This is a genomic window from Vibrio proteolyticus NBRC 13287 (assembly GCF_000467125.1).
GTDB lineage: Bacteria > Pseudomonadota > Gammaproteobacteria > Enterobacterales > Vibrionaceae > Vibrio > Vibrio proteolyticus.
Map to the genome: position 1 here is coordinate 519,042 of NZ_BATJ01000001.1, position 57,671 is coordinate 576,712.

A 57,671-nucleotide genomic window follows, 5' to 3' on the forward strand; every position below is an offset into this window, starting at 1 on the left:
TATAAGACCGCGCAAAAAGAGCTCACCACATTCGTGCTTGAGCACGATTCGGACAACCTGCTTTATTACAGTCAGGTCCTGGATCAGCAGCGTCTGTTACGCACACACATAGAGCAGAAAATGCGTTCTTTTCGCGAGGGCTTTATCAGTGATCATCACACATTGTCAGACAACGAGTTGGCCGAACAGGTAATTGCTGCGCTGTATGCATTTTTTGAACAGGAAGACGAAACTCGCGCTTGCCGAACCTACTCCAGTCAGCACCTGCTGACCAAAGAAGGTGAAGAGAATCGCTTTTTGTGGTTTATTACCTCGGGCCAAGTCGCCCTGTATAAAACCGATGATCAGGGTATTGAGCGAGAAGTGGTCAGGCACAACAAAGGCAGTATTGTCGGAGGTATGTCGTTTGTTACCGGTGAACGTTCGTTTTCCACCGCGGTGACCCTCACCACCACGGATGTCATCAAACTTGACCGGGATGTGTTCAGCAAAGTCATGCACTCCAATACCACCCTCTTGCCTCTGTTTACCAACTTACTGTTGCGCCATTTTAACCGCCGGCTGCAACGCAGTATTGTCACCAAGCTTGAACTGCAGAAAACGCTGGAGTCACTGGATTCGGCGCATCAACAATTAATTGAACGAGAGAAGATGGCCATGCTGGGTCAACTGGTGGCAGGCGTGGCGCACGAGCTCAATAACCCGGTGGCGGCAATTCTGCGCGGAACGGAAACCCTGACGGAAAAAATGCTTCACCTGGTGAAGCAACCAGCGGAAGCCGAACTGGCCATACAAGGCACACAGTTGCTGGAAGAGGCACGCTCTGCCCGTCCGGTATCAACTGCACAGGAGCGTACTCTGGCCAAACAAATTGAAGCGGATATCGGTGATCGTTTACTGGCGAAAAAAATAGCGCGGCTGAATCTTGCTGACAATGCCGAGCTTATGCATCTGGCTAAACACGCCCCCAGTAAAGCACAGCAAAAGCTAGCGCAACTTGAGGCTTATCATCTGACGGGTAGCACGCTACGGTCAATTAATGTCTGTGCCCAGCGCATTGCCGATATGGTCAAAAGCCTCAAAGGCTATGCCCGCCCAGATGATGAAACATACCACGATGTTGATCTTCACGAAGGCATTGAAGATACGCTCGTGATCTTCGAAAACCGGCTCAAGCGCCATACCTTGGAAAAAGAGTACCATCCGCTGCCTCCTGTTCGCTGCCAGCCTATCGCTCTGCAACAAGTTTGGACGAATCTGATTTCAAATGCGCTCGATGCTTTCCCCGCGCATGGCGTACTGAAAATTTCGACCCAACATGTTCAAACCCAACAACAAAACTGGGCGCTGATCACGTTTGAAGATAACGGTCATGGCGTGCCCGAAGCTTTGCAAGCGCAAATCTTTGAACTCAACTTCACCACCAAACGGGAAGGTAACTTCGGTCTCGGCATTGGTTTGTCAGTCTGCCTGCAAATCATCAACCAGCATGGTGGCCAGATCGAAGTCGAATCCCAACCGGACGAATACACTAAGATGAAAGTCTGGCTGCCGATTACAGCCACCCCACAACAAATGACAGGAACTAGCGATGAATAAATACCTTATTTTGTGTGTTGATGACGAACGTGACGTTCTGGACAGTGTGCTTCAGGACATCGATTGTTATGAAGAAAGTTTTATCGTCGAAGGAGCAGAATCGGTATCAGAGGCGAAAGAGATCATCGCGGAATGCCAAGATGAAGACGTCAAGCTCGCGTTGATACTCTGTGACCATATTATGCCAGAACAGACAGGGATCAGTTTTTTGATCGAACTGAGTGAAAACCCACAAACCGCCGCCGCCCGCAAGATTCTCCTCACAGGTCAGGCCGGTTTAGAAGACACCGTCGAAGCGGTCAATCACTCCAGCCTCGACTTTTACATTGCCAAGCCCTGGCAGGGAGAAGCCCTGCGCAACGTCATCAAGTCGCAACTGACTGAGTATATGATTCACCACGAAAAAGACTTGATGCCTTGGGCATCCATTTTAGACACGGAGAAAATTTTTAACGCCATCGCAGAAAACAGAATCAGTTTTGGCGAATAAGGTCATTAAATAGTCATTCCATGGCATATTAATTGCTAGAACTTTAGCTCAATGACAAAAGAATGACATTTTTTAATGGTTTGCATCACCAGTGTTGCATTATCATATTTGGAAGTGTCGCGGTGCGACCGCTAGAGACCACGGAATCAATTAAAAATAGGTTTATGTTTACTATGCGCAAAACAATTCTTGCAGCAGCGCTGTTGCTTGCATCCGGGCAGTCACTTGCTCAAACCGATCCGAACAGTCCGTCCGTAATGAGTAACTTCAGCTACGACTACATCGAGGCACGTATTGGTGCAAGCCCTGTTACTTTCGGTACGGCTATCAGTAAATCTATCCACCCTAACGCTCATATTATCGGTCGTATTGATTCAGAGTTTGAAGGTGACTACGACGCGGCTGCGGGTTTTGGTTTTCACGCGCCGATCAATAACTGGGCAGATTTGACGGGTGAAATGCTATTCCGTTTGGTCGACGATGGCGACCACAGTGCGGACAGCGGCATGGAAATTAACGTCGGTGTACGCCAATGGCTTGGCCCACAGCTCGAAGTCGGCGGTAAAGCCGGTTATGTTTCTATCGACGACGACGATGACTGGATCGGTTCAGTTTACGCGCGCTTCCACTCTACTGAGCTCTTCTCTATCGGCGCCGAAGCCCGTATTAACGACTTTTACGGCGACCAACTGATGTTCACAACACGCTTCAAGTTCTGATCCCAGCCCGAATGAAAAAAAAACCGAGGTCTCTTTACCTCGGTTTTTTTTGTCTCTCGACGGTTATTGGCAACAGGCCAGCAGTTGGCGTTTTTTCGGCTCCTGGAGCAGTTTCCAGTGGATGCCGTCGATGGCACCAGCAAATTTCCATAGCAGTTTAAGATCGACATCATTGCCGTAAGCGTGACGAACCCGGGAGAACACCTCCGCGGCCCCCAGCTCAATAAAGGTTTCGACATCATCGACACCTGCTTTTTTAACCATGCGCTCCAACGTCAATTGCATGTTCGGCAAATCACGCAGGCGCCGGCTGGCAGTCGATTTCTGAAATTCACGTTGGTTAACGGAATGTTTTATAGACTCTCGAACAATGTGCTCCAATTTCTCGTGACGCGATTCAAACAGCTTGGTGATGTCGTAATAGTTTACAGTGGCCGTCGTTTGTTTCTTCACGTGGCGATACTTTTCACACGCCAGATCGCCCAGCAGATCATCCAGATGGTCTCCACCCCGGATAAATAGCCGTTCGCCTGCAATCAGTGAAAACATCGCTTCAGACTGAAACAGCCCGATCCCACCAAACATAGAACGTTTCTGAAAAACACCAAATTGACTCACGTAATCGGTAAAAGCTTGCTCTGTCATATCCATTGATCCTCATAATCAGTCCCCCCGATTATTGTTGTAATCACCAGACAGTAGCAGTAAGCGAAATATTGATAACTTTATCGAAATTAAAAGTATATTTATTGACGTCATTGCGCCTTATTTTTCTCAAATGATAGTTAACGTAGCAAAATAAGTCTGGGCATAGCTCACACGATTTGATTAATTTACAAGCCCATATGAGACTGATATCACAATTAGTCGCGGTTAAAATAGCGTCGGTCCGGCAACATAACCGCACTTCGGTTCCAAAAAGTGATCTACTCCACTTTGGGTGACAGATATTTAGTTGCCGATTATCCTCTCGCACCGTTAAACTGTATTGAGTACGCAAAAATATTGTCTATTCATGAACCATTTATCTTTTTACTGGCTACCCGAAAACCAAGAGCTGCTTTTAAAAGGAATTGAAAGCGAGTTTGCTCAGTTGATCGAGCAGTCGCTCAGTACCGGCAAAATCAGTCTTCCTCCTATCTCCGAAGTAGTCATTCGTATCCAAAAACTATGTACTCAGGACACCACTGGCATCTCTGATGTGGCGGATTGTCTTCTTGAGGACCCGGGACTTGCGGCAATTGTCATTCGAGTAGCGAACTCGGTGATCTTCAACCGCCGTAATATCACCTGCACCGACCTGCTGACGGCAGTATCGAGGCTGGGGCTTCTTCGCGTACGTGACATCGTTACGGCGCAAGCCATAGAACAACTGAAACATTCAGTCTCACTCAGCAATGAGTGCAATCAGATCCTCGCCCGCAGCGCAGCCACCTCGCGAGAATTGGCCGCAACGATGGTGTTGGTGACGCGTTCGTTCCATCAAAGTGGCGATCCGGCATACCAGCACATTGAGACAGACAAAGCCCTGTTGGTTGGCCTGTTGGCCGATATTGGACTGTTCTGCCTGGTGAACGAGTACTACCTCTATCTGGAACAGGGCAACTATCTCGACCAACACATTGCGTTGCAGATCTTCAACTCTCAGTGTTCCAGCACCAGCCAGCTGGTCCTTAACCGCTGGGGGTTCGATCAGGATTTCATTGATGTGGCCGCCAATGCCCGACACGAATCCGGTGTGGATGTTATCTCCTATCTCGACATCGCGCGGATCGCTAATCACTTGTTGATGTTCCGTCGTAAAGACGAAGCCATTGACGAGCACCATGTAGAAATTGACGTAACCGGCGCTGACGTGCTGTACAAATTATCCAATTTAAGTGATATTGAGTTTAAAACTCATATTGACGACGTCATCAATGCTAGCGGCCTGTAAGGCCGCTAGTCGCATTTTCTACAAAGGAATACAATGTTTACAGGGATGCTGTTTATCTTTGCCCCGTTGGTGCTGGGGTATTTTATTGTCATATCTAACGCCAACCAACTGGCGCAAATCAATAAAACCACATCTTCTCTCATCTACGTCATACTGGCGTTGATGGGGCTGAGTTTGGCTGCACTGGACAATCTCAGCCATAACCTGCAAACCATACTTGAGTACACCGCGGTATTTTTTTCCGTCCTCGGCCTGTGCAATCTGGCAGCGCTCCCCTTAATTGACCGTTTTTTGCCTATTCAGACCGATGCCAGCCACACAAAACTCCCGTTATCGAGCATGGCTCTTGAATCTGCCAAGCTGATTCTGGTGGTCGGTGGTGGATTGCTTGCCGGTCTGGTAGCGCCGTTCGGCCTGCATTGGGTGGATACTGCCAGCGAGTGGATTTTGTTTGTATTGCTGTTTTTTATCGGCATTCAGCTTAGAAACAGTGGTCTGACCCTGCGCCAGATTCTGCTCAATAAACACGGGATGGTGATTGCCATGGTGATCATCGCCACCTCTTTGCTGGGCGGGCTGATCGCCGCCTGGGTTCTCGAGATTGATCCATACCGAGGCTTGGCCATGGCGTCCGGCTTTGGCTGGTACTCCTTGGCGGGCATACTGATGGGCGATGCGTTTGGTCCGGTATACGGCGGCGCCTCGTTCATGATTGAACTGCTGCGCGAACTTGTCGCTTTGGTGGTGATCCCGTTGCTGATTCGCAGCCAGCCGTGCACTGCCATCGGATACGCCGGAGCCACTGCAATGGACTTTACCCTGCCAGTCATTCAGACCACTGGTGGCGTGCGCTGTGTCCCGGTGGCTATCGTCAGTGGTTTTATCCTCAGCTTGCTGGTACCGATACTGATGCTGTTCTTTGTCTCTCTTGCAAGCTAGATCGCAGGAAAGTATCACTATTTCCTCTAGAATTGCGCTCAAATAATAACAACAGTAGGGAAAAGTAATGTTTCCGGAACACGATATGTCCGGCCTTTACGCCCCACTTCAGCTTAAGAAAAAAGGAAAGATTATGAAACGCTTACTGGTTGCGGCTCTGCTTAGTGCCACATCGTCAATGGCGATGGCGGCAGACAATGCGTGTCTGTCCAAGAAATACGATGCGTACGTGGATGCCTCAATGACTTGGTATCAGGATCTGGCCAAACTGACGGCGGAAAAGTACCCGGAGTTGAAAGAAGTCAGCGACTGGTTCCTGCAAGGTCGTGAGCATCACTTTGAACTCAACCGCGCAGCCGTGAAATATTACCTCGACAACGATCCGTCTAAAGTCGCGACCGAGCGAGCGGTAGAAGCCTGGCTAAAGCTGGATCAGCAGGATATTAAAGTCTTAGCCTCACGCAGTGATGAACTGGGTAAGATCGCCAAAATCACCTACGATGATCGCCAGTCCAAACCACACAGCCAGAATTATGATTTGCGCAGCGCGTTTGCTGAGCTGCTCAGTCATCCAAAACAAATTGACCCTGCTCTCCAGCGCTACAATCAGGCGATTGCAAAAGCTGAAACTATCCAGTGTCAATAGCAGCACAGGCCAAGCGTCAGTCGCACCACTCAATTAAGACGGGACTTTAGTCCCGTTTTCGTTTAGATTGTCCCGCTCGCAACTGAAGAAAAATAAACACTAGCTGTATGGTATCAGAACAGAAAACGGCGGACGTGAGCTTCGAGAGCCTGCTCCGAATCTTCACCATTCCCGAAGGGCCAGATTCCACACTGACCAAAATCGAAGAGAAATTATCGCAGAACCTGAATGTGTTCTTGCGCGATCATATTGTTGCCGAAGAAAAGCCACTGCGTGACATCGAGAAGGATTTCGCCTACGCCACCATTCCCGAGCAACCCTCTTTTGTCTCTGACCATACGCAGCACCTGCTGGATACACTGGTGTCTCACTCAGTCCACACGTCTGCCCCCAGCTTTATCGGTCACATGACCTCCGCGCTGCCCTATTTTTTGATGCCACTATCAAAAATCATGATTGCGCTCAATCAGAACCTGGTCAAAATCGAAACCTCCAAAGCCTTTACGCCGTTAGAGCGTCAGGTTCTGGGTATGCTACACCGTTTGATTTATACCCAGGATGAGGAATTTTATGCGCAGTGGATGCACAGCGCCGAGCACTCTTTAGGTGCATTCTGCTCCGGCGGTACCATCGCGAATATCACGGCATTATGGGTGGCACGCAACAACGCCTTAAAAGCCGATGGCGAGTTCCTGGGGGTTGAAAAAGAAGGCCTGTTCCGTGCGCTGAAACATTACGGCTATGAAGGTCTGGCGATCGTGGTTTCTGAACGGGGTCATTATTCGCTGAAAAAAGCGACGGACGTACTGGGCATTGGACAGCAGGGCCTGATTGCCGTTGACACAGACGAACATAACCGGATCAAACCGGCAGCGCTGCAAGCGACGTTGAAGCAGTTAAAGTCTGACAAGATCCTGCCGTTCGCGGTTGTTGGCGTCGCTGGCACCACTGAAACGGGCAATATTGATCCACTCAGAGAAATCGCTGAGATCTGCTCTGACGAAGGTTGTCATTTCCACGTTGATGCGGCATGGGGCGGCGCGACTTTAATGTCCAATACCTACCGCCGCTTATTGGATGGCATCGAACTGGCCGATTCTGTCACCATCGATGCCCACAAACAACTCTATATTCCTATGGGTGCCGGCATGGTGTTATTCAAAGATCCCAATGCCATGCAGGCCATTGAGCACCACGCGCAATACATATTACGCAAAGGCTCAAAAGATCTGGGCAGCCACACTCTGGAAGGGTCGCGCTCCGGTATGGCGATGCTGGTTTACGCAGCCATGCACATTATCAGCCGTCCGGGTTATGAATTGCTGATTGATCAGAGCATCAACAAAGCCCGCTATTTTGCCGATTTGATTAAACAGCAAGCTGACTTTGAACTGGTTTCCGAGCCTGAGCTGTGTCTGCTGACGTACCGCTATCTGCCAGAAAATGCTTGTCAGGCAATGCAAATCGCTGACAAAGAAGATAAACTGGCGTTAAATGAATTGCTCAACGAACTCACCCAGTTTGTCCAAAAGCGCCAGCGAGAAACCGGTAAAACGTTCGTTTCGCGCACCCGCCTGAATCCAGCACGCTGGGATCGACTGAATACCATCGTATTCCGGGTAGTTCTGGCCAATCCGCTGACCACGGACGACATTCTGCAATCGGTACTGGATGAGCAACGTGAGATCGTGCAACAAGCCCCGAATCTGATGGCCAGCATCCACACATTGTGTCAACGCATCCTAAACGGCTAGACCTTTCGATGAACAGCGAAATGAAATTTTCTTTCGTTTTGCTGTAATTCATCCATCATTAATCGTCTTTTTTATCTTTAAAATTGCTGATTTTTGGCTGAATTCTGTAGTTTTACCGAAATTTTGTTTGAGGCTTGTCATATTCTCACTAATTGATGTCGAGAAATGTTACTGTATCAATCATCGTTAGGTTTATACTCAACTTATGGCGTTGGCTACCAAATGCCTTACTGGAAGTCGATTATTTCCCCCATGCATGATTGGGTTTCAGGTATGGCCAATGAAATGTGCTCTATACCCTCGTGAACACTATGAATACATTAGAAAAAATCCAAAAGAACCTGGAAAATTTCAGTAAGTCTGAGCGCAAGGTTGCGGAAGTGATCATGGCATCACCTCAGACTGCTATTCACTCGAGCATTGCGACACTGGCTAAAATGGCCGATGTCAGTGAGCCGACTGTTAACCGTTTCTGCCGCCGCCTGGATACTAAAGGTTTCCCAGATTTCAAACTGCACCTGGCTCAAAGCCTGGCCAACGGGACACCTTATGTAAACCGTAACGTTGAAGAAGACGACGGACCGGATGCGTACACACACAAGATTTTCGAATCGACGATGGCGTGCCTGGACGTGGCGAAAAATAGCCTGGATCCAATGCAGGTTAATCGCGCAGTCGATCTGCTGACGCAAGCAAAACGCATTTCGTTCTTTGGTCTGGGCGCATCGTCCGCAGTGGCCAAAGATGCGCAGAATAAGTTTATCCGTTTCAACATCCCCATCACATGCTTTGAAGATATCGTGATGCAGCGTATGAGCTGTATTAACTGTACCGATAACGATGTGATTGTGTTGATTTCACATACTGGCCGCACCAAGAGCCTCGTGGAGATCGCTCATCTGGCACGTGAAAATGGTGCAACGGTAATTGCTATCACGGCAAAAGACTCGCCTTTGGATAAGGCTAGCTCGTTGTCGATTTCACTCGATGTACCGGAAGATACTGACGTGTACATGCCAATGGCCAGTCGTGTCGTACAGATGACGGTAATTGATGTGCTCGCGACGGGCTTTACGCTGCGCCGTGGCACCGGGTTTCGTGAGAACCTCAAGCGGGTAAAAGAAGCGCTGAAAGACTCACGCTACGACAAGCTGTCGCATTTCTAAACGCACGCATAAATTGATCCCAACGGAGCCTAAAGGCTCCGTTTTTTATCGCGTGATTTGCGGACTTTCACTCCCCACGACCCTCACCTCTCCCGAGTTCGGGCCGAGCGACAGCCGGTCGCATTGCGCCTGACAGCAACAGACCTGCTGCAGAATGTACACTAAGCGCTCCTGATTAAGTGGCAGCGGATTCCCTTTGATGGCTACCGACTTCAGTGCATCTTTGGCAACTTGCTCAAATGAAGTGGTACACACGCTAAACGTGCTCAACGGCGGTAAATCCAACGCAGCCAGTGTCCGCTCAACCCAAAGCACGCCATCTGCTGGCTTGGCATCGCTGCGCTCGCAAAGTAGCTGCGCCATTTTTTGATACCGCATCACAACGTCCTGGCGACCGGCTTCCGATGCCGCTGCAATGTTCTCACGCATCACATGGGGCGCTAATCTGGCGGTAATCACACTGTGAGGGGCACGAAGCTTGCCACCCAGCGCAGAAGCAAGGCCATGGGCAGCGCCCAGTTTGGCGTTGGTGATCGACAAAGACGATGCCAGCACTCCCTCACCAAAGAGAATTCGGGTGGCGGTCATAAACTGAAACATAACCTGTTCCCCTAAGTGGAATATGAACTGTGACTACTTTGCCTTGTTACACCACAAAAATATTTGACCTTGGTATCTATGTGGTTATAACCCCTATTTTAAACACGGTTTTCTGCGACACATCACACCGTATCCAGGCCATGAATCGCCTGGCTGAACACTTTGCAATCAATAGAGCCTGCCTATCAAAGCAAGAGGTAAATGTTGCTTTATTTCCGTATTTGGATAAGGCATAGTTGTCGCTAATAGAATAAAGGAGAAAGTTAATATGTTCGTAGTTATCTTCGGTCGCCCGGCTTGCCCATACTGTGTACGCGCAAAAGAGCATGCAGAAACTCTGAAAGCGAAACGTGACGACTTCAACTACCGTTATGTCGATATCCACGCAGAAGGCATCAGCAAAGCTGATCTGGAAAAGACTGTAGGTAAACCAGTAGAAACTGTGCCTCAGATCTTCATCGACCAACAGCACATCGGTGGTTGCGACGATTTCGAAGCTTACGCGAAAGAAAACCTTGGTCTGTTCGATTAATTGACAAGATTCTCACAAGCCCGCTATTTCAGCGGGTTTTTTGTATTTGTCAGGAAAGTGGAACTAATAATAAATTTAAAAAAATTTCACTTATCTTTTGGTAAGATTCAGATACAATTCGCAAACTTAACCTACTCCCCTCACTGGCACATTTAATAGAGCCGAGCCGTGAATATTGACGTCGTACACTTGCTTGAACAAAACCCCATCCTTCTAATCTTTGTTGTATTAGCGATAGGCCTCGCCTTCGGAAAAATACGTTTCGGAAACCTGCAACTGGGTAACTCCATTGGTGTCCTGATCACATCGCTGATCATGGGACATTTGGGTTTCTCGTTTAGCTCTGATGCACTGGCTATCGGCTTTATGCTGTTTATCTATTGTGTGGGCATTGAGGCCGGACCCAACTTCTTCGGTATCTTTTTCCGAGACGGGAAACATTACTTTATCCTCAGTATGGTCGTGCTGGTTACCGCAGTGTCGATCACCTACTTCTCCAGCCACTTCCTCGGACTCGACTTTGGTCTTTCCGCCGGTATGATGGCGGGGGCTCTGACCTCCACCCCGGTGCTGGTTGGTGCTCAGGATGCGCTGAACTCCGGACTCGCCACCATCCCGCACTCGATGGATTTCGACCTGGTGATGGAAAACTTATCTGTTGGTTATGCCATGGCGTATCTGATCGGTTTGATCAGTATGATCATGTTCGCCAAACTGCTGCCCAGGCTACAAAAGCAGAATCTGTCTGATTCCGCGCAGCAGATAGCGCAAGAGCGAGGCCTCGGTAGCTCAGGCCAGCGCAAAGTCTACCTGCCGATCATCCGCGCCTATCGTGCTGGCCCGGAACTTATCGACTGGACCGACGGTAAAAACTTGCGTGAGCTGGGCATCTATCGTCAAACTGGCTGCTACATTGAACGGATTCGCCGTAACGGCATTCTGGCCCACCCTGACGGTGACGCAATTCTTCAGGAAGGCGATGAGATTGCGCTGGTGGGTTTCCCGGACAGCCACGCTCGTCTTGATCCGAGTTTTCGTAACGGCAAAGAAGTGTTCGACCGAAACTTGCTCGACCTGCGCATCGTCGAAGAAGAAATCGTTGTCAAAAGCGACTCGATGGCCGGTAAACGTCTGTCTGATCTGAATCTGTCCGAATACGGTTGTTTCCTTAACCGTGTGGTGCGTGCACAAATCGAAATGCCGATGGATCAAGATATCGTGCTGGCAAAAGGTGATGTGCTACAAGTCAGTGGTGAGAAAAGCCGGGTACATGGCCTGGCCGAACGGATCGGCTTTATCTCAATCCATAGTCAGATGGCAGACTTACTCGCCTTCTGCAGCTTCTTTATTCTCGGGCTACTGTTTGGTCTGATTACCATGACGTTCGGCCAGGTGTCTTTTGGCCTGGGTAACGCTGTCGGGCTATTGTTGTCCGGGATCACGCTTGGTTTCTTGAGAGCTAACCACCCCACCTTCGGTTATGTCCCTCAGGGGGCACTGAACATGGTGAAAGACCTCGGCCTGATGTTTTTCATGTCCGGTATTGGCCTCAGTGCGGGTGGCAAAATGTTCGAACATCTGGCGCAAGTGGGGCCACAGGTCATCGGCATCGCCTTCTTAGTCAGTGTCGTCCCGGTTGCGCTGGCGTATCTGGTTGGCGCCTACATCCTTAAGATGAACCGCGCATTGTTGTTCGGTGCCATCATCGGTGCACGTACCTGTGCCCCGGCCATGGACATTGTGAACGACTACGCCAAATCAACCATCCCGGCACTGGGTTACGCGGGAACATATGCCATCGCCAACATTTTGATGACCTTAGCCGGTACGGTACTGATCATCCTCAGTTGATCGGTGTGCAGACTCCAAGACTAAAAAAGGCGCTCTACGGAGCGCCTTTTTGTTTCACCGAATCTGTGATTACAGGTTGATGAAGTTGGTTTCAACGGCTGGATTCACGTCTGCGTCGTAATCCACACCTTCGACACCAAAGCCGAACAGCTTAAGGAACTCTTCTTTGTATTCCACGTAATCTGTCAGCTCTTTGATGTTTTCACTGGTGATCTGTGGCCACAGGTTGCGACAGTGCTGTTGAATGTCATCACGCAGTTCCCAATCATCCAGACGCAGACGGTTTTTGTCATCCACTTCCGGCGCGCTGCCATCCTCTTTGTACAGACGCTGGCTGAACATGCGGTAGATCTGCTCCATACACCCTTCGTGTACGCCTTCTTCACGCATTTTCTTGAATACCATCGCGATGTACAGTGGCATAACAGGAATTGCCGAGCTCGCCTGAGTGACAACCGATTTCAGTACCGCTACGTTAGCGCTGCCGCCGATAGCCGAAAGCTTGTCGCTAAGTTCTGTTGCGGCGCGATCCAGGTCCATCTTCGCACGGCCTAGTGCACCATCCCAGTAGATAGGCCAGGTCAGTTCAGTACCGATGTAGCTGTAAGCAACGGTTTTACAACCTTCTGCCAGAACACCTGCGTCAGACAGCGCATTAATCCACAATTCCCAGTCCTGACCACCCATTACTGTAATGGTGTCTTCGATTTCTTGCTCAGTAGCTGGTTCTACGCTGGCTTCAATGATCACATCTTTGTTGGTGTCAACCGCCGTTGAAGTGTACGTTTCACCAATCGGTTTTAATGATGAACGAATCAGTTCACCGGTTTCCGGCATCTTACGCACTGGTGAAGCCAGTGAGTACACCACCATATCAATCTGGCCCAGATCTTCTTTAATCAGATCCACGACTTTCTGTTTTGCTTCATGGGAGAAAGCATCGCCGTTGACGCTTTTCGCGTACAGGCCTTCTTCATGCGCCAGCTTTTCAAATGCAGCCGCATTATAGAAACCAGCGGTACCTGGTTTTTTCTCTGTGCCTTCTTTTTCGAAAAACACACCAATGGTTGAAGCACCGCCACCAAATGCCGCAGCGATACGTGAGGATAAACCGTAACCACTTGACGCACCGACCACCAGTACACGCTTTGGCGCGTTTTTGATTGGGCCTTGTGCTTTCGTGTAAGCAATTTGTTCTTTTACGTTTGCTTCACAACCCACCGGGTGAGTTGTGGTACAGATAAATCCGCGAATTCTAGGTTTGATGATCATATTCAACTTCCTTAAAAAATCCCCGCTAGGATAAAAGGTTCGACACGAAATCTCATCTAATTTCTGTAAATTTGCTCAGAAATAGCAAGTGGTTGGAGCACTTTAATCCGGATTCGTGTCCCCACCCAGAGCTTTTCCGCCCAGTATAGACAGCTTTGTCAGCTCTGGTGACCGGTTTGTGTTCAAGCAACATGTTTATTTTTTGATCGCCGCTTCCAAAAAATAGGTGTTGTTACTGATTTTATTCAAATATTCACATTCATGTGCCAGATTGGTTTGGCAACAATAATAATCAACGTAAGGATATACTATGCATTACTCGCCTCTGCTCTCTGGCTTGCTGTTATCGGCACTGGCACCAACTGCTCTCGCGGCGGTCGCCAACGGAGACTTCGAACAGTGGACCAACGGTTCACCCGATCATTGGAGCGTGATCGATTCCGGCATTACAGTGACCGACACTTTTCAACCTCTCTTTTCGGGCTCACGAGCAGCCGCGCTGAACGTCACCACCACCACCCAAAGTGCCACCGATTTTCGTCAGAGCGTCGCCGTGCAAGCCGGCCAACAATACGACTTCAGCGTCCGGGTTTACCATACCGAAGGACATGTGGCAGCGCGCCTTTATGTCGACGGCTATCAGAATTACACCAACCCAGCTATCACGGGTGAATGGCAACAATTGAGCCACAGTTACACCGCCAGCAGTGACGGCAATATTGAGGTCGGGCTGCGCTTTTATGACCAAACCGGTTTTGATGGCCAGGAGCTGGTGTACATTGATGATTTTGCTCCCGCTAGCAACAGTGATGGCGATAATGGGGGAAGCGGCGACAATGGCAGCGGCGGGCTGGATAATCTCTCCAGTTACTATCAAAGTGCAGAAGGCCTGACTGGGTACGCGTTGAAAACTGAGCTGTATAACATCATTAACAGCCATAACGACCAAAGCTACAGTGCACTGTGGACCTTCTACATCAATAATGAGCGCGATACGTACTATGAACAAGACAGCTCTATATTGGACGTGTATTCGGAAAATCCCGCAGCCAACGACCCTTATATCTATAGTGCTGGCAATGACCAATGTGGCACCTACCGCGGTGAAGGCGATTGTTATAATCGCGAGCACGCCTTCCCACGCAGTTGGTTTGGCGGCGCTGTCACACCGATGAACACCGACGTGCACCACATTTTTCCAACCGATGGCTACGTTAACGCCAAGCGCAGCAGTTACCCTTACGGCGAAGTCAGCAGTGCGTCCTACACCTCTGCTAACGGCTCGAAACTTGGCAGTGCCAAAACGGAACTCGGTTACAACGGTACCGTCTTTGAACCGATTGACGAGTTTAAAGGTGACATCGCCCGAGCGTACTTCTACATGGCAACCCGCTATCAGAACGTGATTGCCGGCTGGGAGAACAACAGCAGTTATGGCGACGCCGTCTTAGATGGCAGCTCGGACAAAGTCTACGAAGACTGGTTCCTGAGCATGCTGGTTGATTGGCATCAACAAGATCCGGTCAGCCAGAAAGAGCGGGATCGCAACGATGCGGCATACACTTTCCAGGGCAACCGCAACCCTTTTGTTGACTACCCACAATTTGTCCACGAGATCTGGGGGCAATAAAACAAAAAGGCACCCTATTGGGTGCCTTTTTCAGATGCTCGTGACGCTTACTTTCAGGCGACACTGTTCAGTTTCGGTTTGTTACTCGTCTCCTGCGTCAGGACTTCATTAAAGTCATGACTGAAGTGGTCAACCTGAATCGCCTGATAGCGCAGCGTATCAGCTTCCAGAATCTGATCCACTTCTTTCTGAGTCAGTACATTCTGTTCCAAAGCCTGCTCCAGACGAACTTTCAGCAACCCTTTACGCGCTACTTTACCGTCTTTCGCCGCACGCATCAGTTTACGCTCCAGAGATTTCACTCCGTACATCGCGAGGAAAGCCCGCTCCATCAAACCGACACTGTCGTCCGCGTCCTGGCCGATGTAGCACAAGTGAGTCAGACGGTCACGGTGTGCACCCGGTGTCATCAGGCTCTCTGCCAGTTTCACAGACAGATCATCACTTGGACGCTCAAAGTGGTTACCCAGTGGGAACACCAGCAGTTTAAGCAAGCGACCCGCTACTTTATTCGGGAAGTTAGTGTACGCCTCTTGCAGCGATTTAGCCGCATGATAGAAACAATGCTGCATCGCGTAGTGAACATAATCGAGATCCTGCTGCTGGCGACCTTCATCTTCGTATTTCTTCAGCGTTGCAGACGCCATATACAGGTAGCTGAGACCATCCCCCAGTCGCGCTGAGATCATCTCTTTGCGTTTCAGTTCGCCACCCAGAGTCAGCATGGCAAAGTCCGCGCTGACCGCCAGAGCCCGGCTCAGACGCGTCAAATCCTGGTAATATGGCTTCGTCGGGCCACTCATATCCGCTTTGACGAAGTAGGACCCGGTCAGAGCGGCACCAAATGCGCCCAGTGTATTTTTAGTCGCGTGAGCAATGTGTTTGAACAGCAGGCTATCGAACTCATCCGCCCCTTGTTTCTCATCCGGATTTGCCGCCGCTTCCATCTCTTTCAATACATATGGGTGACAACGGGTCGCTCCCTGACCAAAGATCATCAGGTTACGGGTCAGAATGTTTGCCCCTTCCACCGTGATAGCAACCGGAATACCGAGATAATGGGTACCCAGGTAATTCATCGGGCCATCCTGAATGGCACGACCTGAGTGAATGTCCATCGCATCATTCAAAATGGTGCGCGCCATTTCTGTCATGTGGTATTTGGCAATTGCCGTCACAATCCCTGGTTTCTCTTTTAGATCCAACGATGTGGTCGTCAGGGTACGGGTGGCTTCAAGCAGGTAAGTCAGGCCACCGATGCGTCCCAGCGCCTCTGCCACACCTTCGAACTTACCAATCGACATGCCAAACTGTTTACGCACATAACTGTACGCACCAGTGGTGCGCGACGTCAGGTGGCCAATCGCCGTACCCAGTGCTGGCAAGGAAATACCGCGTCCTGCTGACAGACACTCCACCAGCATACGCCAACCTTTACCCGCGTATTCCTGACCACCAATCAGCCAGTCCATTGGAATGAACACATCTTCGCCACGCGTCGGGCCGTTCATAAATGCCAGACCCAGCGGATCATGACGCTCGCCGATGATCACACCTTCGTGGTCTGCCGGGATGAGCGCACAGGTGATGCCAAGCTCTTTCTTGTCGCCCAGCAAATTGTCCGGATCGTACATTTTAAAAGCCAGGCCCAGCACGGTTGCCACTGGCGCTAAGGTGATGTAACGCTTGTTCCAGTTCAGACGGATACCGAGTACTTCTTTTCCTTCATGTGTGCCGTAACACACGATGCCCTGATCCGGAATACCACCAGCGTCCGAACCCGCCTCTGGGCCAGTTAACGCAAAGCATGGAATATCGGTGCCGTCGGCCAGGCGAGGCAACCAGTAATCTTTCTGCTCCTGAGTACCATAATGAGACAACAGCTCACCCGGACCTAAAGAGTTCGGCACCATCACGGTCACCGCCGTGCTGATGCTGCGGGTCGCAATGCGTGACACGATGGTCGAGTTCGCCAGAGAAGAAAACTCACGGCCACCATACTCTTTGGAAATGATCAGTGAGAAGAAACGTTCTTTCCGCAGGTATTCCCACACTTCTTTCGGCAAGTCACGGTCTTCTTTGACAATTTTATGGTCATCCAGCATGGTCAGCAGGGTTTCCAGTTCATTGTCCATAAAAGACTGCTCTTCAGCGGTCAGCGTCGGTTTTGGGTATTGGTGCAGCTTGGTGAAATCAGGTGATCCCGAGAACAGCTCACCATCCCACCAGACACTACCCGCCTCCATTGCCTCTTTCTCCGTACTGGACAACGGAGGCAACACTTTCTTGAAGAGTTTGAATGCCGGGTCACTAATCCATTTTCTTCGTAGAGAGCACATAATCAGATCCTTTTGTTCACAGGTAAGGGCCTACGCCCTTTTATACTTTTGTTATCTGTTCAAAGTTCTATTCGACAGCCACGCCGGCTGCGAGGTATGGGATCAACTGGTCAACCACCGTTTTGGGGTCCACCTTCTGACCAAAATCGTTCTCTGCAATTTCCGCCAGCGCCTTACTCGAGGCCATGGTGAATACGCAGGTTCCTAACGTAAAGTGCAAACGCCAAAACAACGTCTCTTGCGTCAGACGCGGGTTGGCTTTCAAAACTGAATCGGTAAACAGTTTCAGCGTATCCTGATAACGCGTAGTAATAAACCAACGCAGATGCCCCTGCACGTCAGTATAGCCACGGCCAATCAGTAACATAAAACGACTGGTGCCATTTGGGCGCACATCGTTCAGTGACTTGAGCGGACCGCGCAGAGATTCAAACACCTGCGCCATTTCATAGCTTTCATCCAGATTCAGGTTAATCAGCGCGTCCTGAACGGCAGGCATAAATGCTTCCAGATAACGATTCAATACCGCACGAACTAACGTCTTCTTATCGCCAAAATGATAGTTCACCGACGCCAGGTTTACCCCCGCTTTGCTGGTTATGGTGCGCAGCGAAGTGTCATTGAAACCGTGCTCGGCGAACAAGGCTTCCGCGACGTCCAGAATTTTGTCTTTGGTACTGTTTCGTGGGGCCATTTTAATCACTCGTATTAAACAACTGTTTGAAATATACTCGCGGCACATTTATTTAACAAGCAATTAACATCACACTTTTGAGTATTGGTCGGACCAGATATCGGTAAGGTCTTAATAATCAGTGAAAATTGCGCGCAAAGAAAAATAGGATTTTTTTTTCGATTTGAAGGGAACTGTTTGACGTTTGTCCGGTCTATTTAAGAGTAGTCAGCAATGCATTGAAAGTTTAACGGCCGTCAAGCTTGTCCTTACTGCTCACTACACAGATTTATGCTGCTTTTTCTTATTAACTCCTATGTTTGTATCCGCCCAGAACCAGATTGTTCTGGGCTTTTTTTATTGGGTCGCTAACTTAGGCAAACACCCAGCGCTGACACAAATAGAAATTGCTCAGCATACCGGCTGCAATCCCGGCGATAAACGCTGCAGCCGTGCCAAACGGCGAGCTGTGCGTCAGGGTGACAACAACGTGAAATACCGTCAGATTCGGCACTAGAGACAACCCTGCGCCCATCAAGGCTTTGCGCCATTGTAACCACTTGCTCTGACAAACGGCATCGCTGAACGTGAGCCTGCGATTTCCAACCCAGGTGACGCTCGCCGCGGCGAAAAAAGCCAAAGTACGTGCCATGAGTAGTGGTAAGTGCAACAGCATCAGACCAGCGGTAAACACCAAGGAATCCACCACAAAGCCACACGTACCGACCAGCGCGAAGAAACTCAGTCGACGCGCTATCATGATGGTTTCACGCACTGATAGAGCGCCCTGCCACTTTTGGCGGCGTAGGCCACCACACAAGTCAGTTTCTGCTCGGCAACCACGTGATCGACCTCTTTTTCTTCGCCAATCAGTTGTACTCGCGAGTACTGCTCAAGCGGCGTGTCCGAGGCGAGTTTCCGGGCCAGACCGTGACTGTAAAACTGACCAGAGAACGGGCGTTTACCCACGTAAAACGTTGCTACTCCGGGGCGGGTCAGTTGCCAGATGGCTTTGTCGCTGCGTTTCTCTGATGGCCCGAAGTGCAGATACCCCACGGCAACAATCAAGAGTAATGGCACCACACCCGCGGTCACTTTAAACCAAAGCTGTTCCTGGCGACTACCGCGCAGCACCATGGCGATGAGCAGCCCCAACGCAGGCACACCCGGTAACACATAAGCAGGCAGGATATTCCCGGCCATGGTAAACAGCAGCATCGGTGACACCAGCCACAACACCAGAAAACTGAGTAATTGCTTCTGCTCGCAAGCCCAGGTCTGAACATGCTTGCGCTTACGCCAATACATCACCGGCAATACCACAGACCATGGCGCGGCAGAAGCGAGCCAGAACAGCCAAATCATCCCGCGCGGTTCATCGTGCGCGCTGCCATACAAGTCCCCTTGCCAACCGCTGACCACAAAGCGTTTGAAATGCTCACCGACAATAAAGTAATCGAGAAATCCAGGCGTGGCTTGCTCTGCGAGCACGTACCACGGCAATGCGATCGCACTCATCAGCAGCGTGCCGCCAATCAAAGGAAAACGTCGCCACAAGACTCGCCAGGCGCCCGTTACACCGTGCTGCAAAAACAGCCATGGCATCACCGCCAAGCCCACTAACACCAACACCACAGGCCCTTTAGCCAACAAACCAATCGCAAGACCAACAAAGCCAATGTAACCCCAACGGCGTTCACCGAGCCAGCAGAGATAAAAACCGAGCATCGCCAGAGTCATCCCCAGCGTCAGCGCCATATCGGTCATCACTGCGCCCGCCGCGATGGAAAACAGGCCACACGTCGCCAGCACCAGTGCCGTCACCAACGCATCGTATCCCTGCCGACGCGCAAACCAGGCCATCAGGACGATCACCAAAACGCCAGCGAGCCAGTGAGGCATCCGCACCGCAAACTCGTTGACGCCCAGCAATGCAATACCCGATGCGCTCATCCAGGTGAACAACGGCGGTTTCCCCCAAAACGGCACGCCATAATCAAACTGCGGTGTCAGCCAGTTACCGGTTTCCACCATCAGGCGTGCCATTTCTCCGTAGCGTGCTTCTGTGGTGTCCATTAGTGGGTACGTACCGAGTGACAAAAGCCGGATCAATAACGCCGCGATCAACAGCGTCCACAGGTGAATTGGGTTGATTTTCACGCGCGCTTCTCCTGCTTGGCACTGTCGTGACTATTTTGTTCAGCAATGCTTTCAACGATGTACAACGGACGACGCTTGGTTTCAATGAAGATTCGGCCAATGTATTCACCCATCACCCCGATACAAAGCAGTTGAATGCCGCCCAGTGCCAATTGCACCACCATCATGCTTGGGTAGCCTGAAACGACGTCACCGAACAGCAGTGTTTTCACAACAATCACCGCCCCATACACAAACGCAGACAGTGCAATCAACGAACCTAAGATGGTCGCCAGTCGCAACGGACGAATTGAGAAAGAGGTGATGCCATCCACAGCCAGACCAAGCAGTTTGAGGTAATTCCATTTGGTCTCGCCGCAAAAGCGCGCATCGCGGTCAAAAGGCAAGGTGGCCTGACGAAAGCCCGGCCAGGAAAAAATTCCTTTCATGTAGCGGTTACGTTCAGATAAGGTATTAATGTGATCAACCACTTCACGACTGAGTAAGCGAAAATCGCCAACGTTCTCTGGCACTTCCACCTTCGTCAGGGTATTGAGCAGGCGATAAAACAGAGCTGCTGACGTGCGCTTCAACCAGCTTTCACCCAAACGCCGGCGACGCTGCATATTGACCACATCGTATCCCTCCCGCCATTTCGCCAACATCACGGGGATCAGCTCCGGTGGATCCTGCAGATCCGCATCAAGCAGGATCACCGCCAACCCCTGGCAATGCTCCAGTCCGGCGCTCATGGCCGATTCTTTACCAAAATTACGACTCAAACCGATACAAGTCACCCGGCTGCTGCCCGGGTCCAGTCGTTCCACCAACGTACGGCTGGTATCTGTACTGCCGTCATCGACATAGACAATTTCGCAGCGATCCGGCAGTGAATCCAACGCACACGTCAAACGTTGATGGAAAACAGGCAGCACATCCGCCTCATTATAAAAAGGCACAATCACCGATAAGGTACATGGCGGGGTAATTCGTGGTAACGTATCGTTTGAGTAGGTCATAGCGGTTATCCCAGCGGTTTCAATAGGATTACCCTAACTGCCCGGATGTGAATGATGTGTTGTCGACATATTTTTCACGCTGATTTTGTTCCTATAGCCGCGCGAAAAGAAAAGGGCCCTGGACACATGAAACGAATCCTGCTGGTGGAAGACAACCGCGAAGTTGCTGGTATCTTGTTTGATTACTTTGAATGTATGGACATGGAGCTTGATTACGCCGACAACGGCGAGCTGGGCTTGCAACTGGCGATGGAAAACCATTTCGATATCATCATTCTCGATCTGATGCTGCCTCGAATGGACGGCCTGACCGTGTGCAATAAGTTAAGGGATTCGGGCAATACCACGCCCGTATTGATGCTGACCGCCCTGGACAACAAACAAGACATGCTGAAAGGCTTTGAACACGGCGCCGACGACTATCTGACCAAACCGTTTGATCTCGAAATTCTCGAAGCTCGCATGAATGCCCTGATCCGTCGTTACCATGGCAAAGTGGCCAGCTGCGAGCTGAGTTTCGGCAGTTTAAAGATCGATCAGAAAACCCGCAAAGCCTACCGCAATGACAAACTGCTGGCGCTGAACCCAACCACGTACACGATCCTCGAAATGCTGTGCAGCAAAGCACCGGAGCTGGTCACCCGTCAGGAGATCGCACGCAAATTGTGGGACGAAGAAGAACCGAACAATGACGTATTACGCAGTCACATCTACCAACTGCGCAATCAGCTCGACAAGCCATTCAGCGTCCCCATGCTGACCACCATCCCAAAAATTGGCTTTCGCCTGGAGAACGTGTAGTGAAGCGCCCTTTTCTCTACAGCACCAAAACACTGACCGGCAAACTGGCACTGTTTTTTTCTGGCGTGTCACTGATCCTCGGCGCAGCCACACTGCTGATCTTTCTCGCAGCCTTACAATGGTCAGAAGATCGCGTGGGCGAACGACGTATCCAGATTGACCGTGATGAAGCAGCCACGCGTTTCCTGCATGGTGAGAACGGCAAAATCGTCATTGATGTCCTGACCGATGCTTACAACGATGTCAGGCTGGTTCCAGAGCCTTACCGGACTTACATCCAAGGAAAACATACCTTTCTTGCTGAAGTGGGGGAAGATCCGAACTCGCGGATGGTTCTGGTCTCACATTACTATGCCAATGGGCAACAAAAACCGTTAATCCTGCTGACCAAGATCGACGCTGTCGAGTTCGGTGCAGAGGAGATGACGTTCGCCGGGATCCTGGTACTGAGCTGTGTGGCAGTCATGTTGTTCATCTTCGGTACTTTGCTGTTTCGTCTGTCTGAAAAACTGATCGAACCCATCAACGACCTAACCTTGCAACTTGAACGACATAAAGGGGACTCCAGCCACCATTTCACCATCAAACCCGGTGCTGCCATCGAATTTCAGACATTAGCCGATGAAATGAACCGCTATCGAAGTGAAATCCATACCGTACTCAAACGCGAACAGGCGTTTGCCCGTTATGCCAGCCACGAACTCAGAACCCCGCTGACCATCATCAAAGGGGCCGAAAAACTGATGAGCAAGAATCAGGATGCGGAGTTTCAACAGCGGCAACGACAACGTATCGATGATGCGACACTGCAGATGAGTACCATGATCGATGCTCTGCTCGGCCTGGTGCGCTACGAGCGCGATGAAAGCAATACGCCCTACCGGATGTTTACCGCCAGTGAACTGAGCAGGATCGTTGAACAAAACTCGCATCAGGCCTGGGAGAAAGCCATTCAGATTCATCAAAACGTCGATGCGGAGCCAGACGTTCAAGCCTCGCCCGCCGTGATGAACATGATTGTCGGTAACCTGATTCGCAATGCGATTGCGGCAACAAATCAAGGCGAGATCCACATTCGCCTCACCGAAAATAGTCTGGTGATTGACGACCAGGGCGAAGGGCTGGACACCACGCCAAATAAAGACGGGCATGGCCTGGGGCTACTTATCGTGGATGATCTCTGCCGTCGTTATCACTGGCAGTTCAATCTGACCAATCGCGCTGATGGTGGCTGCCGGGCTGAAATTGATTTCGGTTCGCCTGCCGTTAACTCCCCGGAGATTGTGCCCGAGGCTTAAACCAGATCATGTCAATCTGTTCGATTTATACTATTATGCTGGGCTTTTTGTGATCCCATGAAGTCAAAATGAACCTAAGCCAGAGTCCGATAACCCAGCACTGTTTCGAGCAGATTCCGTTTTTTCTCAAACGGGACGATCAGTTACACAGCCACTTCAGCGGTAACAAGGCTCGCAAATTTATGTCTTTGCTGAAGCAGGATTTACCGGGTATCACCACGCTGATTTGCTATGGCTCTGCCCAATCAAACGCGCTTTATTCGCTGGCGGCCCTGGCCCGAATCAAGGGCTGGCAGCTGGAGTTTTATGTCGACCATATCGCCCCATGGCAAAAACAGCGTCCAACCGGCAATTACCGCGGCGCACTTGATCTTGGCGCTCACATCCTGGATGTGCGTGAACTCAGCTCTGCAGCGATGCACCCACGTGACTACATTACGCAGATTCGTCAACCGGGAGACGAGTGCCTGGTGGTGCCCGAAGGTGGACGTAGCCGCGAAGCCGAAGCTGGCGTTCGTCAGTTGGGTATGGAGCTCCTCAGTTGGGCACGGTTTCAAGTCAAACAACCGTTAGTCGTGGCGCTACCGGCTGGTACCGGGGCAACCGCTTTATATCTGCATAAAACGCTTAAGCCCCATGGCATCGAGGTGCTGACCTGTCCTTGTGTTAGCGGGACCGAATATCTGCGCCACCAATTCCATGAACTTGGTGAGCAGGATCATCCGCAAATTCTCACCCTCGACCACAAACATCATTTCGGCAAACTCTATCGTGACGACTACCGCACCTGGCAAGCCCTGCTGGATCAGACCGACGTCGAATTCGATTTGCTGTATGACCCTATGATGTGGCGCTGTTTGTTGAACTGGTATCACGCCAATCGAGATAAAACCCTGCTCTATATTCACCAGGGTGGTATTTTAGGCAATGAAAGTATGCTCCCGAGATATCAAAGAAAATTTGATTGAGCAGATAACGGATATGAGGCAGACAATGAACAAATCATTTGCAGTACTATTGATGATGATCGCACCGGTAGCCGCCGCTAAAGTCATCACAACACCGGGCGAAAAACCACTCGTCGCACTGGACGGCTCAGACATCGCCAAACGTGTGTGCTATTACCAGGATCAGGCGTATTCACTCGGTGCGATTGTGCAGGTCGGAGACCATTACATGGTGTGCAAAGAGGCCAACAGTTTTGAAACCAATGGCGCTCTTAAATGGGTCACCTTAGAAGAGAAGAAGAAGCCGCAGTAGTTCAGCGAATCCCGCCCATCAGGGTGTATTTTTCTTCCAGAAATTCTTCCAGACCCTGATGGCCACCTTCACGACCTAAACCGGATTCTTTGACACCCCCAAACGGTGCCGCCGCCGTTGAAATTAATCCTTCATTGATCCCGACCATACCACTTTCCAGTTGCTCACTCATGCGGAATGCACGCGACAGAGACTGCGTATAACAGTATGCGGCAAGGCCAGATTCCACCGCGTTAGCCCGGGTGGTGACTTCCTCTTCGGCCGAAAAACGGAAAATAGCTGCTAACGGACCGAAGGTTTCATCACTGGCCACCAGCATGTCATCGCTCATTTCGGTGATCACATGCGGCTCCACAAACCAACCCTGCTCGCTCAGTTGACCAAATTGAATCTGACCGCCTTTCTCCACCGCGTCTTCAATATGACGACGGACTTTGTCAACCGCGGCCTGATTGATCAGCGGACCAATATCCGCTCCGGTCAGACCGTCACCGACCTTAAGCCGGGCAACTTTATCAACCAGCTTTTTGACAAACTTGTCGTGCACGGCTTCATGTACGTAAATTCGGTTGGCGCACACGCACGTTTGACCGGCATTGCGGAATTTGGCAATCATCACGCCATCCACCGCGGCATTGAGATCCGCATCCTCAAAGACAATAAACGGCGCATTGCCGCCCAATTCCAGCGACAGCTTCTTCACATTGAAGGCGCTCTGTTCCATCAGCAGCTTGCCAACACGGGTCGAGCCGGTAAAAGACAGTTTGCGGACTTTGGTATTCTTGGCAAAGCGCTCTCCAATGCGCTCTGCATCCGCGGTCATCACCTGTAACAGACCGGCAGGCAAACCCGCCCGCTGCGCCAATTGCGCCAGTGCCATCGCCGTAAACGGGGTGTCCGGCGCCGGTTTGAGCACCACGCTGCATCCGGCAGCAAAAGCCGGGCCACATTTGCGCGTGATCATCGCGGCTGGAAAGTTCCACGGCGTAATGGCCGCCACCACTCCAACGGGCTCTTTGGTCACCAGAATCCGGGCATCGGCCTTATGACTCGGCACAATCGTGCCGTAGGCGCGCTTCGCTTCTTCGGCATACCACTGAATGAAGCTGGCAGCGTAGCGGATCTCGCCCTGCGCTTCTGCCAATGGCTTGCCTTGCTCACTGGTCAGAATGGTCGCCAGATCATCCAGGTTGTCCATGATCAACTCATACCAGCGATAAAGTACTTGGGATTTATGTTCAGCGGTCGTCTGCTTCCATGCCAGATGCGCCTGATGTGCACTGTGGATGGCCGCCTCTATCTGCGCGCAGGTCAGGTTGGGCACCGTGCCGAGTACCTCGGCATTGGCAGGGTTAGTGACGGTGGACGTCGCAAGGTTATCGCTGTCGATCCACTGGTTATCGATAAAACAGTGCTGTTGGAACAGGCTGGCATCGTTAAGCTTGATCATGGTGTTACCTCAGAGCGGACGTGAGAACTCACGCAGAATATGAAGAAGGTATCAGTATAACGTGAATGTTGTGTGATCCCAGCCTTTTACCGTATCAGTTACATAAAACGCCTCAGCAAAAGCACGACCCTTTAACTTATCAAAATACGTCTCTGAGCAGAAAATAACCGCCCGGCATTCTGAATAACCACCTTACGTTTCATTGCACTTTTGAATCAACTACTCAGACCAGATATAAAACCCATTTATAAACTGCTTAATAACTATATTATTAGTCACATAATTTATAATTCTAAACACTTTGCACCAAGGGAATGGTGGCATGGATGTTTCTCCCATTTGATAAGGTATCCTGTGGAAAGAAAATCTATAACACTCACCGCCCTGGCATTCGCTGATGCACCCACAACATCGATTTCCGGGCCAATCGAAGTTTTGTCTATTGCTGCGAATCTGGCGGGCGCACCGGAACCGGTCGTCCATATTGTCACTCAGGACAATCAACCTATCCGGGGCATGGGGGGCGTCATCATCTCGCCCACCATTGATATCGAACAGGTTACTCAAACGGATATCCTGCTGATCGGATCGATCGGATTTCCAGACAGTAATCTGGCGACTCTGGGTGACGACACACTTGAGTGGCTCAAACAGTTCGAGTCACACGGTATTCCAATTGTCTCTATTTGTTCCGGCGCATTTGTGCTGGCCAAAGCACAGATGCTGGAAAGCCGCACCGCCACCACACACTGGCATTTTGCCAATATGTTCCGCGATATGTTTCCGGACACCCGCTTGCAGGTGGATCGCCGTGTCACCTGTGACAACAACCGCTACTGCACCTCTGGGATCAGCGGATACAGCGACGTAATGATGCTGATCGTCGAACAGTTTTTTGGCCTGTCGGTCCGTGAAAGCTGCCACCAGTTTATTTTTGGCGATACCGATCAGGTTCAGCAGAAAGCGCTGGCGAACTTCATTCCGTACCGTCAGCATAACGACACGCTGATCCATCAGTTGCAAGACTGGATGCACAGCAGCCCGACCCTGGAATTCTCAGTCAATGTGCTGAGTAAACGAGTCCATCTGAGCGACCGGCAGATGAAGCGACGATTTAAACTGGCAACCGGTCAAACGCCCATCCAGTACATCCAGCAAATTCGGCTCTCCATTGCCAAAGATAAGCTGGAGAAAACCAAGCAGACCATTGAAGACATCAGCCGTGAAGTAGGCTATGAGGATGTGCGTTACTTCAGGGAGTTGTTTAAAAAATCCAACGACATGACGCCGTTAGAATACCGCAAACGCTATCAGCGCTAACCAATAAAAACACAGCGGGCTCTGGCCCGCTATGTTGGCAAGGATCACGCGGCTTCCGGGTGTGGAGGCAGTACCAACAACCCTTTTAGCGCTTTCTTGGCCTTTTTGCGTTTCGACATGGCTTTTTTGGCCTGCTTGGCCTCGTCGTGTTGCGCCCGGGCGCGATTCTTGATCCCGGCCTCTGCGTTCGTCATTTCGTCTTCATCGTCCAGATCATGCACGCCATCCACTCCCAGCGAACTCATGTATTGCTCCATGGCCTGTTGATGTGGCTTTGATACCTCATCATGGAGGGTTAACGTCCCGCCTTTTAACGACAGGCTGGCGTCAATCGGTAAACGCCATAACTCTTCCGCCAGTGTTTTATGGTCGGCATCGAGCTGCCCCATGTACATCTGGAGTTTCTCGTTACAACGCGTGACAACCACCGAATTCACTTTGAGATCCAGTTTGGCATCACGACGGCGCTGATAGTTTTTGGTGGTCAGGTGATGGAACATGCCATCCCACAAGATGACTTTGAGCAACATCGGATTCACGGTGGTGTCAAAATCCACACCGGTGCCCACACCTGCTGAAGCGCTGGCCGCCATACGCAACTTAACATCGCCGGACCCACGCACAATCGATTCAATGATGCCGTTCACCCCGACCCCGGCAGAGACTTCACCGGACACTTTGCCCGACACGGCGTTGATACCACGCGCCTTGAACGTCATTGACGTCGAACCTTTGGCTTTCGCACCCACAAAAGCACCTCCCGCCAGGGTGAAAGCCAGTACCTCGTCTGCGCCCATGATGTTACTGGTGTTGAGTGCGGCTTTATACTCTGCTTTTACTTCAGCCCCGACAAACAGCTCAGCTTCGTTGGTCATGGCCATGATCTGGCCGACCGTCAGTTGGTGCGTTACGGTTAACCTCAGCCCGGCTTCTGCCGCCAGAACCGCGTTGACGCCCAGATCAATACCCGGGATCAGCTGTATCGGCACAAATCCGTTGCGGTTTTCCAGCTCATCTTCGGTAAAGTCGGTGTACTTTTTACCGATGTTCACTCCGGGCATTTCAACAATATTGGGCTCTTGCTTACCCGCTCCGCCTTTCAGATACGTGGCGCCGCCACCGGTGCCAAAATTGGCGTGCATATTGGCACTGACCAAGGTTTTGGCTCCTGCTGCCGCGGCACCGGTCAGCTCATTACGGATGCAGCCGAAGTCCCAGCTTTTGGTGATTTCGACTTTAGCTTCAGCAAACAGCTCCGCGCTTTCATCGATCGACAGCGCACCGTTCTCAGAGTCACACTTGCCTTTCACCTCGGTTTTTTTGCCACGCTGGCGGGTCATTTGCAACAGACGCTGCTTCTTGTAGTAATCGTTAAGTACCTGCCACAACGCGTCGTCGGCTCGGCCATGTTTCTGGTAGGCCTGATTGACTGACTCGACCTGAGCATCCAGCAGTTGCGCCTGGATCCGGCCGAGTTCGCCACTCTGCTTGATGCCATTTTGCAAATTTTGCAGCAAACGCTGCTTATGCAGCAGGAATTGAAAAAACGTTCGGTTAATAAACTTAGCCCGGACAGATTCATTCGGTGTCCGGCTTGGTCGGACGACTTTAATGATGTCGGGATATTTACGGGTGACCAGAGAAACCAGGATCTTCCACAGCGGATGCTCAGTTACGTCAGTGGCACTGTAACCATAACTGCTACTGAGCTTTTTGTGATGAACAAACATCATGGTTTCCAGCACGGAGTAAATCACATCCACACCACGCTGAATATAGGGGATAGCGCGATAGGAGTTTTTCTTGCCGAGTCCGGCACTGAGCGTGTCCAGCCACTGCTCTAGGTGTCGGGTACAGCTTCCCATCGGCAACAGATTACCGCGTTCGTTCTTTATCATGAATATATCAAATTCAAGCGAACGTTGAGTCGGGTTGGTCATAGGCCTTTCCTTTTTATTAACGTGTAACCAGAAACAACAGAGGCCGTGAAAAATCACAGCCTCTGTTACCTTCATCAGAATGTGCTCAGAATGTCCTGCTCTGATTGATCAGTGATCTGATCCAAGCCTTCCATATAAGCGTTGATGGTGAACGCTGTCGCCTCCATGGCTTTGCACATACCAGATATTTTTTCGACGTAGTGCTTTACTTCATAAAGACTCATCGCCGCATCCTCACGGCTCTTAACCAAAGCGCCGAGAGCGGCGGTATTGGTCGGATCTTGATGAAACTTCTGACTGCACACATTCATCTGCTGTTTGCGTGCATTGAGGATCTCCACCGACTGTTTGAGCTTGTACAAATTCCGCTGAATTTGTGGCCCTAAGTCAGCAATGTCTTTCGCCTGCCATTTGGCCTTTTTGCGGTTGTATTCCTGCTTGCCCAACTTGGCGGTCAGCATGTTGCTGTTACCCGCAGCAGTGTATTCTCCTTTCTTACGCGCGCGCCGCTTACCGGTGTACTTACCCACCGCGTACTCGCCAGCCTTGATGCCCAGCTTGGCGATCTCACCAAGCGGGACCACGCTCAACGGCACTTTAACAACCTTCATTGGGTTCTTTTTCAGCGAACGTGCCATGTCCTGTGCCTTGCGCTGCATTTTGTAGAATCGTTCGCCCTGGTGCTTGGCGTAAATCTGCTGCGCACCGGTCAACCAGGCCTGACCGGATTTCCCTTGCAGTTGGGAACGTCGGTCTGCCGACAATACCGAAGGCGTGGTGAAGGCAGACACGTTGTTGGCCGTTTTCTGGCTGATATACTGGTGGAATTTCTGCTTTACCTCTTCCACCGCCTGAGTCTTCTCGAGTTTGCTAAAGCCAAGCTCAATTTTTTCCACCGGAATATCGACGGCCTTGCCAAGTGGCGTACTCTCAAAAATACCGGTCGTGAAATCAAACGCGCTGTCCCCAATGGCAACGCCGTTAAATTCACCGGCCGTCGCCTGGTCATAAATGGTTTTTCCCAAGGAAGTGGCATTTTGTAAATCATTTATCATTTTGTTGTTCTCTCAGATTGTTTAATGTCGGCTGCCACACCGTCCCGAACGCTTTGAAGCGCCTGGAGTAATAGGCGGTCATGCGCAAAAGGCATGACCTGATCGATGATGTTAATCAGCGCATACCAGTCATCTCCCGTTTGCACCAGCCCTTCCCCACGTACCTGCTGGCCGGTGGCGAACATAGGTGTCACCTGCCATTCAGACAGTGCTTCCCGGGATGTGCCAATGCGATAACTCGCGCCGAAATCAATCAATCGAATTGTTTGGGTCGTGGGAACATACACAATGTTTGAGGGCTTGATGTCCCCATGAACCCAGCCCCGCGCGTGGCAGTGTTGAATCACCGACACGAGCGCAGGCAAAACTGCGACAAACAGAGCCAGATCGGCCTCATCAAATTCACTCAGTGGCATCGCCGATGAATCGAACTCCAGCATTAAGGCCTGCCTATCAGTATCCACCGCATGCACACGCTGAACGCCGACGCCACGACAGGCCTCCAGCGCCTGCCATTCTCGCCACATGGCCTCTGGCGACGCATAGTGCTTAACGTAAGTCTGCGCTTGCTCGGCAGGCTCCGTTTTGGCCCCTACCTGTTCGGCCCTGACCATCACAACTGCTTGGGCAGACTGAAGTGGGTGAACAGGGACTTATCCAACGTCTGATTGGAATCACGCAGGGTGTAATCCAGTACGATGTTGTTGTCGCTGATCTTGTAATTCAGCTTGCGTACTAACCGGCTTGCCGTCGCACTACTGTCGCCCTCAAACAGCGCGCGGAACAGGGCCCACTGGCCTGTGTATGCCTGGGTCGCAACACGATTGTCCCCTTTGTAAAAGTTGGCGCTCAGGTAGCCGTCTACCCCGGTTGTCGGCCAGTCCACTTCACGCCACACGCGTGGGCCGTGCTTGTAACTGAACACGCTTTCCGCTTCTCTCAGCTGGAACTCTGTTACGTCCGTACTCATCGAGCTGGCTTTGAGGCCAAGTTTCAGCGCCAACTCCTGCCCCGTGGGACCAAAGAAGGTTTTACTCAGTCGGCGAGCCCGTTGCAGTTGCTGACGGCTGGTTTGGCTAATGGGTAGGGTCACACCATCGACTTCGTGCAACTTGAGCACGCCGTTGTCCCAGTAAACAAATGGCTTGAGTAACTGGTCAACAAACTGGTCTACCCGACCTTGTGGTTTAAAGAACTGGGCGAAATCGTTGAGGTTCACTTCACCACGACCCTGCAACGCGAACGGGAAACGTCCTTCAATTGCGGCCACGTAAAACTGGTAGACCTGTTCGTCCCACTGTTTGTCGAGGTAGCTCACACTGCCCGTCACGACCTGGCGCCACGCCTGTGCACTGATGTTTTTGGTCCACTGTGCTACCGGCCCGGGCGCTTTGGCCCCCAGACGCTGAAATTCAACAATCGCATCCTGGCTGCCTTCCGCATGGGCGAGCGCATAGCCGTGAAACGCCTTGCCCGGATTGGAGCTGGATAATGCGGCATCGTAGTAGGTGTTGAGCGCATCAAACTGCTGGATAAGGCCATCCAGTGGCACCGCATCTCCGGCTTTCCCGCTACCGTTGACATAGTTGGCAAACGACAGGAACGCTTCATTAACAACAAATGAAGGTTGCAAGCGCAGCAGCTTTTCGCCGACGGCACGGTTGAGTTTGTCTGCCGTGCGCAACCCCTTAGCAACCTTCTTCAGCCCCAGCTGACTGGCCGTCCGTTTATTCTCTTTGGTGTCCGGCTGTTCTTCGACGGCGAGCGTCGTGTTGACCACCACCGCGCCGAGCACGTCCAGCACCGGGCTGGTGGCCGGCTCACGTGCACTTCTCAGCGCGTAGGCCAACTCCACCGGGCTGTTAAACTGGCGGATGTGGATGTTATTGATCAGATCTTTCCAGTAGTAGATGTAGTCGGCAAAGTAGAGGCGCTGGATCTGCTTACTCAAATCCGTCAGCTCGGCAATCGATGCTCCCGACATGTCGCCCTGAATGGCTTTGAACTCACTCAATTGCTTACGCAGCAATTCTGACTTGGCACTCAGATCGATCTGGCTGTAACCCTGCTTAGTGAAAATCTCCGGGATCAAATAGCCATGGAAATCCTCCGAAAACATGAACATGCTGTCGAACTTTTCGCCCAGTTGACGACGGACATCCACCTGAGTCCGATACTCCGGCAAGCTCTTGATACGCGCATAGATAAGGCGCTCCGGTGACAAGCCCTCCAGATTATTGGTTGCCACGGCAATCAACTCGTAGTTAGGGGCCAGGCGCTGGTCGTAATTGCTCTTAAACAGGTCGTTGATCAGCAGTGACAGCGTATTGATGTCATCCGACGACACATTGCCCTGATCCTTGAGGTTATCCAGCAGATAGGCCTGCATCCCCACAATGTCGAGTTGCTGACGGTCAAACAGCATCTGGTAATAGCGCAGGATCTCAAAGATTTTGCTCGGGTTCCCCAGATTGACGTAAACGTACAACTCGCTGCTGATCAGCTCTTCGAGTTTTGGCAACAGGATCAGGTTCAACTGTTCCTGATAGGTGCTGTAAATCCGCGCCGCGGTATCGCTCTGTTTGATGCTGACCTGCTGATACCAGGCTTTGGGTTGAATGCCCTGCTCCGCCACCGTGCGCAGTTCATTAAGTACCGCAATCATGTCTGGCATGGAATAGTTCTTCTCCAGACGCTGAATGTCACTGCCGTACAAACGCAGCTGAGTCATGGCGTCTGCACGCCACTGCTCATCCTGATTCCAGTTGTCTTTCAGCACTAAGCCCGCAGCCGACAATACACCGACCACAGCCACAACCGCCAGAGAGCGCACCGCCAGGTAACCGGCATGGCGCAACTCGTTGACACCAGTAATGGTTTTTTCCGGCAGGATCACATGGCTGAACAAACGTGACGTGAAGTAACTGCGACGTCCCGGCAGCTGCTCCCGGGTACTGGATGAGTTAAATTCCGCACGCTCCGCCACGACTTGTGTGAGCAGATCATGCTCCACGCCTTTTTGTCCGGATGACAGCAGATACGCACCGCGAATCCATACGGCTTCGCGCACCCGGTTTTCACGCCCGATGTCCGTCAGCAGTTCATTGATGCGCTCAAAGAAGATCCGCAATTGGTAGGGCAAGGCGATCACCGAACCGGACTGTTCACTGCTGATGTTACGCAGCAGCTCAAATTGTTGCTCCGCCAACGTTTTCAGCAGCGCTTTACTTTGCAGCTCAAACTGGTGTTTATCGAAACGGCGATCCGCATCACAGTTGAATGTCACACCGAACGGGTTTTCCACATCGCAGCCGGAAAACCCTGCAAAAAACTCGATAAAATCGGCGATCGCATCCGCTTTGGAGAATACGCTGTACACCGGCAGATTGATGTTGAGCAGGGCGCTCATCGACAACGCCGCTTCCTGATAGATGCTGGCCAGTTTCTGGCGCTCTTTGCGGTCGCCCTTGAGCAAACGATCACAGCCGATCATAGTGACCACGCCGTTCAGACCCTGACGTGGCCGATATTTAAGCAGTTGTTGTCCCAGTACCTGCCACAGCGCTTCGTCGACGCCTTCACTGTCAAAGATACGGTGACCGGCTTCGATCACTACCGCATGATCATTACTCCAGAAGCGCAGGTACTGTTCGGTATCGCTGTCTTCCAGATGACGTTCCGTGACCGGTTCGAAACCGTTTTGCAGCAACATAGCACTTTTCGCGTCTTTTTCACCGCCAAGCAATAAATACCAAGGCAGGCTGTAAATGCTGTCCAACTTGTTGCGACCATGACCACGCACCTTCTTAGTGGCCAGTCTGAACAGTTGCTGGATCACGCTGGTGTCTTGTTTGAGCAACACGTGTTGATCATGCAGCTCATTATCGCGCGAGGCTTTACTTGCCTGTTTCCACCACCAGAACAAGGTGGCGCCAATCAACAACAACGTGATACCCAGCGCGAGCCATTTCGGCCACTGCGGCTGCTCCGCTGGTAACCCTATCCAAAGTGCGCTGCACGCGGTGATCAACGCAACAATCCATATCAATACAAGAATTTTTTTGATCATATTATTTCTGCGCTCTTCTTATCGTCGCGTTGAGGTCAAAGCGAACATTGAGCTCATTCTTCAGCTTGCGAATCACAGCCAGATTGTCTCCCGCGCGAATAAACAACTCGATGCCGTGTGACGTTTCGCGGGTATAGGAATCGTATCCGCCTTGTTTAAGTTCAGAGGCAAGCCGCGCGGCATCGTCGGCACGGGAAAATACAGCCAGAACAATGTCCCACTGTGGACGGGTCGTGCTCTGCGGTGTTGCTACTGCGTTGCTCAGTTCCGGGCGCACATGGCCGATGTCTTCTTCGGTACTGACATAAACCAGATCCTGATCGGCCTGCCGGAGGTTCACCCCAGACATGTCAATAGTACTGAACTGCTGCAAAATCGGCTGGCTGCGGTTGTAGTACCAGTACTCAGAGGCACCATAACCTGCGGCAGCAATCAGCGTGGCCAACGCCAGCGTTTTGCCCATACTCAGCATGCGCCAGGGCTGCTTACCCTCAATCAGTTCGGGGGTTCGCGGTACCGGCAACGCGCTCTCACTGCGGTAGTGGCGGATCAGGGCATACACATCAGACTTAATTTCGTGCAACGGGCTCTCGTCGTCATGGCGATAACGACCTTTAAAGCCGAGCATCAGCAACACATATTGCAGCTCAAGAAAGTCGACCAGTTTGCCCGGCTGCTGGCTGGCCTTGTCCAGTAAGGCGAAGAAAGCTTCACCTCCGTTGCGCTGTGAAAACACTTTGCTCAGCAGAGAATGGTTTTCCCAGCGTGCCCGCTCTCCCCACGCGGTGTAGAGAATCGCTTCGTCAAATGCCGCGCACAGTACAAAACAACTTTTCTCGACGATGCTCGGGTGGTATTCCAGATACAGCCCGCGCTGGCGAAACAGGGCGATGGCATCCAGCAGTTTCTGCCGGAAGCGATCTATATCCCGTGGCGATCCCTGGCGCGGGACGGTCACCAGAATCCCGAGTAATTCGGTCGCGGCATTGAGCAGCGGACTGCCGTACACAGCGAGACTTTCAATCAGGCGCTCGGTACCAGAAATGTCTGCCTGACTGGTTTTGGCTACCCGCTGTGTTTGCGTCGGATTACCCGCGACTCGGCGGATTTGAACCGTGGGTTCTTCGTTAAAAAGTCCTGCCACAACTACCTACCTGATCACATGAAATTCAACGTTGATGTCTTCAATCCGCTCATCGATATGCAGCGCGATCGCTTCGTCTTTCTTTACCAGTGACTGCCACAGCTCTGACTTGGTATCCACTTCAAAGTAAGCCGCATCATGGCGGGATTTGAGCTCAGAAGGCGCATACGGCAAATGGCGCAATGACACCCCCGACAAGGCATTGCGCACCAAACCGGCAATATCACTGTTGCCAGCCAGCTTAGTGGCACGAGGGAACTCTTCGCCCAGACGCGCAGCGCCGATGGATGACGTCGCGACCAGAATAAAGCGTCCCTGATGGTAGAGGCTGCGATCCTGAACCAGAGTCCGCAGCAAACGACGGGTGACAAACAGCTGGCGATCCCACTTCAACGTAGTCACGTTATCGATCTGCACTTCACGCAGCAGCACCAACAGCTCAGAAAAGACCGCGGAAAAAATCCCGTACAGGTCATTCTGATTCCAAAGCGGAAACGACTTCGGCATTTTGCCCTCCAGCCCTTGCATCTGGCCCGCCATGGCGACACATTCCAGATAGAGGTGGCGGGTTAACAGTGTCCCGTCACTGTTCCATTGCTCCAGTTTCGGCATCCACACGCCCAAAATCTGTAACCACAGATAATCGCGCATCAAAGCCTGATAGCTCTTGCTGTTGGTCTCCGCCTGTAAACGGGTAGAAATGGCCCGCGCCCGGTATTGCACCTGAGCGAATACGTCGGCGACACAGTCTTTCAGATAGCTGGATACGCCAAAATGCAGGCTTTGCGGAATAAAGGCCTGATTGAGCACCACCGCTCCTTCCGACTTGTGTTCACTGATTTCCGCCACCGCAATCAGGGTGTAATCCTGGAGTTCATCCCCCTCCAGCTTGAGTTCAATATTGAGGGTCGCCAGTTCCAGTGGCACTGGATCGCTGTGTTCACGACTGGTATCAAACACCGGGTGTTCGCTGGCAGTGTGACGCAAACGGCTGTCTTCACCGACGTCTACGGCACCTGGCCGGCTCACCGGCAACGCCAGATAGACTTTTTTATGATGGGTATTTTTCGCCACATCTAACACCAGAGAGTGCTGAATATCAAACGGTGTTCCGTCCGGAAAAATACCTCGTGCACGGCGCACCGACACTTTACCGATATCCAGTAATGAACGGTCGAGCTCAAGTTGCGTCATGCCATACGACTGAGGGCTGATCTGGCCAGCAAACTCGCGTGCAAAGTGTTCCAGATAACGCTCTTGCTGCTGGAAATGTTGCGGAGAGAGAAACATCCCTTCGCTCCAGACGACTTTATTGGTATCCATTATTTTTCCTCTTCACCCGATACAGACAGGTTGATGCCGTCGATCTCAATATTGATGGCCGCTGAGCTAACAATCAGCGGTTTGTAAATCACTTTATTTTTTGCCTCGCGATAATCCGCAAAGCCGGCGATCACGCCGATGTATTTGCTCCCCGCCGCCATCGGCAGAATCTCCTGACGGCTTTCGCCGGGTAGCACACTGGCCAATTGACGTGCTAACAAAAGCTCGGCTTTCAACACGCCTTGTTCGTCGTTATAAATCTGGATGAAATCGGCCTGGTTGAAGGCCTGACTGTCGGTTAACTGGTAGATGCGCAGTTCCACCGGCGATGGCTTACCTTCCACATTCGGGTTGATGTTCGAGGCCGCTTTGATGTTGACCACCAGTTGTGGGACCACCAGCTCATCGCCCCAGAAACTGCAACCTGACAACACCAGACTCAGTAGCAGTACACTCAAACGACGCATCATTGCTTGTCTCCTTCCAGATTGCGTTGCAGACGTAGCGCGTCATGAAAATAAGCCTGAAATTTCACCTGCCAGTCGCGGTTGTCGACCTGGCGGGCGAAGTAGCGTTTGTACATATCCCAGTACTTAGGCTTGCGAGACCAGAAACCGGCTCCGGACAGGTCGTCAAACATTGACTCCATCGCTTGCGGAGAAATGTCCGCCAACAAACGCGTCAGCGCCATTTCCAGTGCTTTATCTGTCTGTTGCTGGAGTCGCTGTTCGTGTTTACGAAATTCCGTCAGCGCAAACTGGACGGGCTGCGCCTCAAACGGAGACGGCTCCTGCGCTGTCGCTGGCAACGATGCCTGATAAGCCTCTTCGCCCAACGGATCATCTTCTTCAGTCTGAAACTCCAGATCGAAACCAAGGCGTTGACGTTCACGCGTGACGTCGTCACTTAGAAACGGATCGTCGTCAACCACATCAAAATCTGAAATCGTGAATTGCGGATCTTCGGGTTCGCTCGGCTCAACCGACATGCTGCTTAGCTCGGTACGAAACGGGTCATCCCCAAACGGTGAGGCAGTGGGAACCTCCGTCAATCGCTGAGCCTGTGCTTTCTCCGGAATGAAACACGACACCAGCAAACGATAACGACCAATATCCAACACGTCGCCGTCGCTCAGTGTTGACTGATTGCCTTTGCCAAGCGGCTCATCCGAACCGTTGATAAACAGGCCGTTGGTGCTGTTGTCCGCAATCTGATAACCGCGTGAGGTTTTGCGAATGATAGCGTGCGTTCCAGAGACTTCACGACTGGCGTCGCTCAGTTGCAGCGTCGCACCAAACGCCCGACCGATTTCGCCCCCTTCCTCTGGAAAGGCCTGATTCCACTGCGCAATACTTTCGCCGTCTGGAGAGCTGATGATTCTGATTGATAGCGGCATATGATTTACCTTTGCTGTAATTTCGCGACGGCGTTAACGACACTGCTTGGCAGCTTGGTTAAACTCCGTCAGAAAACGGGGATACTGTGTGACAAATGCTTTCGAGAAGTAGACGCCAAGTGGCTGCGACTTCATTTTGGTTCGGGTGATGGCCCGGTAACTGATGCCCATTTTCTTAATCGTCTGTTCAATGACGGCATCGTTGCCGAGGATCGCGCCGACATCGCCGTTGAGCATCAGCTCCAGCAATGCTTTGGGCGTGCGTGGTTTTTTACTCACCTGATAGCCATTCTTCTGCAGCCAGTACCATTTGTTGGAGCCAAACAGCGCGGCAACCTCAACCTGAGGCTTAAACATCGAACTGTTGATTTCAGAGGCTTCCGAGAGCGAGAACCAACTCCACTTCTGATCCGCCAGGGCATCTGAGTACACGGCGTATTCATCGCGTTTGCTGTTGTGTGACGCCAGAAAGAAGCCGTGCTGAGAGCCTACCTCCGTTTGCAGTTGCGCCTTGTCCCACTTGGTCATGGTCAACTGATACGGCTGTTGCATCACCCGCATCACGCATTTCACTTTGTCGATGCCCGGCCCTTTCATTACGCCGTTGACCTGATACTGGTATGGGAACCACTCTTGAGTCGCCAGCAGTAGGCGTTCAGGACGGCTGTCCGCCAGTGCACTCTGGCTGACCGTCAGACACGTCAGAAGTACCCCAATACGCTTACTCATGACCCCTCCTGAACCTCATACAGCGCATCAAACTGCGCCGTAAGACAATGCGCCACCGCGAGCGGCCGCTGCGCTTTGAGGAACGACAAACGGTTAAACACCAGTGATTGCACTAAATCGGTGTAACTCATCCCTTCCCGGGCCAGATCATGGCAAACCAAGCTAATCTGATTGCCTTGCGGACGTTTCAAATCAGGCTTCGGATTGGTTTCCAGCACGTATAACTGGCCGCGTGTGTCCATACGCAGGTCTACGCGAACCAGAGTTTGTAGCCCAAGCTGACGGAAAATCTTTTGACCAATCACCGCCAGTTGGCTACGCAGCGGTTCCTCGTCAACCGCCACTAGGCGATCTTGAGTGATAGGCTTTACGTCCATAGAGGTAAAGATGGGCTCATCCGCTGCCAGCAACCTCTCGGTGATCGAAAATGCCAGCGGTGTTGAAGACTGGGTTAATCGACCCTCTTTGAATACATACTCACCCGCTACCGCGACCACAAATTCACGTCCGGCAAGAAACGGCTCTATCATCACCGTGTGGCTGGTCGCCAGCCGCACTTTTTCTACTACGGCTGCCAGCTCCCGGCGGTCAAACACCGGATAGACGTGAATCGAAGCGCGTCCGGAGACCGGTTTCACAATAAAGCCATCGTTGAAACGCCCGGCAATGGCATCAATGGCAGCCTGTTTGTCCGGCGCCTCAAACGCTTCATCGATCCCCACCGTGACAAACGGCGCCGTCGGCAGACCGGCAGCAGTGATCTCATGCTTGAACAGATGCTTGTTGTCGAGCACACCGGCGGTCATTGGCGAATGTCCGACGTAAGGCACCCCAAGCATCTCTAGGGTCGACGGCAAATGACACATGGCATCGAATCCTTGCAGACCACCGCTGTTGGTGATCACCAGATCGATCTGCTTTTCCCGCAACTGCTGCGCCAACTCGATGTCTTCAGCCAACACCTCGACGTGTTGAAAACCGGACTCCATCAGTGCACAGGCGATATCGTGCGCCACCGCGGCGTAGGTTTTACTCGAGCGCGGGCTGAGGTTTTCAAAAATAAAACTGCTGGTGTGGGACTTGTCCCCGCCATGAATGACCGCCACCTTGAGATGTTGGCGGATCCACTCCAGTTGTGTTGGCGAAAAAACCGCGTGCGTCATGTCCTTTATACCTGTCGTTTGTGCTGCTCAATGCGCCGGACACTTAAGGTCGGCGGTGGCAGCAATTGGTATTCTGGTTATTGTTTGTATTGGAGTTGTGTTTGCTGATGCGGATGGCTCGCCATCCACACTCCGTCAGTCAATGTGAATCTCGAAACGGCCCTCTTCCACCGTAACCAAGACGGCCTGAACGGGCTTGTTTTCACTCATGCGAACAATGCATTGGTTGGCCAGCTCCGGCATCAGTTGTCGGTTGATCAATTGCTCCACCGCACGAGCACCAGTTTCCGGAGACTGGTTCATGGCAACCAACTGCTCAACGACCTCCGGCTGATAGTCAAAACGGGCGCCGTAATGCTCAGCAACCCGTTTGCGGATCCGCTTGAGTGACAAGGTCGCGATTTGCGCCATCTCCTCATCATTGAGTGGGAAGTACGGTACAATGGTCGCACGGCCCAAAAACGCAGGTTTGAAGAATTGCTGCAACTCGGGAAAGATTGCCTGGGTCAGTTGCGGAATCGAAGGACGGCCGTTTACGCAGGCATTCACCACCGCACTGTCCGCCGCGTTCGACGTCATGATGATGATGGTGTTACGGAAATCTATTTCACGGCCTTCGCTGTCCGAAATAGAGCCTTTGTCGAAGATCTGGTAGAAAATGTCGTGCACGCCCGGATGGGCTTTTTCCATTTCATCCAGCAGCAATACGGAATACGGGTTTTTGCGGACAGCTTCGGTCAGCACCCCGCCTTTGCCATAGCCGACGTAACCAGCGGGTGATCCCAGCAGCATCGAGACTTTGTGCTCTTCTTTGAATTCGGTCATATTGATGGTGGTGATATTGCGTTCCCCGCCGTACAAAAGGTCGGTCAGCGCGAGAGCTGTTTCGGTTTTTCCGACCCCGCTCGGGCCACACATCAGAAATACACCGACCGGTTTACGCGGATCCGTCAGTCCGGCGCGCGCCATGCGAATCGCTTGAGAGATTTCTGCAATCGGCGTTACCTGACCAATCACGCGCTCACCAATGTGTGACTCAAGATGCATCAGGCGTTTCACTTCCGCACTCAGCATGTTGCCCACCGGGATGCCGGTCCACAGCGCCACCACTTCCGCGATGGTCTGCTGTGTTACCTGAGGTAACACCAGCGGCTGTTCACCCTGTATGTCGCGCAGTTGCGCCATATTTTCCGCCAGTTGCGCTCGCTCAGCGGCGGTATTCAGATCCTCTCCCGCCAGAAATTGCTCATCCAGCCGGGTTTGCAACGCCAAAATCGTCTCTACCAGTTGCGTTTCCTGCTGCCAGCGACCTTCAATCTCCTGATACTGAGCAGCCAGCGCTTCACGACGTTGGCGCGCCTCATCCAGGCGTGGATGTTCAATCGACCACAGCGCCGCTTCATGGCTTAGAGTGTCGATTTCGTTGTCAGCATAACGAATTTGTTCTGCGATGGATTCCATCTGACGCGGGGTGGCGCTCTGGCTCAGGCCAATACGTGAACATGCGGTATCCAGCAGACTGATGGCTTTGTCTGGCAGTTTGCGCTCCGGCAGGTAGCGTACCGACAGCGATACCGCTGCATCGATCGCTTCCTGCATCACTTTAACGTTGTGGTGTTGCTCCAGGCTCTTTTTCACACCGCGCAGCATATGTACTGCGTCTTCTTCACTCGGCTCACCAACCGCCACCACCTGAAAACGGCGAGTCAGTGCGGCGTCCGATTCAAAATACTGTTTGTATTCCGCCCAGGTCGTTGCGGCCAGTGAACGGAACTCACCACGCGCAAGCGCCGGTTTGAGGATGTTGGCCGCATCATTTTGTCCGGCGGCGCCCCCGGCCCCAATCAAGGTATGCGCTTCGTCAATGAACATGATGATCGGCGTGCCGGACTGCTTGATCTCGTTAATTACGTCTTTGAGGCGGTTTTCAAATTCGCCTTTAATGCTGGCGCCCGCCTGAAGCAGCGACAAATCCAGACTCCGCAATTCCACGTTCGCCAGCGCTGGCGGGACATTCCCCTCCACTATTTGCTGGGCCAGACCTTCAACAATCGCGGTTTTACCGACCCCTGGGTCACCGACCAGAATTGGGCTGTTCTGACGGCGGCGGCACAAAATATCAATCGCTTTGCGGATTTCATCGCCGCGTCCGGAAATCGGATCGAGGCGGCCATCGCGCGCAGCTTGTGTCAGGTTCTGCGAATATTTGTCCAGTGCCGGGGTCACCACCTCTCCCTTAGCTGGCGCACTATCGATTGAACGCTCACCCGGCACACTGATGGCCAGCGACTGGCTGCGCAGCCATTCTGACGACAACATGGCGACCCACTGGCTAAGCAAGCCGTTATACGCCCCCTGATCGAGACGCTGCTTCAGGATCATCAGCAGATGAAACTCATTCACGCTCAGTTGTTGCTGGTTGAGTGACGCAATCATCCAGGCGTCTTTCAACAGCTCGACCAGTTGGGGAGATAACGATGGCGAGGCATCATTGCCACGTGGCAATCCGGACAGATGATCGCTGAGCCCTTCAAGCAGCGGCTCTTTGGCAAGCGACGCTTGTACCAGAGCACTTTCCCAGCCTTTCGCCTGTTGCAACAGCGGCAAAAACCAGTGTTGCGGTTCAATGGCGAAATGGCCGCGGCTGACACACTCACCCGCCGCAGCCTCAAGGGCGCTTTTGAGCTCTGGGGTCAGCCTTTTGACCAGGCTTTGCAGTTCAATATTGATCATGGTCTTTCCTAACTTAAGGTCAGCGGCATTTCGACAAATTGCCGGCGATTGGTTTGATTGTTCATCCAGGCCGACTGGCCAATGCGCAGCGCGCTGTCACTGTGTGAAGACAACCTTACTCGCGGCAAATACTGGCTATTTACTTTCATGTACAACGCGTATTTGGTGTTGACGCCCATGTAGCTGCGCACCAGATGGTCCAACGCCCGAATCATGGCCTTGTCGTGGCGTATCGCCAGATAATGGTTGTAATCCTTGGGGCAGATTTTGATGTTCAGTTTCTGTCCGGCCATCGGCGTGGTTTTACCCACCAGCGCCCCCATACCGAGCTGACGATTTTGCCCCGCGCCGCCAATCTGTGTCAGAGAGCATGGCGTCAGTGGCAAGTACTCCAGTTCACTGCGTTCAATAGCAAACTCGGCTGCAAAGTAATCTTCCAGCAGCGCTTTGAGTGTCAGCGGGCACGTCAGCTTCATCCCCAGCAAACCGGTGTATTGAATCAGATGACTGACCGGGATCGGCGCGTCATCCCCACTTTGTCCGGCCAGATTCGCCAACATGGCGGTGATCGACAGGCGATGCTGATTCCAGCGAAATGACGCTTCCTCGATTTGCGCGGTCAAGTCGTGTTTCGTCTGCACCTGACAATAGAGGCGGAAATAGCGGTTATTAAAGGTGTCAAAAAAGTCCAGCGGCGCCTGCTCACCCAGGTCAAAGTGCGCGCTGAGCGCCTCCTTAAACAGTGCGCGAGGCATGGTACTTTGACTGCCCGACAGCGCCGGCAACGAAGTTTTCAGGATGTAGCCCGATGGCGCATCAACATCCACCGCCGTGACTTCACTGTGGTAGTAGGCCGGTAGCCACTCCGCACTGAAGCGCACTTGCGGACGACGTCCCGCCAACTGCGCCTGATGCTTAAATACCTGCCAGGCTTTTTCCAACGCGACGTTAAACTGGCCGCTCAGCAGACGATTTACAGCAGATTCTTGCATCCGGTTCTCCTCGGAAAGGCCATAAATACCCCGTCCTGACCTTCAAGACAGATATCCACCTGCGTAAAACTGTTAAATCCAGCAAAGTAGGCGAAAAAATGATCCAGCAAGTGACTGAACAACGCGATGCCACCGTTCACATTGGCCGGCGCGAGAGTCACGGTGATCTTGGTCCCGTAAGCAAAACAGGTTTTCCCCGACACCCGGATTGGCGCAACGACCTGCTCTTGTTCGATCTTCTGGACCGAGTCGATGTACAGATGGTTTTGCGCACTCTGGTTATGGTTGTAGAGATCAAACACGTTTTTCAGTGTCTCCGTCGGATTGTCGGTGCCGAGTATCGCGTGATAGTTAAAATGCAGGTGACACAATAGCGCCCACACATTTTTGTTGGCATCGCGACTTCTGACCGGCAACGACGGGCGACGCAGCAATTGCATACGCGCTGGAATAGTCAGTGACTCACGGCAGGTCACGTGACTGTTCACAGGCAGCGAACCGGCGCGCACGCCATCCGTCGCGGTGGCGCTGACCTGCCACACACGCGGTGAGCCTGTGGCGTAATGATGCTGCGGATCCGCGACTTTGAGGCTACTGTCGAGCACACCACGTTCATGAATGTTCTGCACCAGTTGCCAGCGTAACCCGGTGTCAGCCCGGTCAAATTTTTCGCTGTATATCTGCGGCACACAGACGGGGTCACCACTGGTCACATCCAACACCTGATCCACAGAGAACAGTTCCAACGCTTTCCCCTGACTGGCATCGAGATGAATGGGGTATTGCTTGTGAAAAAAATCGATCGGCATCGGCTCGGATTCTTGCCGATGCAAGTTCACCAGAGGTGTCGAAAACAGTGAGAAATGCTGCGCGTTTAACGTCCGGGACAACTCAACACTCAGCTCTTCGACGAAAACCTGAACCCGGAATTCGCTGCCTGTCATGCGTGGCAAGGCGTCTCGCACATCCAGACGAAAACCATGAAAACGTTCAGGAAACATGAAAAATTCGGTCAGGAGCTTAAACCCACCAAAGCTGGCCGCCTGATACGGAAGAACCGTGTCTTCGGCGTCAAAGCCCACCGGACGCAGTGCTTTCGCTCCAAGGTCCACACTGGTCTGATGGTCACAGATCCGTACCTGAGCCGTACCGTGCGAGAGCAGATCATACAAACGCAGGACGAAATGGCTGTCCCCTTTGAGGTGCAGGCTCAGAGTTGTAATATCCAGTGCCGACAAGTCAAAGCCCTCGTCTGTGGCCGCGATGGTCAGTTCAATCATCGCCTTGGCGTTCTCGGCACCGAGCGGTTTGTTCAGTTCAAACGGGGCAAATGCCACTTCAGCACTGCGAATGGATACCGGCAGCAACTCCACGTTTTGGGTCGAGCGGAATATCACGCTGTTGCCCTGCTCGTCGGCCAGTTCAAACTCTGTGCCTGCCGGAACGCGGTGCACCGCGCTGGCGTCCGGCGCAATATCGAAATCCAGCACAGTGTAAGACGGCACCGGACGCAGATAATGCGGAAACAATAAACTGACCAGACTTTCGGTCAGCTCCGGGAACGAATCATCTAACCGCTGCTGCAAACGCCCGTTGAGCAATGCAACACTTTCCACCAGACGGGCGATTTGTGGATCATCGATGCTGTCTTTGCGGATCCCGATCGCACGCGCCGCGCCCGGATGGCGCGCGGAAAACTGAGTGGCCTCATCACGGATGAAGCGCAGTTCCTGTTCAAAATACGAGAGCAGAGAATCAGACAAGATTCGATTTCCTTACATCTAATTTGTTACTGCTGAGATCCAAAAATGAATCCAACACAATCGCTTCTTCACCCAGCTCAGAGTGCACCACCGCCGAAAGGCGGAAACACAATTGGTTCTGAGCCGATTTAATCTCCTGAACTTCAATCTCAACCTGGCTGAGACGCGGTTCGTACAGGCGGATCAGGCTGGCAATTTCGGCCACAATCACATCGCTGTTGGATTTGCTCTGAGAACGTGCCAGATTGCGCATACCCAGATTGGTAATGGTGCCTTCAGCGCCATTGTGATCCGTGGGCCAGATCGGTGCCCGGCTGGAAATCAAGGTGCAGACGTTGTCGACAATCGCATCGCGCACACTGTCGATGTCGTCGTTCCAGGTCTGTGTTAATTTGGCCATCATGCTCATGCGTTCGCTCCAATCTCCAAGCCAGACACCGAGGTGGTCAGAACCACCTGGGCATCCATCATTTCGTACTGATATTGCGGCTGAAGCATGATGTCGCAGCGATAACGGGTGCGATCCTGTGGCAGTTCTTCAATGCGTACCTGACAGGACTTGAGCGGATAACGCGCCATGATCGAGTCTTCACCGTAATCCACTTCACTGATGTAGTTCTGCAACCAACGCTCCAGGCTGCGCTTGCAATCTTCCGCACTGTCATAGCGGCCGATCTGGTCACGTATCTGAGCCTTGATATAGTGACCAAACCGACACGCCATCAGGTTGGTCTGCAACATACCAAGCTGACGCGCAGCATCGTCTGGCGCGCGCCACACCGACTGATTGCTGAAAAAACCCTTGTGACCACTCAGGTACAGGCTGGTCAGCGGCACAAATCCCTGATTCGCCCAAAACCCGTCTTCTTCGCTGTAGAGGTCAACTTTGGCCTGCACCGATTCTGCCCCCGCTACGATGGCGCCATACGACGCGAATTCATCGTACGAGCGCAGAAAGCCAAACCAGCTGATGCGATCAAATTCCCGGATCACGTTGCTGGTCAGCAGGTAGGCGCTGTTGCCCCACAGCGCATGCTCTTTGCCCTGAGGCTCATTAAACAGAAAACCTGCGGGGTACTGCTGATAAGGTGGTCGCTGCAAATATTCCGGCAACACCAGGTAAAGAAAGCGTGCCGATGGTTTGTCGCGCAGCAATTGCCATGAGGTAAAATCACGACTGTTGAGGATGCGTTCGGCTCTGGCACTGTCGTGCAACTGGCGGCTTTGATCGTCACCAAAAAAGTCTTCATCCACGCCCATGACCATCGGACATAAGGCCAGCTCTCCCAGCTCTGACAACAGTTGCAGCGTGTACAAATCGTCATAGCCCAGCTCATCGCCATAATCTGACGTTACCTGGTGATCGACCATCACCAAACCAAAAGGCGTGCCCCCTGCAGTATCAAACTCGTTGGCATACAGTTTTTTGTACAGAGCGCTCTGCTTAAGATCGAACGAATAATTGAGATCGTTTGAAACCCGATCCCAGCTTAAATCCAGCAGTTTGACTTTGACCCGTCGCTGCGACACCGGCAGCGAGGTCAGTGACGTTAATCCCTGCCACGACGCTTCAAGCTGCTTAAACTGCGGCGCTTGGATTACGGCGGATAACTGCTCACTGATCGCGCTGTCCAGTTGGGCAATTAGCGCGATCAGACGTGCTTTGAATTGAGCAGTCGAATCATTTCTGGCACACGTCATCAGTTCCTGCCAGGCCAGGTTCGCAAGCAACGGTGGAATCGCTGTGTTCTGAGGGTGTGTTTTCATCGACTGCTCAATTTAAAACATTCGGAGGCGGGGTAGCCTCCGAATCGGATTAACCCGGAATGTTGGCTACCATACGCAATGAGGTAGTCAGCTCTTCCATTTGTAGCCATGGACGCAGGTAAGCCACTGCCGAGTAGGCTCCCGGACGGCCGGCCTGCTCTTCCACCGTGACCTTGGCTTCCACCAGCGGATGACGCGCTTTGGCTTCATTGCCGATGGCATTCGGGTTCACGTATTGATGAATCCAGGTGTTGAGATCTTTCTCAACATCGTTTGGATCCAGGTTTGAGCCAATACGATCACGCCCCATCACTTTGAGGTATTGAGCGATACGGCTGCTGGCCATGGTGTATGGCAGACGGGCTGAAATTGCCGCATTCGCCGTCGCATCGGCGTCGGCGTATGTCTTCGGTTTCTGTGTGGTCTGTGCGCCCATGAACACTGCATAGTTGGTGTTTTTGTAGTGCACCAGCGGCAAGAAGCCGAGATCGCTGAGCTCTTTCTCACGCTCATCGGTCAGGTTGACCTGTGTCGGACACTGCTGCAGTAAATCACCCGCGTCGGAGTAGTAGGTGAAGTTCGGCAGATTTTCGACTTTACCGCCGTTTTCCGTGCCGCGAATCGCGGTACACCAGCCGTACTGGGTGTAAGCCTGAGTCAGCAGCAGACCGAAGTCATACGCCGCATTGCTCCAGACAAAGTCGCTGTCTGATGTGACGATTTGCTGGCCATTTTCACGGGTTTTCAGCTCTTCAAAGTCGAACGATTTCACTGGCACCGTCGCTGCACCGTACGGCAGGCGAGCCATGGTTTTTGGTAGCGTCAATGCGACATAGCGCGAGTCATCACTGGCGCGGAAAGCATTCCAGCTGGCGTAAGCCGGGGAGTCGAAACCCGCCGCAACGGGTTTACCGTCGGCAAACGTGGCAAACGAGTTAAAATCGAACATGCTGGCATTCGCCGCGGCAATGAATGGCGCATGAGAAGCAGACGCCACCTCGCCCATGTAACGTAGCAGCGCCACATCTTCGTCACCGTAGCCAAACTCGTAGTCACCCAGCAGTGCACCGTATGGTTGCCCGCCCGCAGTGCCGAACTCCTCCTGATACACCATAGTGAAAAAGCGGCTGCGATCGATCGCTGGCGCGTCTTCGAACTGCTCCAACAGCTCGTCTTTGGTGTAATCGGCCAGCTTGATCTTCAGATCCGGACCGAGTTCGCTGTTCTTTACCAGTTTCTGCAGACCCAACCAGGTACCTTCCAGTTTCTGAAAGTCGTTGTTTTGCATCACTGAAGAAAGCTGCTCTGAGATCTTTGCATCCAGCGCGTTGATGGCTTTTTCAATCGTCAGAGTGAGGTTTTTATCCCAGGTCACTGTGCCTTCCATCACCTGCGACGTCAGAATGCTCAGCAGTTCTTTGGTGGTGTCCACCGGCGTTTGCGCCGTGGCTGAGATCGCCCGATCCAGAAAACTCAGTGACGTTTCAGCTTCCGCCGTGCCCTGTGTGGCGGTTTGTTGTTCAACAGACATTATTCCGCTCCCTCTTTTTCCAGACCCAGTTCCTGCGCAAGCCCTTGGATGGCATCCGCACTTTGCAGCACTTCCTTCAGCAAACGCTCCAGATCACGCGAACGATCCGCTTTGCTCAACAGTACTTTCAGTTGGTTACGTGTTTCAACCAGTTGTTTCAGCGGATCAATCTGTTCAACCAGATTCTCCGGGTGGAAATCTTTCATCGAGCGGAAGCTCAAATTCACTTCAAACTGGCTGTCATCGTTAGCCAGTTTGTTATCAACTTTGTAAGAAAGACGTGGGTGGATGGTGCCCATCACGGTATCAAAATTGTCTTTGTCGATACCGGTAAACTCACGCTCTTCAAGATCCACTTTTTCCGATTCTGGTTTGTGGCCGGAGAAGTCACCGATCACGCCGACCACGAACGGCAGCTCTTTAGTCTCGACTGCGCCATTCGTCTCAACATCGTAAGTAATGCTGACGCGGTTTTTACTGACGCGTTTATGTTGTGAATTCAATGCCATAACGGTGTCCTAGTTAAGAATTTGCATCGGGGAAGAAGCTCCATCTGAGATGGAGCTTCGGCGAATATTATTTAGAGCCTGACAGCAACTTGCCTTGTGGCAGGTTGTAAGTCACGATGCCGCCATCTTTGATCTCACCGCCTTCCAGCTCGTAGTTGTGTTTCTGAGAAATCTCAACGTAAGACAGAGAGATGCTCTCGTAAGGCTGAGTACCGTCACTGCCACTCACGTTGTAAGAAACCAGACGTGCATTGGTCAGTTTCACCTGGAAGTAAAGCTTTGCACCTGAACCGTCTGATTCTGGCTTGGTGAATGCGATCTCCACCGTTTTGCCTTCTTTGCCCGGGTTAAACAGGAAAGACAGCAGATCTTCAGACGCGCCATCCACCTGTTTAGACATGTTCACTTCGCTCATTGCGACCATGCCCGAATCCGCGTTGTTACCGTTGCCGATATCCATTGCTACGTTGCGAACGCCGCCCCAAGAGTATGAAGAGATAGCGAACCAGCCGTTACCTTCCAGACCTTCAACCGTTGCGCCACCTTTTACGTCAACGCCATCAATACGCATGTAAATACTTGCCATATTTGTTCTTCCTTATAAGTAGGATGTGCACTTACCAACGCAGGGCTGTCGAGCCCGCAGGTTCGTGACTTTCACTTTGTTGTTGTGATTGAGTATCAGCAGTGGAAGTCTGTGATACATGCTCTTCAATACTCATCGACTCAGTAACGGGAGGAGCCTTTTCGGGTACCGAAGTGTTTTCAATGTCGACGGCTGGCATCTCTACATCCGGTAACGTGACCTGGTCGAGATGATTCAGCCCGGCGGCATTAAAAATTTTGCTTAACGTGTCACCGCCCTGCTCCGCCATCATCTCCTGCAACAATTCCGGCAGAGGCAAATACCCCCAACGGATCGCTTTCTCAAGCAGGAAAGACACCGGGCTGTGCGGCTCGCTCTGGCGAAAGTAATCGGAGACTTCGCGCAGAAGATGAAATGCCAGGTCGCGGTTCATATTATTGGTGGTGGCGATCTGAGCGAGGTTGCCGGCACTGAGACTCAGCGGGGCGCCGGAAACAACATAACTTTGTGCGGCTTGGTAAGGCGTTAAGCCATCATCAGCCCCACTCGGCACTCTGTTTTCAGGCTGTTCTGAGGTCACGGCCGTCGGCGCAGACGTCGTTTTTGGCGTCGGTTTCACCCCGGTCAGTTGATGGAGAGCGTGCTCCAGACGCTGAAACAGCGCTTTGACGAACCCAAAGTTAGCCGCGCTCACGCCCACATTTTGGGTGTGCTGGCTGACCACCGAAGCGAGACGCTCAACCTGTTCAATACAGCGCACGGTGTTGTCCATCCGCTCCTGTATTTCCGCTCGTTGCTGCAACGCCATGGCGGACACCTGAGCTTTAAGCTGGTTGACTTCGCCTTTGCGCTCTGCGCTTTGATAGTCGTAAAACGAAACATTGCCCACCAACACTTGTTGCAATAAGGGCGCGTACACAATCGAACTTTCTTCGCTGTCGCCGTTGAGCTGGAAAAAAGCTTTCACTTTGGCATCGGCCTGCTCACGCTGTTGCTGATCTGGCTCAGTCGATTTGAGTTTCTCTTCAGGCAACACCGGGTGAAGCGAAGCCCAGTGTTGCTCTGCCAACTCGGCCAGCCATTGCAACACGTTGGCAGCGCTGTTTAGCGACGAATCCAGTAAGATTTGTGCTGCAATAAACCAGGCGATCAACTCAATATCACGTGTGGTGGTCTCAAACTGATTCAACAAACTCTCAGCCAAGGTTTGCCAGCTCGCCAGACATGCTTTTTGCAGATCTTCAAGCTCATCTTCACTGGGGTTCTGGCTCAATTTACGCAAAGCCGTTTGTGCCACATTGAATTCATTTCTCAGTGGACGAAACGCACTCTTATCAAGCTTGAGATAGCGTCCGCACACGGCATCAGACGCAATCGGAACCACAAGTTGTTCAATGTTTTGTTTTGAAAACGGCATGCTTTACCTGCGTAATTTTTGTTATCAATCTGCGCGGTGAATTGGCTAGACAAGTCCCAGTCAAAATTTGAGCAAAAGAACCCCTCAAGCTGTGATTTTTAACTTCACATCTTGTCGCTTTATACGCGTCGACTTTTATATTTATCTTCTACACGAATATATAAACGGCTTTAAAAATCTATTAATTTATATATCGATAACAACATTTAATGTAAGTGATTTCTAATTTAGTGATATAGAAGACCACTACTGAGCATTATATTAGAATAAGGTTAAGTTATCCTTTTCCGTGTCTATAAAAACAACAGACCTGAGAACAGAAAATTTAATTTCATTAAATTTAATTTTTTTAATTTAAGAAATTTTTGGATTACCAATTGAAGTCGATTATATCCAGACACTCAACATTAAAAAGGCACATTCACGCCACATTTGGGTGGCTTTTAGGCCATTAACGTTGTTTTCAAGTCACAAAAAACACCCCAAATTATAACGTAAGAACATGATTTTAAAGCATGTTAATGGACACAATTTTATGTCCATTTCATGCATCATTACAGAAGCAAAAACATCAAAAAATGCATATCTAACACATAATATTTCATGGAAATATTGGTTAAAAATAATCCATAAAGGGCAAATATTGTTACGAAAGTTAATTTGGAGCATTTACTCTATTTTAGGTAAATCGATTACATTAGAACCGTATTCAATTAAATAGATTACAGATAAAAATAAAACTCTTTTTATGACTTGAATTCCGGACGTACACACAATAAATTAACTATAAATGCGCTTTGCTATTTTTCCCTGACTCTCTCTAGGCACTTATTGATCTAAGTGTTTATCAACGCGTTTACTTTTATGTTGATGTGTTTTTTATTTAAGCAAAAAACCACATTTTGCTTACAGGAAATGAGAAATTATGACCAGCAGTGAATTGCTAGCCAAAAGTCGCCCGCTGACGGCGAAACTCGCGGACAATAAGAAATACGTTGTCACCCATTTAACGGGAGAAGAAGCAGTTTCTGAAGGTTGCCGTTTTTCATTGTCTGTGGCCTCAAACGCAGAAATCAACGAAAGCAACCTCGGTAAGAGTGTGTCAATCTCACTTGAACAGTTGTTTGAAACCCGAACCTTGTCTGGTTTGTGTATCTCGATTGAATTCACCGGTTTCAGCCAGGAAAAACAACTCTATTTCTATCAGATTGAAGCCGCCGATCCTCTGGCGTTACTGGCCTATCGACGTAACCGAAAGATCTTCCAGAATATGACCACCAAACAGATTCTGGATACGTTACTTGGCGATAGCGACTTTAAAAACTATTTTTCGTTTTCGGTATCCGGCGGTGGCAAAAAACATGACTATTGCGTCCAACTGGATGAAACGGATCAGCAGTTTATCCGGCGCCTGCTCGCCAGCGAGGGCTGGCATTTTCATGTCCGTCATGATTCGGGTAAGCCGTCGGTGGTGATCGCCGACTCTAACCAAAGATTTGAACCAATACCTGAACCCAAACTGTACTACCAGGACGGTAGCCAGGCTGCACATCGGGCACTCAGCAACTGGAGCCACGCCACGCACATGGGCAGCGCCAAAGTGTCGTTGGCGGACCACACTCAGGCACTGGCAGAAGTGTTTGAAAGCGGCGAGCGTAAAAGCGCGTTTGACAGCTCCCCATCGGCGCTGGCGCAAAACTGGTTTGGTCTGGGGCTCGACAACAAAAACGAAGCACGTGATGCCGCTAAACGCCAGATGGACGCACTGGATGCGGTCAAATCGGTCTCCAAAGCCAGTTCCAGTATTGCAGCGCTGGCCTGTGGCTTTACCTTCCGTCTCAATCAACACCCGCTCAGTTCAATGAATCAGGAGTACATTGTTACCCGGCTGACTCATCACGTTTCCACCGACGAAGGTGGTACATCGCCGGTGTATCGTAACCAGTTCCATTGCATTCCGGCTTCAGTCACCTATCGCCCTCAGGTTCAGGATAAGCCCAAAGTGCACAGTGTCCATACTGCCTCCGTGACCGGCCCCAGCGGTGAGGAAATCTACCGCGATAAAGCCGGACGAATCAAAGTCCAGTTCCACTGGGACAAAGACGGTAAGCGTGACGAAAACAGCTCCTGCTGGCTGCCTGTATCACAAGGGCTAGCCAGCAAAGGGTTTGGCGCTCAGTTCACGCCGCGTATCGGCGACGAAGTATTGGTGCAGTACATCGACGGCGATCCCGATCGCCCGGTGGTTACGGGCTCGCTCTACAACACCAAAAACGCAGCGCCTTATAGCGCAGCTTCGCAAAGCGGCCTGAAAACCCGTTCGACCCCGAAAGGCAGCAGCAAACAAGGCAATGAACTGCGCTTCGAGGATCAGAAAGACAAAGAACATATCTTTCTCCATGCGGAAAAAGATCTGCTGATTGAGGTTAACAACGATAATCAGACTACGATCAAAGGAGCGAAACGCACACAAGTCGACAAAACGGTGGCCCTGAATGCCAAAGAAGCCATTCAGGTTGAGGGAGACAAAACCCTCACTGCCAAAAGTAAGGAAGACTGGACCGGAGACAGCGGCAAAGATCTCAACCTGTCGGCGGCATCCAACATGGCGTTATCGGCCAAATCGTCGGTCACCGTCGACGGCAGTACGATATCGTTGAGCGGGAAAAGCAAAATTGAGCTCAAAGTCGGCGCCAGCAAAATTGAGATCAGCGCAAGTGGCATCAAGATTGACGCGCCGCAGGTGGCGATTAATGGACAAGCAAAAGCCGAAATGAAGGCGGCAATGGTCAACATCGAAGGACAAGGAAAAGCCGATGTAAAAGCCGCACTCGTGACGGTAAATGGCAGCGCTATGACGCAGGTTAAAGCCGGCGCCATGGTGCAGATTCAGGGAGCGATAGCAAAGGTAAACTAATGACTTTACGCAAAATTCCATATCAATACGCCAGGGACATCATTGAATTTTATTCGCCAAATGCGCAGTTTAGTCAGTTGGCCGCCGATGAGTGCTCCCCCACAGAGGTGATTAACGCCGCGATGGAGCAGGAAATGTTTGCGGACGCAGTCACATTTCTCGCCCACGCCATGCCGGTCAGGGAAGCCGTATGGTGGGCCGCCTGCTGCGCCGCTACGCGCAGTGACTGGAATGAACACGAAGCCAATGCCGTTCGCGCGGCGAAAGCCTGGGTGCATACCCCGGACGAGACCAGCCGTCGTCACGCCGAACAAATGGCCGATCTGGCCGGGCTGGAGTCCGGCGCTGGCTGGGCCGCGCAATCGGCATTCTGGAGTGGCGGCAGCATGACCAAACCCGATGATCCCATAGTGCCGCCCCCGCCTTACCTTTACGCGCAGGCAGTGGCCGGCAGTATCAACCTCAGCGCCGTCTTACCCGACGGTGAACACGCCAAACAGCGCTACCGCGACTTTATCGACATCGGCCTGAACATCGCCGCTGGCGGAAACGGCGAAAGCTAGGAGTTTTTATGTTACCCGCAGCCCGTGCCACCGACATGCATATGTGTCCAATGCAAACCCCGGCACCCGTGCCCATTCCGCACGTCGGTGGCCCGTTATTGCCCCTGCCCACCACGGTATTGATTGGCAACCTACCGGCGGCCACCATGGGTCAAATGTGCGTGTGCGTCGGCCCACCAGACAGCGTAGTCAAAGGCAGCGCCACGGTGCTGATCAACAACAAACCCGCCGCACGCATGGGCGATCTTACCGCCCACGGCGGCACGATCGTTATGGGCTTGCCAACGGTACTGATTGGTGGGTGAAGGGAAGGATAAACCGCAAAGGAGCTGAATTGCTCCTTTGCGGTTAGGGGGAGTTAAGGAAAGCAAGAGCGGTAGAATGTCATAGGCCTTTGAATAATTCAGCTCTGTGGTAGGCAAGATACTTTTTATGCTCATTTCTTATTTCAAATGACATGCCCTCGCTGACACCAATTATCTCTGGATTTTCTAAATCACTGGCGATCATAACCCGACCATGCTCATCAAACGAAATGAAGCCAAGATCGAATGCTTTATCCAGATTTGCCAACAACAACAAACCATTATACTTATCCAAACGTTCTTCGTTACTGGAAGCTCTCCATGGTTTGATGTGCGACGCGATCAGGATCTGAGTATTTTTATAGCCAGTCACCGCACATTTTCTCCACAATTGAATCAATTGTGTTCTAAAAATCCCTTGCCCTATTCTCGTGCTTACTAATATCTTCTTTTCTGTATCCGTTAGATTATCGTCAGACATGACTTGTCTGATATCTGCATTCACATCAACTTGTGCCAGATCGACAAGAAATTTGTGGTAACTCGATAACGCGGCACTATACATTCCATTACCTTTGCTATCATGACGCTTGAATGTATCTAACTGCCTGGCTTTTTCTTCCACTTGCAGAAATTGACGATAAGATCCTATGTCGGTGATAGGCTCTCGGATTTCTCCAGCGTCTTTCAGCCATTTTGAAATTGAGAATCTCACAGCCTTAGAATAGTTCTCAGCTGTTTTTTCTTTCTTGCCGATATCGATCAGCCACTGAAAGTATAACGCAGCTAAATCCGATAGGTTCGACACCAAGGCATCTTTAAGTTCATTTGATACAATAGAGCTTTTCATAAAATGAAATAGCTCGTCATCTAGATAAGCGTAAGAAATCGCTTTGGCCGAATATCGGTTGGTATTAAAAGCATCAAAATTTTCTTCGTATACGAGGTGCCAAAAGCCTTCACTCTTCAAATGGAAATATGGGTTCTCTGGTGTATTTTTATCCTTTCCTTCTGAAAGGTTATTAAAATGTACAGTAAATTGGTCCTTAAGCACTTGATCGAGCTTGATCCGATTTGAAGCAATGACCCCGATCTTAATGAGATCCATCACGGCCAGAAGCATACAAACTTTATGTGGACTCTTTCTGCTACCCCTTCGATTCATATTCAGATTGCGAAGTTTCTCTAAGTAGTACTCAAGCGACATATATTCCTCTTAGTTCTAAGCAATCTTCTTCAATACTACGGTTTGCCAAGTAATATCGTGTCTTTTAAGCATGTCTGTTTGTTCAGTAACCTGACATATAGAAAGGCATGACGACAAACATAAATTCTCTAGCTCTGATACCGACACATCAAAGTGTTCTCGTTCATCATGAAACGAACCATGACGCAACGTAATAACCAAAATCCCATTGTCAGAGAGTAAATCCGATAAAGTCTTAAAGGCCGCAGCACGGTTAGATGTCGGAAGATGCATCCAAACACCAGAGAGCAAAATAAAGTCATAAAGGTTTTCTAACCTGACAACACTGGTCAAATCCGGCAAAGAGTCGTTGATCCAATTAATTTCTTTAGCACTGTTCTCAATACCAAGTTGACGCATCCCACTTGAAGGCTCAACAGCAACGACCGAACAACCTTGTTTATGGAACCACCTTGCGTCGCGTCCCGTTCCTGCCCCTACATCTAAAACAAAACTACCTGAACGAGGCCAATAGGTACGACAAGAATGGTGAACGGATTCAAACTCTACCGAGTCATAGTATTTCGCCAGAGAAACTGCATTTTTATCGTAAAAAAAAGGCATTAAAGACATAGCCAATCACTTTGTTTTTCGTCAACTGATGATATACGGTTCACAAATATAAAACGATAAAGTATGAGAAATTGATGGAATATTGTGACCAGTACCTAACTAAAAAGTGTTATTAAAAGAGATAAGCTCACTCACTAAGTGCATGTGAAAATTAACTCTTTTGATAGAGAATATTCGTGTTATCGAAGCAATAAGATCTACGATTGCTGGAAAACGAAAAAACCCCAGCATTTCTGCTGGGGTTTTGAATGTGGCGGTGAGTGAGAGATTCGAACTCTCGATACGTTGCCGTATACACACTTTCCAGGCGTGCTCCTTCAGCCACTCGGACAACTCACCAAATTGTTGCGTTGACTGCGTTAGCCAACGAGGCGCTAATTTAATGATTCCATTGGTGTTGGTCAAGGGTAAATAGCAAAAAAAAGCGCTGAATGGGATCGTTTGGTCACTAATTAGCTAAACCGAGCTATATTTGCCCGATTTATGCTTGTTGATAGTAACCCGGTACCCGAAACCA

General features: G+C 51.3%; 49 protein-coding genes, 1 tRNA gene and 1 pseudogene (2 of these 51 cut by a window edge). 19 read left to right on the forward strand and 32 right to left on the reverse strand.

All coding sequences use genetic code 11. From position 1 onward, the window contains the following. From VPR01S_RS02250 to VPR01S_RS02260, 3 genes are all read left to right on the forward strand, one after another. Positions 1-1,599 carry the 3' portion of an ATP-binding protein gene (locus VPR01S_RS02250; protein ID WP_021703673.1) on the forward strand. The gene continues 360 nt to the left of window position 1, outside the view, so 1,599 of the gene's 1,959 nt are visible here — the last part of the coding sequence; the start codon falls outside the window, past its left edge; the stop codon is at positions 1,597-1,599. After that, the gene (locus tag VPR01S_RS02255) at positions 1,592-2,089 is read left to right on the forward strand and encodes a response regulator (RefSeq protein WP_021703674.1); all 498 of its coding nucleotides are present in this window, start codon (positions 1,592-1,594) and stop codon (positions 2,087-2,089) included. Before VPR01S_RS02250 ends, VPR01S_RS02255 begins: the two co-directional genes overlap by 8 nt. Before the next feature lie 173 nt (positions 2,090-2,262). Then, positions 2,263-2,808, forward strand: a complete 546-nt coding sequence (locus tag VPR01S_RS02260; RefSeq protein ID WP_040902135.1) for a hypothetical protein — start codon at positions 2,263-2,265, stop codon at positions 2,806-2,808. 63 nt (positions 2,809-2,871) lie between these two features. On the opposite strand, the gene VPR01S_RS02265 is transcribed toward VPR01S_RS02260, so the two are convergent. After that, positions 2,872-3,459: a TfoX/Sxy family DNA transformation protein gene (locus VPR01S_RS02265; protein WP_021703676.1), complete on the reverse strand. Its 588-nt coding sequence runs from the start codon at positions 3,457-3,459 to the stop codon at positions 2,872-2,874. Positions 3,460-3,823: 364 nt separating this feature from the next. On the opposite strand from VPR01S_RS02265, the gene VPR01S_RS02270 reads away from it, so the two are divergent. The 5 genes from VPR01S_RS02270 (at position 3,824) to VPR01S_RS02290 (ending at position 9,249) form a co-directional block, all read left to right on the forward strand. Then, entirely contained in the window at positions 3,824-4,744 is a 921-nt protein-coding gene (locus VPR01S_RS02270) for an HDOD domain-containing protein (protein ID WP_021703677.1), read from the forward strand. A 33-nt stretch (positions 4,745-4,777) separates the two neighbouring features. Beyond that, positions 4,778-5,683 carry a LysO family transporter gene (locus VPR01S_RS02275; protein WP_021703678.1) on the forward strand — a complete coding sequence of 302 codons (906 nt, stop codon included), beginning with the start codon at positions 4,778-4,780 and terminating at the stop codon, positions 5,681-5,683. Positions 5,684-5,816: 133 nt separating this feature from the next. Continuing rightward, positions 5,817-6,329, forward strand: coding sequence for a hypothetical protein (locus VPR01S_RS02280; protein ID WP_040902205.1), 513 nt, complete (start codon positions 5,817-5,819; stop codon positions 6,327-6,329). A 107-nt stretch (positions 6,330-6,436) separates the two neighbouring features. After that, positions 6,437-8,083, forward strand: coding sequence for a pyridoxal-dependent aspartate 1-decarboxylase PanP (gene panP / locus VPR01S_RS02285; protein ID WP_021703680.1), 1,647 nt, complete (start codon positions 6,437-6,439; stop codon positions 8,081-8,083). 311 nt (positions 8,084-8,394) lie between these two features. Beyond that, complete coding sequence (locus VPR01S_RS02290; protein ID WP_040902137.1) at positions 8,395-9,249, forward strand: MurR/RpiR family transcriptional regulator; 855 nt, start codon at positions 8,395-8,397, stop codon at positions 9,247-9,249. Between the two features lie 45 nt (positions 9,250-9,294). On the opposite strand, the pseudogene VPR01S_RS02295 reads toward VPR01S_RS02290, so the two are convergent. Then, positions 9,295-9,801 (reverse strand): annotated as a pseudogene (locus VPR01S_RS02295) (dehydroquinate synthase/iron-containing alcohol dehydrogenase family protein); the annotation flags it as partial. A gap of 316 nt (positions 9,802-10,117) precedes the next feature. Between VPR01S_RS02295 and VPR01S_RS02300 the strand changes: the two are divergent. Both VPR01S_RS02300 and VPR01S_RS02305 read left to right on the forward strand, forming a co-directional pair. Beyond that, on the forward strand, positions 10,118-10,381 hold the full coding sequence (locus VPR01S_RS02300; RefSeq protein ID WP_021703683.1) for a GrxA family glutaredoxin: 264 nt from the start codon (positions 10,118-10,120) through the stop codon (positions 10,379-10,381). A 168-nt stretch (positions 10,382-10,549) separates the two neighbouring features. Then, a complete protein-coding gene (locus VPR01S_RS02305; RefSeq protein WP_021703684.1) occupies positions 10,550-12,232 on the forward strand; it encodes an aspartate:alanine antiporter in 1,683 nt (560 codons plus the stop codon). Positions 12,233-12,301: 69 nt separating this feature from the next. Here the strand turns inward: VPR01S_RS02305 and fabV are convergent, their stop codons facing one another. After that, positions 12,302-13,504, reverse strand: a complete 1,203-nt coding sequence (gene fabV / locus VPR01S_RS02310) for an enoyl-ACP reductase FabV (RefSeq protein WP_021703685.1) — start codon at positions 13,502-13,504, stop codon at positions 12,302-12,304. A gap of 310 nt (positions 13,505-13,814) precedes the next feature. Here fabV and VPR01S_RS02315 point away from each other — a divergent pair, with 310 nt between their 5' ends. Further along, complete coding sequence (locus VPR01S_RS02315; RefSeq protein ID WP_021703686.1) at positions 13,815-15,134, forward strand: endonuclease; 1,320 nt, start codon at positions 13,815-13,817, stop codon at positions 15,132-15,134. 53 nt (positions 15,135-15,187) lie between these two features. Here VPR01S_RS02315 and VPR01S_RS02320 read toward each other — a convergent pair whose 3' ends face one another. From VPR01S_RS02320 to VPR01S_RS02340, 5 genes are all read right to left on the reverse strand, one after another. After that, entirely contained in the window at positions 15,188-17,473 is a 2,286-nt protein-coding gene (locus tag VPR01S_RS02320; protein ID WP_021703687.1) for an acyl-CoA dehydrogenase, read from the reverse strand. A gap of 67 nt (positions 17,474-17,540) precedes the next feature. Continuing rightward, complete coding sequence (gene psrA / locus VPR01S_RS02325; protein WP_021703688.1) at positions 17,541-18,167, reverse strand: TetR family transcriptional repressor PsrA; 627 nt, start codon at positions 18,165-18,167, stop codon at positions 17,541-17,543. Positions 18,168-18,519: 352 nt separating this feature from the next. After that, positions 18,520-18,921, reverse strand: a complete 402-nt coding sequence (locus VPR01S_RS02330; RefSeq protein WP_021703689.1) for a GtrA family protein — start codon at positions 18,919-18,921, stop codon at positions 18,520-18,522. Further along, positions 18,903-20,306 (reverse strand): ArnT family glycosyltransferase, encoded by a 1,404-nt coding sequence (locus VPR01S_RS02335; RefSeq protein WP_021703690.1) that lies wholly within the window; start codon positions 20,304-20,306, stop codon positions 18,903-18,905. Before VPR01S_RS02335 ends, VPR01S_RS02330 begins: the two co-directional genes overlap by 19 nt. Continuing rightward, entirely contained in the window at positions 20,303-21,304 is a 1,002-nt protein-coding gene (locus VPR01S_RS02340) for a glycosyltransferase family 2 protein (RefSeq protein WP_021703691.1), read from the reverse strand. The genes VPR01S_RS02335 and VPR01S_RS02340 overlap by 4 nt, the downstream gene beginning before the upstream one ends. A 126-nt stretch (positions 21,305-21,430) precedes the next feature. Here VPR01S_RS02340 and VPR01S_RS02345 point away from each other — a divergent pair, with 126 nt between their 5' ends. From VPR01S_RS02345 to VPR01S_RS02360, 4 genes are all read left to right on the forward strand, one after another. Beyond that, the gene (locus VPR01S_RS02345; RefSeq protein ID WP_021703692.1) at positions 21,431-22,105 is read left to right on the forward strand and encodes a response regulator transcription factor; all 675 of its coding nucleotides are present in this window, start codon (positions 21,431-21,433) and stop codon (positions 22,103-22,105) included. Continuing rightward, a complete protein-coding gene (locus VPR01S_RS02350; protein ID WP_021703693.1) occupies positions 22,105-23,403 on the forward strand; it encodes a sensor histidine kinase in 1,299 nt (432 codons plus the stop codon). Before VPR01S_RS02345 ends, VPR01S_RS02350 begins: the two co-directional genes overlap by 1 nt. A gap of 68 nt (positions 23,404-23,471) precedes the next feature. After that, on the forward strand, positions 23,472-24,371 hold the full coding sequence (locus VPR01S_RS02355) for a pyridoxal-phosphate dependent enzyme (RefSeq protein WP_021703694.1): 900 nt from the start codon (positions 23,472-23,474) through the stop codon (positions 24,369-24,371). A gap of 25 nt (positions 24,372-24,396) precedes the next feature. Further along, the gene (locus VPR01S_RS02360) at positions 24,397-24,663 is read left to right on the forward strand and encodes a DUF1496 domain-containing protein (RefSeq protein WP_021703695.1); all 267 of its coding nucleotides are present in this window, start codon (positions 24,397-24,399) and stop codon (positions 24,661-24,663) included. Between the two features lies 1 nt (position 24,664). Here the strand turns inward: VPR01S_RS02360 and VPR01S_RS02365 are convergent, their stop codons facing one another. Continuing rightward, positions 24,665-26,113: an NAD-dependent succinate-semialdehyde dehydrogenase gene (locus tag VPR01S_RS02365; RefSeq protein ID WP_021703696.1), complete on the reverse strand. Its 1,449-nt coding sequence runs from the start codon at positions 26,111-26,113 to the stop codon at positions 24,665-24,667. Positions 26,114-26,467: 354 nt separating this feature from the next. Here VPR01S_RS02365 and VPR01S_RS02370 point away from each other — a divergent pair, with 354 nt between their 5' ends. Continuing rightward, complete coding sequence (locus VPR01S_RS02370) at positions 26,468-27,433, forward strand: GlxA family transcriptional regulator (RefSeq protein WP_040902140.1); 966 nt, start codon at positions 26,468-26,470, stop codon at positions 27,431-27,433. 44 nt (positions 27,434-27,477) lie between these two features. Here the strand turns inward: VPR01S_RS02370 and VPR01S_RS02375 are convergent, their stop codons facing one another. The 19 genes from VPR01S_RS02375 to VPR01S_RS02465 all read right to left on the reverse strand — a co-directional run bounded on the left by VPR01S_RS02375 (position 27,478) and on the right by VPR01S_RS02465 (position 51,550). Continuing rightward, positions 27,478-29,373 (reverse strand): hypothetical protein, encoded by a 1,896-nt coding sequence (locus tag VPR01S_RS02375; RefSeq protein WP_021703698.1) that lies wholly within the window; start codon positions 29,371-29,373, stop codon positions 27,478-27,480. Between the two features lie 74 nt (positions 29,374-29,447). Continuing rightward, entirely contained in the window at positions 29,448-30,428 is a 981-nt protein-coding gene (locus VPR01S_RS02380; RefSeq protein WP_021703699.1) for a hypothetical protein, read from the reverse strand. After that, positions 30,425-31,042, reverse strand: a complete 618-nt coding sequence (locus VPR01S_RS02385) for a protein kinase domain-containing protein (RefSeq protein WP_021703700.1) — start codon at positions 31,040-31,042, stop codon at positions 30,425-30,427. Before VPR01S_RS02385 ends, VPR01S_RS02380 begins: the two co-directional genes overlap by 4 nt. Then, positions 31,042-34,497 carry a type VI secretion system membrane subunit TssM gene (gene tssM, locus VPR01S_RS02390; protein ID WP_021703701.1) on the reverse strand — a complete coding sequence of 1,152 codons (3,456 nt, stop codon included), beginning with the start codon at positions 34,495-34,497 and terminating at the stop codon, positions 31,042-31,044. Before tssM ends, VPR01S_RS02385 begins: the two co-directional genes overlap by 1 nt. Before the next feature lies 1 nt (position 34,498). Beyond that, positions 34,499-35,641, reverse strand: coding sequence for a type IVB secretion system protein IcmH/DotU (gene icmH / locus VPR01S_RS02395; RefSeq protein ID WP_021703702.1), 1,143 nt, complete (start codon positions 35,639-35,641; stop codon positions 34,499-34,501). Between the two features lie 6 nt (positions 35,642-35,647). Then, positions 35,648-36,964: a type VI secretion system baseplate subunit TssK gene (tssK, locus tag VPR01S_RS02400; protein WP_021703703.1), complete on the reverse strand. Its 1,317-nt coding sequence runs from the start codon at positions 36,962-36,964 to the stop codon at positions 35,648-35,650. After that, on the reverse strand, positions 36,964-37,434 hold the full coding sequence (gene tssJ / locus VPR01S_RS02405) for a type VI secretion system lipoprotein TssJ (protein ID WP_021703704.1): 471 nt from the start codon (positions 37,432-37,434) through the stop codon (positions 36,964-36,966). Before tssJ ends, tssK begins: the two co-directional genes overlap by 1 nt. Then, positions 37,431-38,360: a type VI secretion system-associated FHA domain protein gene (locus VPR01S_RS02410; protein ID WP_021703705.1), complete on the reverse strand. Its 930-nt coding sequence runs from the start codon at positions 38,358-38,360 to the stop codon at positions 37,431-37,433. Before VPR01S_RS02410 ends, tssJ begins: the two co-directional genes overlap by 4 nt. Positions 38,361-38,393: 33 nt before the next feature. Then, positions 38,394-39,089 carry a transporter substrate-binding domain-containing protein gene (locus VPR01S_RS02415; RefSeq protein ID WP_021703706.1) on the reverse strand — a complete coding sequence of 232 codons (696 nt, stop codon included), beginning with the start codon at positions 39,087-39,089 and terminating at the stop codon, positions 38,394-38,396. Then, positions 39,086-40,252, reverse strand: a complete 1,167-nt coding sequence (locus VPR01S_RS02420; protein WP_021703707.1) for a D-alanine--D-alanine ligase family protein — start codon at positions 40,250-40,252, stop codon at positions 39,086-39,088. The genes VPR01S_RS02415 and VPR01S_RS02420 overlap by 4 nt, the downstream gene beginning before the upstream one ends. Before the next feature lie 135 nt (positions 40,253-40,387). Beyond that, positions 40,388-42,985, reverse strand: coding sequence for a type VI secretion system ATPase TssH (gene tssH / locus VPR01S_RS02425; RefSeq protein WP_021703708.1), 2,598 nt, complete (start codon positions 42,983-42,985; stop codon positions 40,388-40,390). Positions 42,986-42,993: 8 nt separating this feature from the next. Then, positions 42,994-43,977, reverse strand: a complete 984-nt coding sequence (locus VPR01S_RS02430) for a type VI secretion system baseplate subunit TssG (RefSeq protein WP_021703709.1) — start codon at positions 43,975-43,977, stop codon at positions 42,994-42,996. Next, on the reverse strand, positions 43,959-45,740 hold the full coding sequence (gene tssF, locus VPR01S_RS02435) for a type VI secretion system baseplate subunit TssF (protein WP_021703710.1): 1,782 nt from the start codon (positions 45,738-45,740) through the stop codon (positions 43,959-43,961). Before tssF ends, VPR01S_RS02430 begins: the two co-directional genes overlap by 19 nt. After that, positions 45,733-46,149, reverse strand: a complete 417-nt coding sequence (tssE, locus tag VPR01S_RS02440; RefSeq protein WP_021703711.1) for a type VI secretion system baseplate subunit TssE — start codon at positions 46,147-46,149, stop codon at positions 45,733-45,735. The genes tssF and tssE overlap by 8 nt, the downstream gene beginning before the upstream one ends. Further along, the gene (locus VPR01S_RS02445; RefSeq protein ID WP_021703712.1) at positions 46,146-47,507 is read right to left on the reverse strand and encodes a type VI secretion system contractile sheath domain-containing protein; all 1,362 of its coding nucleotides are present in this window, start codon (positions 47,505-47,507) and stop codon (positions 46,146-46,148) included. The genes tssE and VPR01S_RS02445 overlap by 4 nt, the downstream gene beginning before the upstream one ends. A 49-nt stretch (positions 47,508-47,556) precedes the next feature. Further along, positions 47,557-49,038 carry a type VI secretion system contractile sheath large subunit gene (gene tssC, locus VPR01S_RS02450; RefSeq protein ID WP_021703713.1) on the reverse strand — a complete coding sequence of 494 codons (1,482 nt, stop codon included), beginning with the start codon at positions 49,036-49,038 and terminating at the stop codon, positions 47,557-47,559. Beyond that, on the reverse strand, positions 49,038-49,547 hold the full coding sequence (tssB, locus tag VPR01S_RS02455; protein WP_021703714.1) for a type VI secretion system contractile sheath small subunit: 510 nt from the start codon (positions 49,545-49,547) through the stop codon (positions 49,038-49,040). The genes tssC and tssB overlap by 1 nt, the downstream gene beginning before the upstream one ends. Positions 49,548-49,614: 67 nt before the next feature. Next, positions 49,615-50,133, reverse strand: coding sequence for an Hcp family type VI secretion system effector (locus tag VPR01S_RS02460; protein WP_021703715.1), 519 nt, complete (start codon positions 50,131-50,133; stop codon positions 49,615-49,617). Positions 50,134-50,164: 31 nt separating this feature from the next. Beyond that, entirely contained in the window at positions 50,165-51,550 is a 1,386-nt protein-coding gene (locus VPR01S_RS02465) for a type VI secretion system protein TssA (protein WP_021703716.1), read from the reverse strand. A gap of 925 nt (positions 51,551-52,475) precedes the next feature. Here VPR01S_RS02465 and VPR01S_RS02470 point away from each other — a divergent pair. From VPR01S_RS02470 to VPR01S_RS02480, 3 genes are read left to right on the forward strand one after another with little or no spacing between them, the layout of a single operon-like run. Further along, positions 52,476-54,467 (forward strand): type VI secretion system Vgr family protein, encoded by a 1,992-nt coding sequence (locus VPR01S_RS02470; protein ID WP_021703718.1) that lies wholly within the window; start codon positions 52,476-52,478, stop codon positions 54,465-54,467. Beyond that, the gene (locus VPR01S_RS02475; RefSeq protein WP_021703719.1) at positions 54,467-55,030 is read left to right on the forward strand and encodes a DUF6931 family protein; all 564 of its coding nucleotides are present in this window, start codon (positions 54,467-54,469) and stop codon (positions 55,028-55,030) included. The genes VPR01S_RS02470 and VPR01S_RS02475 overlap by 1 nt, the downstream gene beginning before the upstream one ends. 8 nt (positions 55,031-55,038) lie before the next feature. Further along, on the forward strand, positions 55,039-55,335 hold the full coding sequence (locus VPR01S_RS02480) for a PAAR domain-containing protein (RefSeq protein ID WP_021703720.1): 297 nt from the start codon (positions 55,039-55,041) through the stop codon (positions 55,333-55,335). Between the two features lie 79 nt (positions 55,336-55,414). Here the strand turns inward: VPR01S_RS02480 and VPR01S_RS02485 are convergent, their stop codons facing one another. From VPR01S_RS02485 to VPR01S_RS02500, 4 genes are all read right to left on the reverse strand, one after another. Continuing rightward, positions 55,415-56,542, reverse strand: a complete 1,128-nt coding sequence (locus tag VPR01S_RS02485) for an HNH endonuclease (RefSeq protein WP_021703721.1) — start codon at positions 56,540-56,542, stop codon at positions 55,415-55,417. A 15-nt stretch (positions 56,543-56,557) separates the two neighbouring features. Further along, positions 56,558-57,154, reverse strand: coding sequence for a class I SAM-dependent methyltransferase (locus tag VPR01S_RS02490; RefSeq protein WP_021703722.1), 597 nt, complete (start codon positions 57,152-57,154; stop codon positions 56,558-56,560). A gap of 251 nt (positions 57,155-57,405) precedes the next feature. Then, positions 57,406-57,493, reverse strand: a tRNA-Ser gene (locus VPR01S_RS02495). A gap of 142 nt (positions 57,494-57,635) precedes the next feature. Continuing rightward, positions 57,636-57,671, reverse strand: partial view of an L-alanine exporter AlaE gene (locus tag VPR01S_RS02500; protein ID WP_021703723.1) — the final stretch only. It continues 414 nt past the right edge of the window; the window shows 36 of its 450 coding nt (coding positions 415-450); its start codon lies beyond the right edge, outside the window — the gene reads right to left on this strand; the stop codon is at positions 57,636-57,638.

Excerpts from the sequence above, each read along its gene's own strand:
- VPR01S_RS02255 (WP_021703674.1), top strand. The coding sequence starts at position 1,592 with ATGAATAAATACCTTATTTTGTGTGTTGATGACGAACGTGACGTTCTG.
- VPR01S_RS02260 (WP_040902135.1), top strand. The coding sequence starts at position 2,263 with ATGCGCAAAACAATTCTTGCAGCAGCGCTGTTGCTTGCATCCGGGCAG.
- VPR01S_RS02265 (WP_021703676.1), bottom strand. The coding sequence starts at position 3,459 with ATGGATATGACAGAGCAAGCTTTTACCGATTACGTGAGTCAATTTGGT.
- VPR01S_RS02270 (WP_021703677.1), top strand. The coding sequence starts at position 3,824 with ATGAACCATTTATCTTTTTACTGGCTACCCGAAAACCAAGAGCTGCTT.
- VPR01S_RS02275 (WP_021703678.1), top strand. The coding sequence starts at position 4,778 with ATGTTTACAGGGATGCTGTTTATCTTTGCCCCGTTGGTGCTGGGGTAT.
- VPR01S_RS02280 (WP_040902205.1), top strand. The coding sequence starts at position 5,817 with ATGAAACGCTTACTGGTTGCGGCTCTGCTTAGTGCCACATCGTCAATG.
- panP (WP_021703680.1), top strand. The coding sequence starts at position 6,437 with ATGGTATCAGAACAGAAAACGGCGGACGTGAGCTTCGAGAGCCTGCTC.
- VPR01S_RS02290 (WP_040902137.1), top strand. The coding sequence starts at position 8,395 with ATGAATACATTAGAAAAAATCCAAAAGAACCTGGAAAATTTCAGTAAG.
- VPR01S_RS02300 (WP_021703683.1), top strand. The coding sequence starts at position 10,118 with ATGTTCGTAGTTATCTTCGGTCGCCCGGCTTGCCCATACTGTGTACGC.
- fabV (WP_021703685.1), bottom strand. The coding sequence starts at position 13,504 with ATGATCATCAAACCTAGAATTCGCGGATTTATCTGTACCACAACTCAC.
- VPR01S_RS02315 (WP_021703686.1), top strand. The coding sequence starts at position 13,815 with ATGCATTACTCGCCTCTGCTCTCTGGCTTGCTGTTATCGGCACTGGCA.
- VPR01S_RS02320 (WP_021703687.1), bottom strand. The coding sequence starts at position 17,473 with ATGTGCTCTCTACGAAGAAAATGGATTAGTGACCCGGCATTCAAACTC.
- psrA (WP_021703688.1), bottom strand. The coding sequence starts at position 18,167 with ATGGCCCCACGAAACAGTACCAAAGACAAAATTCTGGACGTCGCGGAA.
- VPR01S_RS02340 (WP_021703691.1), bottom strand. The coding sequence starts at position 21,304 with ATGACCTACTCAAACGATACGTTACCACGAATTACCCCGCCATGTACC.
- VPR01S_RS02345 (WP_021703692.1), top strand. The coding sequence starts at position 21,431 with ATGAAACGAATCCTGCTGGTGGAAGACAACCGCGAAGTTGCTGGTATC.
- VPR01S_RS02355 (WP_021703694.1), top strand. The coding sequence starts at position 23,472 with ATGAACCTAAGCCAGAGTCCGATAACCCAGCACTGTTTCGAGCAGATT.
- VPR01S_RS02360 (WP_021703695.1), top strand. The coding sequence starts at position 24,397 with ATGAACAAATCATTTGCAGTACTATTGATGATGATCGCACCGGTAGCC.
- VPR01S_RS02365 (WP_021703696.1), bottom strand. The coding sequence starts at position 26,113 with ATGATCAAGCTTAACGATGCCAGCCTGTTCCAACAGCACTGTTTTATC.
- VPR01S_RS02375 (WP_021703698.1), bottom strand. The coding sequence starts at position 29,373 with ATGACCAACCCGACTCAACGTTCGCTTGAATTTGATATATTCATGATA.
- VPR01S_RS02380 (WP_021703699.1), bottom strand. The coding sequence starts at position 30,428 with ATGATAAATGATTTACAAAATGCCACTTCCTTGGGAAAAACCATTTAT.
- VPR01S_RS02385 (WP_021703700.1), bottom strand. The coding sequence starts at position 31,042 with ATGGTCAGGGCCGAACAGGTAGGGGCCAAAACGGAGCCTGCCGAGCAA.
- tssM (WP_021703701.1), bottom strand. The coding sequence starts at position 34,497 with ATGATCAAAAAAATTCTTGTATTGATATGGATTGTTGCGTTGATCACC.
- tssK (WP_021703703.1), bottom strand. The coding sequence starts at position 36,964 with ATGGATACCAATAAAGTCGTCTGGAGCGAAGGGATGTTTCTCTCTCCG.
- tssJ (WP_021703704.1), bottom strand. The coding sequence starts at position 37,434 with ATGATGCGTCGTTTGAGTGTACTGCTACTGAGTCTGGTGTTGTCAGGT.
- VPR01S_RS02410 (WP_021703705.1), bottom strand. The coding sequence starts at position 38,360 with ATGCCGCTATCAATCAGAATCATCAGCTCTCCAGACGGCGAAAGTATT.
- VPR01S_RS02415 (WP_021703706.1), bottom strand. The coding sequence starts at position 39,089 with ATGAGTAAGCGTATTGGGGTACTTCTGACGTGTCTGACGGTCAGCCAG.
- VPR01S_RS02420 (WP_021703707.1), bottom strand. The coding sequence starts at position 40,252 with ATGACGCACGCGGTTTTTTCGCCAACACAACTGGAGTGGATCCGCCAA.
- tssH (WP_021703708.1), bottom strand. The coding sequence starts at position 42,985 with ATGATCAATATTGAACTGCAAAGCCTGGTCAAAAGGCTGACCCCAGAG.
- VPR01S_RS02430 (WP_021703709.1), bottom strand. The coding sequence starts at position 43,977 with ATGCAAGAATCTGCTGTAAATCGTCTGCTGAGCGGCCAGTTTAACGTC.
- tssE (WP_021703711.1), bottom strand. The coding sequence starts at position 46,149 with ATGAGCATGATGGCCAAATTAACACAGACCTGGAACGACGACATCGAC.
- VPR01S_RS02445 (WP_021703712.1), bottom strand. The coding sequence starts at position 47,507 with ATGAAAACACACCCTCAGAACACAGCGATTCCACCGTTGCTTGCGAAC.
- tssC (WP_021703713.1), bottom strand. The coding sequence starts at position 49,038 with ATGTCTGTTGAACAACAAACCGCCACACAGGGCACGGCGGAAGCTGAA.
- tssB (WP_021703714.1), bottom strand. The coding sequence starts at position 49,547 with ATGGCATTGAATTCACAACATAAACGCGTCAGTAAAAACCGCGTCAGC.
- VPR01S_RS02460 (WP_021703715.1), bottom strand. The coding sequence starts at position 50,133 with ATGGCAAGTATTTACATGCGTATTGATGGCGTTGACGTAAAAGGTGGC.
- VPR01S_RS02465 (WP_021703716.1), bottom strand. The coding sequence starts at position 51,550 with ATGCCGTTTTCAAAACAAAACATTGAACAACTTGTGGTTCCGATTGCG.
- VPR01S_RS02470 (WP_021703718.1), top strand. The coding sequence starts at position 52,476 with ATGACCAGCAGTGAATTGCTAGCCAAAAGTCGCCCGCTGACGGCGAAA.
- VPR01S_RS02475 (WP_021703719.1), top strand. The coding sequence starts at position 54,467 with ATGACTTTACGCAAAATTCCATATCAATACGCCAGGGACATCATTGAA.
- VPR01S_RS02480 (WP_021703720.1), top strand. The coding sequence starts at position 55,039 with ATGTTACCCGCAGCCCGTGCCACCGACATGCATATGTGTCCAATGCAA.
- VPR01S_RS02485 (WP_021703721.1), bottom strand. The coding sequence starts at position 56,542 with ATGTCGCTTGAGTACTACTTAGAGAAACTTCGCAATCTGAATATGAAT.
- VPR01S_RS02490 (WP_021703722.1), bottom strand. The coding sequence starts at position 57,154 with ATGTCTTTAATGCCTTTTTTTTACGATAAAAATGCAGTTTCTCTGGCG.